The following is a 57,671-nucleotide window of genomic DNA, read 5'->3' on the forward strand; positions in this document are numbered from 1 at the left end:
AAGAAATCGAGCAGTTTGTGATTGAAACGACCGATCGTAGGAAGTTCGCATCCCTTACCGAAACCATCGATGAGGTCAGACCGTTCCTCGGAATTATTTTCTGCCGTACAAAGCGTAGAGTAAGTAAACTAAATGGAGATTTAAAAGCAAGAGGATATTTAACTGACGAGCTTCATGGTGATTTATCACAGTCGAAACGAGAAGGTGTCATCAAGCGATTCCGTGATGCTAAAATCCAGCTTCTTGTAGCAACAGATGTGGCAGCGCGTGGTCTTGATATCGAAGGTGTTACCCATGTCTTTAATTATGATATTCCTCAAGATACAGAGAGCTATATCCACCGAATTGGTCGAACGGGACGAGCTGGTGGCGATGGAGCTTCGTATACGTTTATTGCTGCAAAAGATCAGTCCTTTATTCAAATGATTGAAAAGGGGATCGGTAAAAAACTTGCCAGAAAGAGCGTTGAGGGTGCATTACCTTCGCATGAAGAGCGTAACGATCGTAGAGAGAATGATCAAAGAGGAAGAAATCATCGATCTTCACGGAAGCCAGGGTCATCGAACAATCGAAATAACGGAAGAAATCGAAACAAACGATAAGTTAAACGAAAGAAAGAGGGACCTGTCTATGGACTGGTCCCTCTTTCTTTGCATGTATTCAACTTAAAAAGATCTAGTGGTTGAACTAAACGGCGGATTACGCTTTCCTTTCGGCTGCGCTTTTTCCTGCTGTATAGCCTGTGACGAAGGCTGATGTAATATTGTATCCGCCGGTATACCCATGAATATCGAGTACTTCACCGCAAAAGTAAAGACCAGTTGTGAATTTTGACGCCATTTCTTTTGGGTTAATTTCTTTTAGAGATACTCCGCCACCTGTTACGAATGCTTTATCGATTGGAAGCGTACCGTCTATGGCCACCTGGAACTGCTTTAATAGCCGCGCGTATTCGCGCACTTTTTCTTTCGATAAGTGAGCGTAAGTTGTATCTGGAGAAATTTCTGCTTTGTTAAATAGAAAGAGCATATATCGCTCTGGAACTTTACTTTTCCAAATGTTCTTAATCGCTTTTTTTGGCTCTTCTTTTGCGAGTTTCATATGCTCGCGAAATAATTCTTCTTCGTTTTGATCTGGTACGGCATCAATTTGTAAGGGAATATACTGAGCATTAAATTTTTTCATTGCTTTAACGACATATTGACTGCAGCGAAGAACAGCGGGGCCAGATAGTCCGATATGGGTGAAGATCATATCCCATCGATGTGTCTTTATTATCTTTCCTTTTGGATTGAGAACGGATAGGGCGACATCTCTTAACGATAAGCCCTGCAGTTCTTTATTTTTGATAAAAGGTTCACTAGATGTAAGAGGCACTTCAGTAGGATAAAGATCTGTGATGGTATGACCACCTTCTTTTGCCCATGCATATCCATCACCTGTTGAACCAGTATGTGGAACAGATTTTCCTCCTACTGCAATAACTACATTTGAAGAGTGGATCTCTTCTTTTGTTTGTAGCTTCACTCCAGCTACTTCTCCATCCCTATATAGAACTTTCTCAACTGGGGTGTTTACTTGGATAGTCACATTCAACTGGCGTACTTTGTTTAGGAGCGCATTTACAACAGATTTTGCATCATCAGTCACGGGAAACATTCTACCGTGATCTTCTTCTTTTAATTTAATGCCTAGATCTTCAAAGAATGTGATGATATCCTCATTATCAAATATGTTAAATGCACTGAATAAAAACTTCCCATTACCTGGAATGAATTTAATTAGTTCATCTAGTGGAAGGCGGTTGGTGACATTACACCGTCCTCCCCCAGAAATGGCTAGTTTTCGCCCAAGCTTATTACCTTTATCAACGAGAAGTACTTTTGCTCCATGTTCAGCCGCTGATACAGACGCCATGAGTCCGGACGGGCCACCGCCAATCACAATGACATCATAGTTCATACTTACACCTCTCTCATTTTGCTACACACAAACATACCACAATTTGTACTGATTATAAAAGTTTCACAAAAATTTATATTTGTTGTTACTAGGTAAATAGCTTAAAATGGAGAAGTGTATTTCATAACTGTTGAAAATTGTTGATAGATGACGAATAGATATAGTTGAATGGTTAGAAGTAGGAGATGGAGAAATGTCTGATTCAAATGTGATTAGAGGGACGATGCTGTTATCTGCAGCCACCCTTTTTTCTAGGATTATTGGTATGATTTATATGTTTCCTTTTACAGCACTAGTTGGTACACAGGGGGTAGCGCTTTATACGTATGCTTATACTCCTTATACCATTATGCTTAGCCTGTCTACGGTTGGGATTCCATTGGCTGTTTCTAAATTTGTATCTAAATATCATACTCTCGGGGATTATCGAACTGGTCGGAGGCTGTTTAAATCAGGACTTCTTTTAATGTCTCTTACTGGATTCGTTGCGTTTTTAGCTCTCTTTTTAATGGCAGAACCAATTGCTCATATCGTCATTGATGAAGGTAATGAAGGAAACACGATTGCTGATGTAACATTGGTTATCCGTGTTGTGAGTATGGCGTTATTGATCGTACCGATTATGAGTTTAACTCGAGGGTTTTTCCAGGGGCTTCAATCAATGGGGCCAACGGCCGTTTCGCAAGTCGTTGAACAAATCTTTCGTATTGTTTTTATTCTAGTATCAAGTGTTATTATTATGAAATTTATGGACGGAGATGAGGCAACTGCTGCTACGTACGCTACGTTTGGCGCTTTCGTTGGTGCAGTAGGTGGACTGCTGGTCGTCTTCTGGTATTACAGAAAACGTAAACCTGCTTTAGATCAACATCTGGCTGAAAGCACGGTTGATCATAATGTGTCGTTAAAGGATATGTATAAAGAAATTATTACGTACGCTCTTCCGTTTGTCGTTGTTGGTCTAGCAATTCCATTGTATTTGCAAATTGATACTTTATTAATTAATCCGGCGCTAAAGAGTATTGGTTATGATAAACCCGCTTATGAAGAAGTTTTTGCGATTATTACAGGCCTTGCTCATAAATTGATTATGATCCCAGTTTCTCTTGCAACAGCTCTTTCAATGACGATTATACCGGCCATTACGAAATCATTTACAGCAAATCGTGAAGGTGCTTTGCAAACTCAGTTAACACAAACCTTCCAGATTTTATTGTTTTTGACTACTCCAGCTGCAATTGGACTAGCGGTTCTATCTGAACCGATATTTAGAGTGCTATATCCTACAGTGAATCAGGAACTCGGAAGTTCGTTGTTAATGTGGTATGCGCCAACTGCTATATTGTTTGCTCTTTTCTCTGTAACGGCTGCTATCCTACAGGGAATAAATAAACAAAAATTTGCGGTTTATAGCTTACTTGCAGGATTAGCCCTTAAAGCAGGCTTAACTTACCCATTCGTCACAATTTTTGAAGGGAAAGGTTCTATCCTAGCTACAAATCTTGGATTGTTTACATCGGTGTTAATCACGATCATTATTATTAAGAAATATACTGAATACGAATTTGGTTTTCTTTCAAGGAGATTGCTGCTTATCGGTATCTTTGTGGTCGTGATGGCCGTGGCTTCTAAACTTTCGATACTACCATTGGAATTTCTCATGCCTGATTTGTACCTTTCAACAAGTGAAGGTGGTAGCATGCTGTATTCAATCATTAACCTGTTGATTGGAGTAACAGTTGGAGGAATTGTATTTCTATGGCTATCCTACCGATCAAACCTTGCAGGCTTAATTTTAGGAGAGCGATTCTCATTCTTAAAAAGACGTTAAAAAATGAAGGCCAAAATGGCCTTCATTTTTTTGAGAGATGATATTAATATCCGTAGTCCTCATCTCTTATTCCAATTTGTCTTTCAATCCTTGTAATTCGACGATCCTGTCGTCTTAATTGACGCTCAATTTCTCTTAATTGCTGCTCGATGTTTCCTGGGTATCCTGGTTGGCCAGGGTAACCGGGCTGACCAGGATATCCTGGGAATCCGGGATACATTTGATACCCTTGCCCTTGCTGACGATCATACATAAAGATCCCTCCTTAAATAGGTACCTGATAGTGTATGTGAGTGCTGGGCAGTGTTGCTGGGCATATGTCCCGTGTTATACTGAGTTTTTCTGATACCAGCTTAATTGTTCTCCAATTCCAAGACCTTTGAGAGGAACCTCATATTTGTAATTGAAATGATTTAGCTGCGGTTCAAGGTGTTTGCGATAGACAGATCCTCCATGCAAACACACAACAATATCTGTAGACGTTTCATACTGAGAGAATTGCTCAATTACTTTTTGAGCCCATTCCTCACGTTGATGATGTGTAAATGTTTTGATGGATACATCATATGGATCCATAATGTCGTCTGGTAATAAGAGGCCGTCTTTGGCATTATAAAAATACATGCGATCATAGTGGTGTGATGCATACTCAAGCGTTTTTTGAAATAAAGGACTCTGGTAAAATTCTGTAACAGGCGCTGATTTATTACTTTTCTTACGAGCCGTTGCTAAAAGTCCAACTTTCACAGTCATTCGATTCACTCCAAACGTGCATATTGGCATTTAACGTTTACATACCCTTCAGAACTAGAAAGTATGCTAAAAAAGTAAATAAATCGTGGAAAAAATATGGAAAAGGATTGATTTTATGCGTTTAGATAAACTATTGGCAAATATGGGCTATGGAACTAGAAAGGAAGTAAAAAAACTTCTTAAGACAGGCGTTGTCCGCGTTGATGAAGAGATCATTAAAGATCCAAAGCAACACGTTAACACTGAACAGAACCAAGTAACGGTGCATGAAGAAATAGTTGAATATCGAGAATTTATTTATTTGATGATGAATAAGCCAGCAGGTGTGATTTCAGCAACGGAAGATGAAGACCATGAGACCGTCATTGACATTCTCATTCCTGATGATCAAGTTTTTGAACCATTTCCTGTCGGTCGTCTTGATAAAGATACAGAAGGATTGCTTATCATTACGAATGATGGAAAGCTCGCACATCATTTAACGTCACCAAAACATCATGTTCCTAAAACATACTTCGCTAAAATTAATGGTGTTGTTACAGAAGAAGATGTTCATGCTTTTGAAAAAGGTGTCACTCTTGATGATGGTTACGAAACAAAACCAGGTGAATTGACCATTCTATCATCGGATGAGGTCTCGGAGATTGAATTAACGATACATGAAGGGAAGTTTCATCAAGTAAAGCGGATGTTTGAAGCAGTCGGAAAGCAAGTCGTTTATTTGCAGCGGATTCAAATGGGGGATATTCACCTTGATCGCGATTTAGAACCGGGGGAGTACCGCGAATTAACAGCTGAAGAAGTAGACATTCTGCATAAGTAAGTCCTCCTCTGATGAAGGAAGGTTTACTTTACCGTTTTCTTTTCGTGTAGCTGGGGAATACCCTTACTAGTCAGTCGCGAAGGAGAGGATGTTCATGATTAAGGTTGGAAAAGAAGTGCTGAATCAAAAGCTTAAGAATGATTCAATAGCTGAATTTGTTGTAAAGCAGGTTTATTTCGATCGATCACTTTCTAAAGCAACGTTTGTTGAGGTTCAGAAAAAAGAAGCAACGAATAAGCAGAATGCAATACCAGATCATCATTCAGATGAAATGCTTCATTCTATTCAAGCCTCTGGGGGACAGTTTACTCCTGATAACTATCCTGTTACAGACGATGACCGAAAAGAAAAGGAAGCCGATGAAACGATGATTATTTCATATAATCAGATCAATTGGGAAGGTGATGATTACCTTCTTCATAATCAACAAGAAGAAGTGCAATCCTCCGTTCTAATTGATCAATGTTCATATAAATCGTTGGATAAATGTCAGGTTCTAACGGAGGATGGTGAAGAGTTAGGGAAGGTGAAAGATATCGTGATTCATAAGGATGGACAGATTGAAGGATTTTATCTTTCAGAGGGTTTCTTATCTGATTTTCTTTCAAGTGATCACCCTTTTCTAAGTGCGGATCAATCTGTAAGTTATCGTCATGATAAAATCATGGTTCCAGCGAATTATCATCACTCATTATTGAAAAAATAAATGATGCAAGCCCTGCTCTAGTAGCAGGGCTTTTATCGTGGTCTCCTTAATTAGAGGGTTGTGTTAATAAGCGTTGTTGAATTTTAGCTCATTTAGGCAATTAAAGCGAATACTCACTTCAATGATTCAAAAATCAAAAAATCAACAATAGAAGCTAACATATCCAAAATCAAAAGTGAAAGAGACCAAAAATAAAGGCCTTCGTCAGAATAACATTGACGAAAAGCCAGGTTTTACGAGTGAATTTATTTTGTTAGCCAACTTTTACTCTCTTGCTTGTGGTTGTCCAGAATCCTCGGTTTGGGCTTTTGACTAGTTCATTGTAGGCCAGCACGTTCAAATCTCTTTGAACAGTGCGCTGGGTAATCCCAAACTCTTCAACTAACTCATTAGTGCTGACAGTACCATGCTTGCTAATAAATAAATAGATAGACTTGATACGGGTCATCATACGATCAGTTGAAGTAATACTCAAAGAACCACTCCCTAACATGTAATCAATGCCTTATCCTTAGCATAAATAGTGACTATTAAAACCATATGAAGGAAACGTAAAGATATACTTAATTTTCTAATTGTTCCTTCGATTTTTTCATGAAAGTTTGGTTGAGTGCTCCGATTATGACTGGAAGTGATTTCTGGATGTGTTGGGTTCCCCAACTTGGTGTATTGACGAATAGGTATGACCACTTTCATAAGATAAGCGATTGATTGGTATTATTATTTAATTCCACTCCTACTCCCATTTCCCTCTTTTGGGCGAACTTACACCCCCTCTTTAAAGTTTATTTTACAATAATTCTGTTATTTCGGCAAAAAATTTCATTTCTTTTGGGTCAAACTTCCTTATCGAACTTACCTTTGCTATTCTTAAAGGACTAATATTGAGAGGAGGCGTGTGCTGGTGTTATTTCGAATATTTATTAAAAATGCGATTAAATTAAACAACCGGTTTATGATCATTGTCGCTATAGCATTAGTGATCGTAAGTGCTTTTGTTATGCGTTTACTCGAACCTGAGACATTCCCTTCACTCTTTGATTCATTTTGGTGGGTTATGACGACCGTTACGACAGTAGGATATGGAGACTACTTCCCTGTCACAGTTGGAGGAAGAATCTATGCAATGTTTCTCTATATCGCAGGAATTGGATTAATTGGTGTGGTTATCGGGAAGTTTGTGGACGGATTTGCAGAAATTAAAAAGCGAAAGGAGGAAGGGAAAATGCCGTATCAGGGAGATAATCATATTGTTATAATAGGGTGGTCACAAAAGGCGGCATATGCCGTATCAGAGATTAGGGATTCTGATAAATGTGAGATTGTCATCATTGATAAACTACCAAAAACCCCGCTAACAGAAGATAACATTCATTATATACAGGGGGATGCTGCTGAAGAAGCCACTCTCAAAAAAGCGGATATAATGAAAGCGAAGGCAGTTCTGGTGTTTTCGGATGATGCTATCCACGATTCTCTTCTTGCTGATGGGAAATCGTTGATTATTGCTAGTTCGATCGAACGCATGTCAACTGATATTCACACAACGGTTGAAGTGATGAAAGAAGAGCACATAAAGAATTTCACTCATGTCCAGGTAGATGAATTTGTACTTTCGCATGAAGCTGTATCTCGCATGGCGGTTAGATCAGCATTTACGAAAGGAATTTCAGGCGTCTATTCTCAGCTATTAAGTCGAGGACATGGTGATAATTTATATGAAATAGCTGTTCATCCAGATTGGAATACATATAGGGAAGCCTTTCAGGACTTATTACAGCAGGGTGCCACATTGGTTGCAGATGGTAACCGCATGGATATAAATCGCCGTCTTGATGAACCAATTTCACGTGACGCAAAATTATTTGTTATTTGTGATAAAAGCGTATATGAAAAAATAAGTAGGCGGGTGTAAATAATATGGAGAGTATAAATTGGAAAAAAGAAGTGATCAATCGAAAAGAAGATATGTTAGCTGATTTAAAAGGACTTTTGAAAATCGAAAGTGTGCTAGAAGAAGAGCTGGGAAATGAAGAAGCACCGTTTGGTCCCGGCGTAAAAGAAGCTCTTGATTACATGCTTGCTTTAGGTGAGCGAGATGGCTACCAAACGAAGGATGTTAAACATGTGGCAGGACATTTAGAATTTGGTGAAGGAGAAGACATTGTAGGTGTGCTGTGTCATGTGGACGTTGTTCCAGCGGGAAATGGTTGGACGACTCCAGCATTTGATCCTGATCTACGCGATGGGAAGTTGTTTGCTAGAGGAGCTATTGATGATAAAGGACCAACTATTGCTGCTTATTGGGCGATGAATATAGTGAAAGAGCTTTTGCCTTCAGTCTCAAAGCGAGTGAGAATGATTATCGGGACAGATGAAGAAAGCTCATGGCGCTGTGTAGACACATATTTTAAAAACGAAGAAATGCCAGGCATGGGTTTTGCACCTGATGCAGTTTTTCCCATAATACATGCGGAGAAGGGGATTGCTGATTTCGAATGGGTTTTTCCTGTAAAAGACACTCAGAAAGAAGGAATGATTCTTCAATCATTTCATTCCGGTCAGCGTTTGAACATGGTTCCCGATTTTGCTAGTGCTAAATGTAAGGGGGATGAAGCTGAGTTACTTGACGCAAAGAAAGCATTCGAGCTATTTTTAGAAAAGAAAGGTTTAGAAGGTCGTGTAACACTAGACCAGGAACTATCACTTGAAGTGCACGGTGTATCTGTCCACGGATCTGCTCCCCATGAAGGAGTAAATGCAGCCTTCAAATTAGCTGAATTTCTAGATGAACAAGCTCTCGATCAAAACGGTGCCAACTATATTGGATTTATTACTATGTGGCTCCTGAATGATTTTACTGGGGAGCGGTTTGGTGTAGCTTATGAAGATAAGGTAACAGGTTCTCTAACGATGAACTCAGGTACATTTGCATATAAAGCTAATCATGAAGGGCGAATAGGAATTAATCTACGATACCCTGTTACATGCTCGTTCGATGATGTTAAGAGAACGTTCAATAAAGTAACTGAACCACTGGAAGTGCAAATGAATGTAGTTGATCATATGACACCTCATCACGTACCTGAGGATCATGAATTGATTCAAAAGCTTCAAAAGGTGTATGAAAAGCAGACTGGTGAGCAAGCGAGACTTTTATCGATTGGTGGAGGGACTTATGCTCGTTCACTAAAAGCGGGGGTTGCGTTCGGTGCTTTATTTGAAGGGAAGCCACAACTCGCTCATCAAAAAGATGAGTATGTTGATGTAGAAGATTTATTAAAAGCAACAGCCATTTATGCTGAAGCTATTTATGAACTTGCAAAATAATAGAATGAGCGCCATGCCAACATTGGCATGGCGCTGACTAATTAATGATAAATCAAAGATCACTTCTTTTATTTAGAGCTGAATAAATCACTTGAAAGGTATCGTTCACCGGAATCGCAGGTCATTGTGACAACAACTTGGTCAGGTGATAAACGTTCAGCAACTTGCATAGCAGCATATACGGCTGCACCTGATGAGGGTCCCACAAGAAGTCCTTCTTCTCGAGCGAGTTTCCTGGTTACTTCGTATGCCTGTTCATCTGAAATTTTAATAACTTCATCATAAACAGACGTATTAAGAATATCTGGAATAAAGCCTGGGCTTGTTCCAACAAGTTTGTGTTTTCCAGGTTTTCCACCAGACAACACTGGTGAGCCTTCAGGTTCCACAACATGAACGGTTAAGTCAGGGTAGTATTCTTTCAGTACTTCTCCTGTTCCTGTTACGGTTCCGCCAGTACCAGCTGTTGAGATAAAGGCTGCCGGTGTAACGCCGAGCTGCTTCATTCCTTCAATAATCTCAAGAGCCGTCGATGTCCTATGAGCATCCGGATTAGCTGCATTCTCGAATTGCATTGGGATAAAGCTATTTTCAATTGTTTCAGCAATTTCTTTAGCCTTTTTAATTGCACCAGGCATTTTCTCAGATGATGGAGTTAATACGACTTTTGATCCGTAAGCTTTAAGAAGCTTGATCCGCTCTTGCGTAGCATTATCGGGCATAACAATAATAGCAGGATACCCTTTAGCCGCTGCATTCATGGCAAGGCCAATACCTGTATTTCCAGAAGTAGGCTCGATGATTGTTGAACCTTCTTTGAGTAACCCATCTTGCTCAGCTTTTTCAATCATATTGAACGCTGCGCGGTCTTTTACGCTTCGACTGGGGTTGAAATACTCTAGTTTGGCGTAAATTTTTGCTCCGTCGGGATTTGGAACACGGTTTAATTTAAGTAATGGTGTATCACCAATAAGATCAGCCATATTTTCATAGATCATATAAGCACATCCTTTTCAGACAAGTTAAGGTTATTTACCTTATTTAATTGGTAAGAGTATAGAGAGTAATAATATCGGTGGAGCCCAACAGATAATGATTCCTATTACTGTTCCCCATTATAGCAAAAGATAAATCTTAAGTAATAAGAACTAGCTTAAAAGTAAAAAGATAAAAGATTATTCAGTTTTTTTGATAGAATAGAATTAGGATAGAAAGAGTGAGTAAGTTGAATACACATTATTTTATAGCACTCCCCATACAACCACAACTTAGAAGAACGCTTCAAGAAATTCAAGAAAGCTCTCCTTTAGAATTGTTTAAACATGTGGTGTATCCTGAAGATTTTCATATTACAGTAGCTTTTTTAGGTGGAGCAGAAGAAGAACAGTTATCTGTACTTCATCAAGAGTTGGAGAGGGTGGTTAGGAATATTAAACCCTTTAAGGTTATGCTTGAAGGGTTAGATCATTTCGGTCATGATAGACGCCCAAGAGTACTTTACGCTTCCGTCCATCGAACAGAACCATTGGAAAGAATTCATCAAGAAATACTCCGGGTGAGTGAATTGGCAGGTTTTTCTGTTAGTGAAGGGGAATATTCTCCTCACGTTACACTTGCAAAAAAATGGCGCGACTCTAGTAAAGAAATACATCCTGATTGGCCGTCACTATTATGTGAAAGTCAGGAAGTCTCAAGCATTCATCTATATCGAGTTGAACCTAATGACAAACCGAGATACAAATGTGTGGCCTCTTATGAATTCACTAATTAATAAGTTCCTTATGATCACCTTGCAGATTGGCCTTCTGTTCGGGTTTTACATTGTAGGAGGTTATCTCCAAAAGGTCTTATCACTTCCTATTCCAGGAAGCGTTGTTGGAATGCTCCTTCTCTTGTTGGGACTTTATTTAAAGTGGATTCCCGTGAGTTGGATTTCTCAAGGAGCAGCTACATTATTGAATCATTTACCGTTGCTTTTTATACCAGTTACTGTCGGTATTGTGCAACATCTCGACTTCTTTAGTGGAAAAAGTCTCTGGTTAGTTCCAATCGTTCTGATAAGCACATGGATTGTAATGGGAACGACAGGATTGCTTGGCCAGTTTCTTGCTAATCGAAAGGAGTAGAGAAAAATGATGATCATGCAAATGATTCTATGGTTTACGATTACTTTATTGTTATATGTTGTTTTCCGGCGTCTTTATCAGATATTTCCTTATCCATTTATGATACCAGTGCTAACGTGCACTGTTATTCTCGTTATCATCTTAACGTCCTTGGATGTGTCATATGACACATATTTCAGCGGGGGGAAATGGATTGATGCTTTATTAGGACCTGCCATTGTGGCACTTGCCTTTCCGCTATATCAACAAAGGGAATTATTAAGTAAATACAAATTAGAAATACTTGTAACGGTACTAATAGCAAGTATAGTAGGCATTTTGTCAGGATATTGGCTTGCGGTCATAAGTGGGTATAATGAAATGATTGTCTCCACAATTATTTCAAAAAACGTGACAACCCCTGTTGCGATGGAAGTAGCCAGTATGACTGGTGGAGAGCCAGCTTTTGCGGTTATTTTCGTCATGATCGCTGGGATTGGCGGTGCTGTCACAGGGCCATGGTTATTTCAGCTACTTGGTATATCCAATTTTCTTGGAGTGGGAATGGCTTTTGGTGGGGCATCACACGCCATTGGCACTTCAAAAGCCCTTGAATATGGAGAGAGAGAAGCTGCTATTAGTTCTATTGGGTTAAGTTTATGTGCCCTAAGTGTCTCGATACTTGGACCGATATTATTAAGTTGGTTTTCATGAAAATCTAGATCGAACAAATGTCAAAAAAAGATTTTCAAAATAAGATAGGTAGTGACAAACGGTTGTAAGCATCTCAGCAAAGGATGGGATTCATATGATACGAGATTATTCTGCATATAAAAAAGTGAGCCAGGCTTTTACAGCCTATTGGGATGACTTTCAGACGATTACGGTAATGGCTGATATCTCGTTAGATGTTCAAGGTGCCTACACCCTTACTGATGGACATATAGATCTTTCAATTGAAGTAAAAGAAACCTCTAAAATGGGGAAAAAGAGGCTTGTTTCGTTACATGTTGATCATGAATATAGTCCAGGCAACAATTATTTTCTAGTTCATTCGAGTGGTGAAACAAGTCTTGTTTTTACTGGGAAAGTTGTCAGAACTGATTTATTTGATGAACGCTATTATTATGATGGTGAACTAGGGGCAATTCTAACTGAGAATGGAACCATCTTTCGAGTATGGGCACCGACTGCTACAGAAGTAATCGTCAATATTTATAATGAGGAATTCCAAAAGGTAAAAGAATTACCGATGCTAAAACAAGAACAAGGTGTATTCGAGGGGTTATCTCCTGAAGATGGAGAAGGAACGCTGTACACTTACACAGTGTATGTGAATGGAGAAATGCGAGAAACGATCGATCCTTATGCGAAAGCCGCTACGTCTAACTGCAAGTTTGGGATGGTAATGAACGCTTCAAATACTAACCCTGATGGCTGGAACCCTATGGAAAAACCTACTTTTGCAAAACCATCTGATGCGGTCATTTATGAACTTCACGTCAGAGATTTTAGCTCACAAGCAAAAAGTGGTCTTAAAAATAGAGGGAAATATAAGGCATTTACAGAAGAGCCACCGCCTAAGGATGGTCTTCCTTCTGGGATTAATTATATAAAGTGGCTCGGTGTTACGCATGTAGAACTTCTTCCAATTCAGGATTTTGGTAGCGTAGATGAAATGAAAGCTCCTCCGGGATATAATTGGGGCTACGATCCTATCCATTATTTTGTGCCAGAAGGAAGCTATTCATTAAATTCTCATGAACCTTACACGCGAATTAGAGAAGTAAAAGAAATGATTGGGAAGCTTCACGAGAAGGGATTGAGAGTGATTATGGACGTTGTCTATAATCATGTCTATCAACTCCATGCATCCCCTTTGGAAAAAATTGTGCCAGGTTACTACTTCCGTTTTGATCATGGTGGAAAACCTTCAAATGGAACTGGCGTTGGGAATGATACGGCGTCAGAAAGAAGAATGATGAGAAAGTTAATTGTAGATTCTGTCGTTTACTGGGCAAAAGAATATGGTGTTGATGGGTTTCGCTTCGATTTGATGGGTATCCACGATAAGGAAACGATGAATGAAGTGCGTTATGCGTTAGATTGCATTGATCCATCGATATTGATTTTTGGTGAAGGTTGGCATATGAACACCATCCTACCTGATCATCGGAAAGCGATGAGCTCAAATGCGCGAGAAACGCCTAGAATCGGCTATTTCAATGACCACTTTAGAGATTCAGTTAAAGGGAAATTGTTTGATACAGGCTCTACAGGCTTCGCTAATGGGAATTTTTCAGTTAAAGAAGATGTAAAGAAGTGTATAATGGGGAGTGTTGGAGATAAATTTATTACAGCATCTCAATCCATTAATTATGTGGAATGTCACGATAACCATACGCTATGGGACCGCTTAAATCGCAGTCATCCTAGTGTGAGCGAAGAAGTGAAACAAGGCATGCATAGATTAGCTACTGCCATTACAATACTTTGTCAGGGAATTCCATTTATTCATGCAGGTCAGGAATTTTTCCGAACAAAGAATGGGGTAGAAGATAGCTATAAATCTCCAGATAAAATTAACCGATTTGATTGGCAGAGAATGAGAGCTGTCCAAGAAAATGTCAAGTATATTAGAGGACTAATCTCGATTAGAAAACATTTTGAAGCATTTAAAATGACTGAAGGTCATGACATGAATCGAATTAACTTTATCGATTCTCCAGGGCCTATTCTCGCATATCGAATCAACCAGCACCATACTAGCGAATCGATTATTGTGATTCATAACGGAGGATATCATCCTGATGTGATCGATATTGGAGATGGAGACAAATGGGTCCTTGTTGAAGGTGAACATGCAAGTGTTGAACCGCTAAGAAAAACATCTGAAAAAGTCATATCTATTGCACCGTTTAGCACAATTGTTCTAATAACGAGTGATTAACACATGAAGATTTCTTCAACGTGTGTTATAATTTTTTATTCGTAGACGGTTTTTAGCTAAGTCCGGAGAAGATCTCGCTAAAAACGCAAAACTTCCAGAATCTACAAACTAACGGAAATCGAAGGTGAATTTGTTGGATAACATTTTAGGCGAAGGCTGGCAGGTGACCCCTGCTGGCGGAGCGACAGGCGAAGCATACTTAGCTCAATATGGAGACGAGAAATTATTCCTAAAACGGAACTCCTCGCCTTTTCTGGCTGTTTTGTCGGCGGAAGGAATTGTACCGAAACTTCTCTGGACCAAGCGACTTGAGAATGGAGACGTTATTACAGCCCAAAAGTGGTTGCCGGGGAGGGAACTGAAGTCCTATGAAATGAAGCAGCCGCGAGTGGCGCAAATGCTTTATAAAATACATCGGTCTTCAGAACTTCGAAGGATGCTCAATCGGCTTGGGAAAAAGCCCCTCTCACCTGATGTGATTTATCTTGATCTATTGCAGAAGTTTGAGAATCATCATCGGAGAGACGTGGAAGTGATAAGAGCCCTTTCGTATTTAGCTGCAAATAAGAATGACCTTGAACATGTCGAAAAAGTTGTGTGTCATTGCGATGTCAATCATAACAACTGGATGTTTAGCGAAGAAGGGAATCTCTATTTGATCGATTGGGATGGAGCGGTAGTGGCAGATCCAGCTTTAGATATTGGGATGCTTCTATACTGGTATGTTCCAAAAGAAGAATGGGGAGAATGGCTCGGTCACTATGGGCTAGAGAATACAGAAAGCCTTCGCCACCGCATGTATTGGTATGTGGTAGCGCAGACCTTACTGTCCATTTACTGGTATGATCTTAAAGGCTTAGACGGGGAAGTTGAATTCTGGAAAAGGGATTTAGAAAATTTGAATCATTATCGACTTATTGATACCGATCAATAGTATCGACCCACTGGCTAAGATGAGGCTGGTGGGTTTCTATGTGGTTTAATAAATTTGTTTCTGTCGCACCTGTTACACTATATTGCTCAATTTGATTGAGGATTTGTTTGATTTCTGGTGCAATGCCATTATTTTGTTGCAGGGAATTGGCAAGGCGCTGAATTTGCTCACACTCTGAAGTTGTTCCAGAGCAATCGGTTTGATGATTTTTGAGAATATCAGCGAGTATAAAAAGCTGGTCGCGATGTGATAGTGGCATAATTGTTCCTCCTTATTTGTACTATTAGATAGCGTGTACATGTGTGTAGGAATTATGCCGGTTGAATAATGAAAAAACACGGATTACTCCGTGTTTTGAAATGAAAAGTTTCTTTTATCTGCTTTTGGATATGTTATTTAGTGTCCCCTTTTGCTCCCCAGCCAAAAAGTGCAACCACGGAAACGACGATGACAATCCAGGGTGCCCACATCATGAGAAAGTGCTCCATTTATTCACCCTCCTCCCTGTCTCTAGCATAACCGATATTATTAAATGATTCTGGTTTGCTTTTCAACAATCCTGTTACTTTTACATACCCCCTCCCTCGCCTTTCTATTCTTAAGAATTCATGGTAAAATGTCGATTGTGTAAAAACGGTGATTAGATAATAAGGAAGTGAAAGTATGCGTCAACGCAATAAGCCATGGGCAGAAGATATGTTTGCAAAGAATCCTCAATTCGTTCCGACGAACCCTACTGATCGTAAAGGAAATTGGAAAGATGTTTTCGATAATAGTAATCCGATACATTTAGAGGTTGGAACTGGTAAAGGTCAATTTATAATCGGTATGGCCAGACAGAATCCCGATGTGAATTATGTTGGTTTAGAGCTTTCATCAAGCGTAATGGTGTCAGCATTAGAGAAATTAATTGAAGAAGATGTTCCAAATGTTCGTTTGTTGAATGAGAACGCACAAGATTTAAGTACCATTTTTGAAGAAAATGAAGTCAGTCGAGTATATTTGAATTTCTCTGATCCTTGGCCTAAAAATCGTCATGAGAAAAGAAGACTTACCAATAAGACATTCCTTGATCTTTATCGGGATGTTATGAAACCAAATGGAGAAGTTCATTTTAAGACAGATAATCAAGGGCTTTTTGAATATTCTCTTCATAGCTTCTCCTTATATGGGATGATACTTAATCAAGTTAGCCTTAACTTGCATCAGAGTAATATGGAAGATAATGTGATGACGGAATATGAAGAAAAGTTCTCATCAAAAGGTAGTCGGATCTATCGATGTGAAGCACAGTTTAGAAGTTGAGTCGTTTAAATGCGGCTCTTTTTTTGAATATTATTGAAAGCGGTTTCTTTTAGTGAGAAAATGAAACTAATCTTATAAAGGTGGGATTTCGATGGAGCAGTTACAAGTTGGAAGTTTATCCATTACATGGCTTAGAGGTGGCGTGACTCATATGGATGGGGGCGCAATGTTTGGAGTTGTACCAAAACCATTGTGGAGTAAGCGGTACCCGGTAAATGAAAAAAACCAGATTGAGCTTAGAACAGATCCTCTCCTTTTACAATGGCAGGGCAAGAACATCTTAATTGAATCAGGGATTGGAAAAGACAAATTAAGTGAAAAACAAAAAAGAAATTATGGAGTTGAAGAAGAGTCGGATATTCATGGATCCCTTGAAAAACTTGGACTATCTGCTGAGGAAATTGATATTGTCTTAATGACACATCTTCATTTTGATCACGCGAGTGGATTAACAGAGCCAGATGGAGATGGATATAAACCAACGTTTCCGAATGCTGTTATTTATGCTTCAGAGGTAGAGTGGAACGAAATGAAGGAGCCAAATATTCGTTCGAAAAATACATATTGGAAAGAAAACTGGGAAGCGATTCAAAACAAAGTTCATATATTTAAGGAATCTTATGAAGTCATTCCAGGGTTGAATATGTACCATACAGGAGGACATAGTGATGGACATGCGATCATTATTATGAATGAGGGCGAAGAGCGCTTGATTCATATGGCAGATCTTATGCCAACTCATGCCCATCAGAATCCTTTATGGGTTCTTGCATACGATGATTATCCGATGACATCGATTTATGAGAAAGAGAAATGGATAAAAGATGCTGTTGATCAAAATTCGTGGTTTATTTTTTACCATGATGCGATTTATCGTGCTTTAAAGTGGGATAAGGAGTACAACGTGACGGATGAAGTAAAACGAAATGTGTGATAGTAAGGGGACTGCTAAAGGCAGTCTTCTTTTTTTGTTCAAATAAAACTTTGTTCAAATTGTAATGATAAGCAATTGTGGTTTATAGAAAGTCTCGTATGATCATTTATGATTGTTTTTGATTGTTTTTGAATAAATTTGAACGAAAATGATTGACTATTGAAAGTGCTTTCATTATAATGAGATTAGAAAGTAGGTGATGAATTGTTAAATGCTGAACGTCATTTCATCATTTTACAAGTTCTTAAAGAAAAAGAAACGGTTACGGTACATGATTTGAGCGATGCAACTGGAGCTTCAGTTTCAACTATTCGTCGTGACCTTGTCCAACTGGAAGAAGAGAATAAGCTAAAGCGAGTACATGGCGGAGCATCTCTTTTTCACTCGAAGTGGACAGAACCGTCGCTTGGTGAGAAATCAACACAGAATTTGACTGAAAAGGAAAAAATCGCTTCTTACGCCGCTGGATTAGTTAAAGATGGTGACTGTATTTTTCTTGATGCAGGGACAACGACTCAGAAAATTGCTGAGTTTTTATCTGACAAACAGGTGATGGTTGTGACTAACGGATATCCTGTAATTGAGAGTCTTCAAGGAGATAGAATAACCACCTATGTGATTGGTGGGAAGTTCAAATCAAGAACAGGAGCTATGACAGGAGTAAAGGCGCTTGAAAGTATTGAAACATATCGGTTTGATAAATGTTTTATAGGTATAAACGGTATTCATGAAACGTTAGGATATACAACAGCTGACCCTGATGAAGCCATTATCAAAAGAGCAGCGATTAAACTATCGCGCGAACCATACATTATTGCAGATTACTCGAAATTCGGAGAAGCGGCATTCAGTAAGGTGGCTGATCTTGAAGCATGTGCCATCATTACGAACGAAAATTCTGAAATGCTCTTAGATAATATTAGTAAACAAACAACAGTAGAAGTGGTGAAAATATGATTTATACAATTACATTAAATCCATCAGTTGACTATATTGTTCGACTGGATGACCTTAAAATGGGGCTTGTTAATACAGTAGATGAAGAAACAAAGATTGCCGGTGGTAAAGGCGTTAATGTTACCAAAGTATTAAAACGACTTGGACACGATTCTACAGCGTTAGGATTTGTAGGCGGTTTTACAGGTCAATTTATTGAACAATCACTAAAAGATGAAAGCCTACATCCTCATTTCATCCATGTTGAAGGTGATACGCGAATTAACATTAAGTTAAAAAATGGTGAGGAAACTGAAATTAATGGACTATCCCCAATGATTTCTGAAGGAAATGTTGAGAAATTACTTCAACAACTTTCACAAACTGTCGCGGGTGATATCGTCGTAATGGCAGGTAGCGTGCCGACTAGTATTGATCAAAATATCTACTCTAATATCTTGAAGTCCTTACCAGACGGAGTGCAGGCTATTGTAGACACCAAGGGAAAAGCATTGGAAGAAACCGTGAAAGCAAAGCCATTCCTAGTGAAGCCGAATCATCATGAACTTGGCGATTTGTTTGGAGTTAAAATAACTTCAGTGGAAGATGCAGTTGAATACGGGAAGAAAGTGCAACAAATGGGAGCAATGAACGTGATTGTCTCAATGGCCGGTGATGGGGCTGTGCTGATTACATCTAATGAGATTCTTTTCGGAAATGTCCCGGTCGGTAAAGTACAGAATTCAGTTGGAGCAGGGGATTCAGTCGTAGCTGGTTTTCTAAGTAAATATATTGAAACTGAGAATTTGAAGGAAGCATTCCAATCTGGAATTGCAGCAGGCAGTGCAAGCGCATTTTCAACAGGCTTTTGTACAGCAGAAGAAGTACAAGAATTAAGAAAGCAAATTAGGGTTCAGACTTATGAAGAAATGGGAGGTCGAGGTATATGAGAATCACAGAATTATTAACAAAAGAGACAATGATTCTGAATCTTGAAGCGGATTCAAAAGATCGTGTTATTAATGAGCTATCTGAAAAACTAGAGAGAGCAGGCAAATTACAGGACCTTAACGCGTTCAAAAAAGCGATACATGCGCGTGAGAAAGAGAGTACGACTGGTATTGGAGAAGGTATAGCCATTCCTCATGCCAAAACAGCAGCAGTAAAGGCACCAGCGATTGTGTTTGGACGTTCTAATGCGGGTATCGATTATCAGTCTCTTGACGGTCAGCCGGCGCACCTGTTCTTTATGATTGCTGCGACTGAAGGTGCAAACCAAACGCATCTAGAAGCGCTATCAAGACTATCTTCATTCTTAATGGATAACGAATTCCGTAAAGGGCTTCTTGAAGCAAGAACGGAAGAAGAAGTTTTGCAAGCATTTGATCAGAAAGAAGAAGAAAATGCTGATGAAGAAGAAGTAGAAGAAACAACTGAAGTTACTGGGAAAATATTAGCTGTTACAGCATGCCCTACAGGAATTGCTCACACGTATATGGCTGCGGATGCGCTGAAAGCGAAAGCATCTGAAATGGGTTATAGTGTCAAAGTTGAAACAAATGGATCTGGAGGCGTGAAAAATCGTCTAACTGATGAAGAAATTGAAAAGGCACCTGGTATTATTGTTGCTGCTGATACGAAGGTAGAAATGGAACGTTTCAAAGGAAAAAAAGTAATTGAAGTTCCAGTGGCAGAAGCAATCCGGAAGCCAGCTGACTTGTTGAAGCAGGCAGCAAATGGCGATGCGCCAGTCTATAAATCTTCAGGGTCATACGAAGATCAAATCAGTGAGAAGAAAAACGAAAGAAAAGGAAAGCAATCAGCTTTCTACAAGCACTTAATGAACGGTGTTTCGAATATGCTTCCGCTCGTAGTTGGTGGCGGTATTTTGATAGCCCTTTCATTTATCTTTGGTATCAATGCTGCAGATCCAGATGACCCAAGTTACAATGCATTTGCAGCAGCACTTAGCACAATTGGCGGTGGAAATGCCTTTGCCCTTATGATTCCAGTTCTTGCAGGATTTATTGCAATGAGTATTGCCGATCGTCCTGGTCTTGCTCCTGGTCTTGTTGGTGGCTTGATGGCTTCTACAAACGGTGCAGGGTTCCTAGGTGGACTCATTGCTGGTTTCCTTGCTGGTTACGCTGTTCTTCTTTTGAAAAAGCTTTTCTCTGGACTACCACAGTCTCTAGAAGGGTTAAAGCCAGTCTTGCTTTATCCACTGTTTGGTATTTTTATTACAGGGATTATTATGATGTACGTTGTAATCGAGCCAGTTGGGGCTCTGAATACAGGGCTTGAGAACTGGTTGAGTGGTATGGGCACTACGAATAAACTCCTTCTTGGCTTAATACTAGGAGGAATGATGGCGGTAGATATGGGTGGTCCAATTAATAAAGCGGCCTTTACGTTTGGTATTGCGATGATTGATGCAGGTAATCTGACGTATCATGCAGCGATTATGGCAGGCGGTATGACACCACCACTTGGACTCGCACTTGCAACAACACTATTTAAAAATCGATTTAACAAAACTGAGCGTGAAGCAGGAAAAGTAGCGTATGTGATGGGGGCTTCATTCATCACAGAAGGCGCAATTCCATTTGCAGCAGCAGATCCAGGCCGAGTTATTCCTTCCATTATTGTTGGTTCATCTGTTGCAGGTGCATTAACAATGTTGTTTAATATAGCTTTACCAGCACCGCATGGCGGAGCGTTTGTTATCTGGTCTGTGAATAACATCTCATTAACTCATATTCTTCTCTATATCCTTGCCATTGTCATTGGTACAGTTATTACGGCATTGATGGTAGGAATATTGAAGAAATCTAGACCACAAGTACAAGCATAATAATGAGAGGTCCCAAAAGGGGACCTCTTTTTTGCTATATTTATGGAAAAGCAAATCGAAATTCATATAAGTAATGAATAGAATCCATCGTTTAAAAAAACTGAAGCGAACCTTTTTTACCACAATATGTTAATGGCGCAGTCTTGATGAGAGCTTGTGAGATGGCGTGAGAAGCGATATACGTCGATCTCATTCACGTAGTTTACGTTGAGATTCGAATGATAGCGTTTTCACTATGTATCTTGCACGTATGCTTATTTCTTGCTTCATAAAGGTTGAAGCGTGGTGGATGCAGTGTTAGTATAAATGACCGTAGATGATTTTTCGGAAATCCAAAGGAGGCAATCATGCTAGAAAATAAAACCGTAACGTTTATCGGAGCGGGTTCAATGGCAGAAGCAATGGCTGCAGGAATGATTGAGTCAGGTACTATTGAACCTGAACGTATTATTATGACAAACAGAAGTAATGAACAACGTCGTCAGGAACTTATGGAGAACCACGGCGTATTGGCGACTCAAAGTATAGAATTCGCAGTTCGTGAGGCTAATGTTGTTATCCTAGCAATGAAGCCAAAAGATGTTGAACGTGCACTTGAAGGAATTGAAGATTTCATTTCAGATGATCAACTTCTCTTATCAGTTCTTGCTGGCGTACCATCATCTTATATTGAGGATCAGCTCGATGGAGAGCAACCAGTGATCCGCGTTATGCCGAACACTTCAAGTATGATTGGTAAATCCATTTCTGCCCTAGCAGCAGGAAAACATGTAAATGATGAGCAGGTGTCAATTGCCCGCGCACTTATTCGTTCTATTGGCGAAACAGTCGTGATCGAAGAAAAACAAATGGACGTATTTACAGGTGTTGCTGGAAGCGGACCGGCTTACATTTATTATGTTATTGAAAGTTTAGAAAAAGCAGCAATTGAAGGCGGTATTGAAACGGAAACAGCAAGGAAAATGGCTGTTCAAACTGTACTTGGTGCTGGAATGATGGCAGAGCAATCAGAAGACTCTCCAGCTGATCTTAGAAAGAAAGTTACTTCACCAAATGGAACAACTCAAGCAGGTCTTGAGGCATTGTATGAAAATGGTGGAGGAGAAGCTTTTGAAGCCGCTGTTGAGAATGCTGCAACACGCTCAAAAGAAATTAGCAACGAGTTTAATAAAAAACCTGTTATTCAATAAGAATCGGTGCATACCGGTTCTTTTTTTTGCTGTGCTCGTTAGTATCCCATTTTTATACTAAATCATATGAGATAAAAGGAAACTTATATAGCCGTTATGAAATCGTGAAAAAGGGTATGGGGCTATAAAGGTAGAACCAGAATCTATCCTCTCCTTCCTCGTATTGGATGTTTTTTTCTATAAAATGTTAGTAGAATAATAGATGGAATATGATATGATAAGAATTGGATAATTTGTTTGATAGAGGAGGAAAAAATGATGAAAAAAGGGATTTTTGCACTTATTGCTGCGTTTTTGATCGCATTACCTTTCGCGAATACTGCAGCACAAGCTGAAGCTGATGTTAGTGGTGATGTAAAGAAGGGTGTTGCGGGTTACCTTGGGGAAGAGCATTATGACTATGATAAAGGTTCTCTTAAAGTTGTAGATGCTGAAAACATTGAAGTTGATAGCTCGGCAGATAAGGACTTTAGTAAGGTTTCTATGATGCTTGTAGAATTCACGACAGTTCGTGACAATATCTTCTTTGAAGATCATACACAGGTCCTTTTCTATGACACTGAAGCTAATGCTATTATTCCAGACTCAAAAGTATTAGACATTGAAAAAGCAAAAGAATACAAAGACAGTCATGCAGACGTAACGGGTGAGCATCTTCATATGAGTGTTATTCTAATTCTAAGTGCAATAATGCTTGTTGGTCCAGCACTTCTTGCTTATCTATGGTCAAAAAATAAGTATTCAACTCTTCGTTTTAAATTACAAAATAATGTATACGATACGAATACTACTTTCTAATTAATTAATGTATGTAACCCCCTTGCGATTCTTCCGCAAGGGGGTTTTAATGATTCAAGACTTCAAAACGAAGTCCCAAGAAGCCTAAAGAGTTAGTCCTCTTATTGAGCTTGTAATTCTACTAGTGTGCCTGTTTCAGCATCAACCATAAATTCAAGCTGTTGAAGCTGGCCTTCTTTTTCACAGGTAAGTCCACCAGCATAGACTGTGAAGGGGAGGTCGAACTTTTCTACTGAATCCGTTTTCATGTGAATCCATGAACCTTTGACAGTATAAGTGGATTTGACAGCTCCCTTCACAGCTTTTAGTGCCTTTTCAGGTGATATATACGTTTTTTTAGAAGCAATCGTTGAAGTAGTAATAGCTGCTGCTCCAGCTCCAATAAGCGCTCCAATTAATAGATCTCTTGTTTTCATTACTATGATTCTCCCTTCCTTTAATGGACGATTTATTTTCCATCTTCAGTATATCTGAAGTTAGCTCTCTGACCAAATATTTCTATAGAAAATCCGTGACACTAGCAACAATTATCTAGATTCGATACAATAGGAAAGGAATAGAGGAACGATGGAAGGGGATACATATGGAAAAAGAAACTCTCACGTTATTTAAAACATTAACTGAATTACAAGGTGCTCCTGGTTTTGAACATGATGTTAGAAAATTCGTGAAAAGTGAGATTGGCAAGTACACGGATGAAATTATTCAAGATAATCTTGGAAGCGTTTTTGGAGTTAAACGAAACAATGGCCCACGCATTATGGTAGCTGGCCACATGGATGAAGTTGGGTTTATGGTTACATCAATTACTGAAAATGGGATGCTTCGTTTTCAAACACTTGGTGGATGGTGGAGCCAGGTGCTTCTTGCTCAGCGTGTTCAGGTTATGACCAAAAATGGTCCTATTCCTGGAGTTATTGGTTCGATTCCTCCACATTTGCTTGATGATGCTACACGAAACAAGCCAATGGCTATTAAAAATATGCTCATTGATATTGGTGCGGATAACAAAGAAGACGCAGAAAAAATTGGTGTCATGCCTGGACAACAGATCGTACCGGTATGTCCATTTACGCCTATGGCAAACGAAAAGAAAATCATGGCAAAAGCGTGGGATAACCGCTATGGTGTAGGTCTTGCCATTGAGCTGTTGAAGGAGCTTCAGAATGAAGAGCTTCCAAATGAGCTTTATTCTGGTGCTACAGTTCAGGAGGAAGTAGGTTTACGTGGGGCACAAACAGCAGCAAACATGATTAATCCTGATCTTTTCTATGCTCTTGATGCTAGTCCTGCCAACGATATGACTGGAGATAAAAATGAATTTGGCCAGCTTGGTAAAGGGGCTCTCCTGCGTATTTATGATCGATCAATGGTTACTCATCAGGGGCTAAGGGATTTTGTGCTTGATACAGCGGAGAGCAACGAAATTCCTTATCAGTATTTCATCTCTCAAGGTGGAACTGATGCTGGACGAGTGCATTTATCTAATAACGGAGTACCATCTGCAGTAGTAGGAATTTGTTCAAGATACATTCATACGTCTTCATCAATGATTCACGTAGATGATTACGCAGCAGCAAAAGAACTATTGATTAAATTAGTGAAGTCAACAGATCAAACTACAGTAGATAGCATTAAAAGCAACGTGTAAGTGAGAAGGGGCCAAAACGGCTCCTTTTCTTATGAGATCTTTTAAAAAATGGTGGAGGGAAGATGTATGGATAAAGTTGCAATCGGGTCGACAAATCCTGTGAAAGTTAATGCAGTCAAAGCTCACTTTAAAGGTGAAGTAGTGGGGGTGAGCGTTGAGTCAGGTGTCGCTGAGCAGCCTTGGGGTGATGAAGAAACACTTCTTGGTGCTAAACAAAGAGCAATAGCTGCAATGGAAAAAGGGCATTCGACAATTGGTATAGGTCTTGAAGGTGGAGTACAGATGGTAGGGGAGCACTTATACGTTTGTAATTGGGGAGCACTTGTAGATAAGATAGGGAATGAAGTAGTAGCCGGTGGTGCAAGATTTCCACTTCCTGAAGAAATTAAGAAGAAGTTAGAACAAGGGGAGGAATTAGGTCCTGTCATTTCAGATTATGCGAGACGAGTCGATGTTAGCAAAAAAGAAGGCGCCATTGGTGTTTTTACCAATTGCGCCGTTACAAGAACTGACATGTATGAACAACTAGTTTCTTTACTGGTCGGTCAATATCAGCTGATGATTCGTTAATTTGTTTCTAAAATATAGGACAGGGCTTTTAGTGCCTGATCAGTATTTTCCACTGTAACTTGAGCTTTGTTCGATAGCTCCTTTAAAGGATGGTGCAATGATTCAGGGCGAACTAGAATAAGTGGTTTGCCAAGGGTGATAGCTGTAGCAGCATCCATTGCACTGTTCCATTGTTTGTAACTTTCACCAAATAGTGCGAGGACAACATCTGATTTTTCAAGAAGAACCTGAGTTCTGAGGTTATTGATCTCTGAAGCTGCTTCATCCTTCATAATAGCATTAGGCTGATTGCCTTTAATTTCTTCGCCAATGGCGTCAGAACGCTCATGATTTTCCATGGGTCCTACGAAGTGAATAGGTAATTCCAGTTTGATTGCTTTTTCTTTTAATTCATTTCTCCAGTTATCGTGAATTTGTCCAGCAAGATAAACAGTTAAGTCCATTTGTAGTCCTCCTTTAATTTGATACCGGTATTATTGTAGCATGGCTTTTTCATATATTCCCAGTAAAGTGAACGAGTAAAACCTTTCTCGATAGTAGAAGGTTAAATTACTATTTCTGTTTGAATAAGGAAAAATGAAGATACCCGTTAGTTCTGAAACCTTAATCAAACGTGGTAAATAAGAAATTTGTGTATACTAAGTAAGGATCATCGGTCTGGAAGGAGAAAGTAATGAACGGATTTTTGCAAAGGAAAGGCGTAACTCTATCACCACGAGTCTATTTTATTACAGCTCTAAGCTACATGGCTCTTGGTCTATTTTCGTCGTTAATTATTGGCTTGATACTGAAAACGATTGGAGGGCAAATCTCATCGTTATCATTTCTTGTTCCTATTGGTGAGCTTGCGATGAGTTTAATGGGACCAGCAATTGGTGTCGCCGTAGCGTATGGTCTACAAGCGCCTCCTCTTGTCTTATTTGCGTCGCTTCTAGCGGGTGCAGCGGGTGCTGAGCTTGGCGGTCCAGCAGGTAGTTACGCTGCAGCGATTATCGCGGCGGAAGCGGGCAAACTTGTTTCGAAGTCAACTAAGTTAGATATTATCGTGACGCCACTAATCACTATTTTTGCAGGTTATGGAACGGCAGCTCTTATCGGACCTGGCATTCAAACATTACTGACTAATTTTGGTTCACTCATTATGTGGGCGACAGAGCAACGCCCGATAATTATGGGAATTATAGTAGCTGTGCTTATGGGACTAGCTCTTACGGCGCCGATTTCTAGTGCGGCCATTGCAATCATGCTAGGATTAGAAGGCATTGCTGCAGGAGCAGCTACAGTTGGTTGTGCAGCTCAAATGGTTGGTTTTGCTGTAAGTAGCTACCGAGAGAATGGGGTAGGGGGCGTCATTGCTCAAGGAATTGGTACTTCTATGTTACAAGTTGGGAATATTGTTCGAAACCCATGGATTCTTCTTCCACCTACGCTAGCTGGCGCTATTCTTGCCCCGATTGGCAGCGGTTGGCTGACGATGTTAAACAACCCTTCAGGTGCCGGTATGGGGACGAGCGGCTTTGTTGGACAAATCATGACATTGAACGTTATGGGTGCCGGAGGAAATATTTGGACAGCTATTCTTCTATTGCATTTTATTGGACCAGCTATTATAAGTCTGCTAATATCCGAGGTAATGAGAAAAAAAGGACTCATTCGTCCAGGAGATATGAAAATTAATACCGATTAGTACTAGGAGGTTTATCATGAAGAAATTTGCCACTCATGAAGAATATTTACAAGCAATTAAAGAAGGGAAATCGGTTTTGTTATTTTCCGCAGATTGGTGCCCTGATTGTCGCGTTATCGATCCGTTTCTTCCAGATTTAGAAGAGAAGTACTCTGAGCTAGATTTCTATTACGTTGATCGTGATGATCATATTGAACTTTGCCAAGAAATGGATGTTTTTGGCATTCCAAGTTTTGTAGCCTTTAATGAAGGTGAAGAGACAGGAAGATTTGTAAGTAAGATGAGAAAAAGCAAGGAAGAAATTGAGGAATTTCTTACAGAAGTTAAGTAATTTCGTACAAAGCTATGCGTGGCATAGCTTTGTTTTTGTATTGGTTTATTTCATGGTATGATAAAAGAACATCTCAATTATAGGTGGTGAAAATATGGAACCAAAAGAATTGAAGAAATTGCTCGAAAAACGTCTTCAACAAGAAGACCGTGAGCTTACATACAATCAAAAGGAAGAAAAACTTAGGGTAGAGGATAGTTCAACAGGTAAAGGAATTAGTCTTGGATTAAAGGGATTGTCTGCTAAGTATGAAGAGCGAGGCGAAAAGATACTAGATGAAGTCGTTCATCATGTAGAAGAAACGTTAAAAGTAATGAGAGAGAAGCAAAAACTTAATGGTAAAGAAAACCGCATCTTTCCAGTCATTCGCTCGGGGTCGTTTGCTTCAGAAACGGAAGCTGGCGTTCCATTTGTTTTCGAAGAACATACGGCGGAGACAAGAATCTACTATGCACTTGATCTTGGTCATTCTTATCGCTTGATTGATGAGGAATGGTTAAAGAAGGAAAATTGGACGAAAGAAGCCTTGCATGAAGTGTCATTGTTCAATTTAAGAGGGTTATCTACTGAAGTGAAAGCAGATACGGTTGCAGGAAATACATTTTATTTCTTGAATACAAACGACGGCTATGACGCAAGTAGAATTCTTAATGATTCATTATTGGAACGCATGGCGAAGAGTGCGAAGGGTGAATTAGCGGTAGCTGTTCCTCATCAAGATGTCCTGATTTTTGCTGATATTGAGAATGAGCAAGGTTATGATGCACTTGCACAGTTGACCATGCATTTCTTTTCTAGTGGACTCGTACCAGTAACTGGACTTCCCTTTATGTATGAAGATGGAAAATTAGAGCCGGTATTTATTATGGCGAAAAACAAACCGAAAAAATAACTGTTTGATAAAAGGAGTACATGGACAATGAACATGTTTTACAATAAAGAAGGCGTTGGAGATACTCTAATCGTTACTTTAGGAAGTACTGAACGAGAAGATAAAGCAGTTCAGCGCAAAGAGAATATTGCACGTATTTATAGTAAAGAAACGAATAAAACTATTGGCTATAATCTATTTCATTTTTCACAAATCCAGGAGTTAACAAGCTCAGGTGTCGTTGAGGAAAGCGAAGAGCTTGTTAATGCTGTCAATCGGGCCATCCAAGCTAACGGATTTGATGATGAACTTGTGTACGATGCTTCCCCTAAGTTTGTTGTGGGTTATGTCGAGGAAATGGAAAAGCATCCGAATGCTGATAAATTAAATATTTGTCAGGTGAACGTAGGACAAGAAAAGCTCCAAATCGTTTGTGGTGCTCCAAACGTCGACAAAGGGCAAAAGGTGGTCGTTGCGAAGGTTGGAGCCGTCATGCCTTCTGGTATGATCATAAAGGATGCGAGCTTGCGAGGAATTGAATCAACTGGAATGATTTGCTCAGCAAAAGAACTTGCACTACCAGATGCTCCTCAGGAGAAAGGGATTCTGGTCCTTCCAGAGGATCATGAAATTGGTACGGAATTTAAGGCCTACTAGAAATTTTTCTAGTAGGTTTTTTCTTTCTATAAAATTGGGAATAAGGAATATTGAACCTATTTTTGCGGTTTTAGACGAAGAACCTGTTTTTTTTACGAAAGATTTTAGAAACAGCCTTACAATGATAGGGGAGTTTCCGATAAAATAGAAGAATAAATCGACCTAAAAGGGCTTAATTAGAAAAGGTGATAGTAGTTGGATAATAATTGGATAAAAAAAGCGTGGAATAAATTATTTGACCTTGATGAGGAAGAAGAACCTCAAAGAAAGGAAACAGATGTTAAAGAAACAAAATCGTTAAAAGACCGACCTGATCGAAAACACTCCATTGGGCGGATGGAAAATGCGAATCGGAAGAATGAAGCAAGGATTGTTCACCAATACCCAAGAGAAGGGAACTTTCGATTCCCTCTTATTCCGGATCATTCAAATAACCAAAAGAATAAAGAAGGGAGAAAAGAAGTCCAACGCCATCAAAGTGAACAGATTCCTACGAAAAAACCTAAGGCTGAGAATCGTAATCAGAGCATCACTTCTCCGAAGAAAGATGGCGCCTCCAGCAAAACGACGAGGGATGGGCTTTCAGAAAACAACGGTTCAGTAACAAATAAAAAGTTCTCAGGTGTGAATTTCAAACCATCTCAAATCCCATCACCTATTTATGGTTTTAGCAAACGTCCTGTTACTGAAAAAATGGAAGAAGAAGTAAAAAAATCGCATCCAAACAATCGATATACATCACTCGATAAAAGTGACGTAATTGAAAAACTTATCCAGGAACCTGAACCTTATTCACTAAGCGAAGGGAACGGCATACTGACGGATTCAGATCAAGTTACTCAAGGTGTCGATCAGCAAGAGACTGAAGCCGTTAGTGTGAAAGAAGAAACGACAAACAATGCAATTGTTAATGAAGAAGAAAGAGAAGACAATAGAGAGGTCTTCATTTCTGATAAGAACAACTTTGAAGTTAAAAGCGATGCTTCCTTACCTCTTGAGACAGAAAAAGAGAGTGAGCAATCTAGTGAAGCCGATTTGGAAATCAGTCAGCCTGAGAAACAGTGGGAGCAAATAGAAACTCTCACTGAAGATGTAACATTAGAAGAAACAAACGACCTTCAAAAGAACGAGATGTTAGAAGAGGAAAACGAAGAGAAATCAGAGTGGACTGCTGATTATGAAGTGACAGATGATATGGAAGAGGACTTTATCATTTCAGATGAAGATTTTATTGTTGAGCATCAAAATGAGGAACAAACAGCTATTGAAGAATCACCAGAACCAGAACCAGAACCAGAACCAGAACCAGAACCAGAACCAGAACCAGAACCAGAACCAGAACCAGAACCAGAACCAGAACCAGAACCAGAACCAGAACCAGAACCAGAACCAGAACCATCTAATCAACTCGAAGTAGAACAGCAGTTTCAGCGAGAACAAATAGAAGAAACAATTGAGGAGTCGTCTCAACATCTTGAACATAAGGAGAAAAATGTTCAAGAACAATCCGGACGGGATTCCGCTCGACCAAAGCCGCAGGTTCCTTACAATGTAATGATGCTTGCGAATGACCGACGTCATTTAACAAAAAAACCAGGCAGTGGAGCAGAATATAAACTTCCTCCTATTTCACTTCTTGATATCCCTCCTCGCAATGAAGGTAATGACGAGCAGTGGCTTGAAGAGCAAAGGGAACTATTGGAGCTAACCCTTTCAAACTTTAATGTACAGGCTAAGGTAGTAGGGGCAACAATGGGGCCGACGGTTACCCGTTTCGAAGTGCAGCCAAGTCCAGGAGTTAAGGTGAATAAGATTACGAATTTAAGTGATGACATTAAATTAAGTCTAGCAGCTAGAGACATAAGAATGGAAGCACCGATACCTGGAAAGAATGCAATAGGAATTGAAGTGCCAAACCCTACGAGTAAGCCTGTATTTATTCGGGAGATTGTTCGAAGTGGAGCATTCCAATCTGAAGGTTCACTATTAAATGCGGCGCTCGGTTTTGACATTGCTGGGGAAGCAAAAATAACTGATATTCAAAAAATGCCTCATGGTCTTATTGCGGGTGCTACAGGGTCTGGTAAGAGTGTATGTATCAATTCGATCTTAGTGAGCTTATTGCTTAAAGCAAATCCTAATGATGTAAAGATGATGTTAATTGATCCTAAAATGGTAGAACTTGCACCATATAATGGCCTGCCACATCTAGTCACACCAGTTATTAATGATGTGAAAGAAGCTACTACTGCTTTAAAGTGGGCAGTGGATGAAATGGAAGAGCGTTATGAGAAATTTGCGGCAGCTGGTGTTCGAGATATCAAGCGATATAACGAGCGAGCGATAAACCACGGAGAACCTCAGCACAAACTACCATACATTGTCATTGTGATTGATGAACTCGCTGATCTAATGATGGTTTCACCACAGGACGTTGAGGATGCGATTTGTCGAATTGCACAGAAAGCAAGAGCTTGTGGGATTCATCTACTAGTGGCAACGCAAAGACCGTCAGTTGATGTAATTACAGGGCTTATTAAAGCGAACATCCCTACACGTATTGCTTTCTCTGTATCTTCGCAAATTGATTCTAGAACAATCCTTGATACAAGTGGCGCTGAGAAGCTTCTAGGAAAAGGCGATATGCTTTGTTTGGAGAATGGATCCTCGAAACCAGTTCGATTGCAAGGTAATTTTGTTTCGGACGAAGAAATTGAGCGAGTGACATCCTACGTACGTAAGCAGCGGAAGCCGAATTATTTGATCAAAAAAGAAGATTTAATGAAGAAGCAGCAGTACGATGATCAGGAAGATGAATTGTTTGAGGAAGCGTGCATGTGGGCACTTGAACAAGGTCAGGCTTCTTCTTCTGCACTGCAACGTCGTTTCCGAATAGGATTCAATCGAGCGGCAAGACTAATTGAAATGATGGAAGAACGTGGATTAGTATCTGAAGCTATGGGAAGCAAGCCTAGAAGTATTTTAATGACGAAAGCTGATTTTGAAGAAACATTCCTAAAAGATATGCACGTATAGTGCATATCTTTTCTACTTGTTTTATAGAGCCAGGTTCTATATGATAAGTAGTGTTAAGCTAATGTTAAATTATAGTCAGATAAGTGAATGGTTGAACATAGAGAGCTCACATTCGAATGACGAAACTACTTGAAGGAGCCCCATTATGAAGGAAATTGAACTTAAAATGCAAGGCAAAATAAAAAGGCTTACGAACCGAACCTTTAAATTTGATGAGCGTGTAGGCGAAGGCTGGTTTTCAGCTGTTTACTTCCTAAAGACATGCGAAATTGTGGAAGAGTTCAAGCCGGACAATATTGTGACAATGCAGTTCTTTCAAAAACATGATGCCGTTCTTTGTGGTTCAGATGAAGCAATTGCACTCATAAAAACCTTTGCGAAGGACCCTGAATCGCTTGAAATAGAGTCGCTAAAGGATGGGGATAAAATCTCTCCATTTGAAACGGTTTTGAAAATTAAAGGGCCATATCAAAACTTCGGTTTTCTCGAAGGAATTATTGATGGTATTCTGGGCAGAAGAACATCCGTCGCGACGAATGTTTATCATGTAGTGAAAGCAGCACGATCATCAGGTATCCAAAAACCGGTTATTTTCATGGGCGATCGTGATGATCATTATACTCAACAAGCGGGTGACGGGTATGCTTCTCATATTGGGGGCTCTACTGCACAGGCAACCCATGCGATGAATGAATGGTGGGGCAAAAGAGGAATGGGAACTATGCCCCATGCCTTAATTCAACTTTTTAAAGGTGATGTTGTTGAAGCATCAAAAGCTTATTATGCGAAATACCCTGAAGATGAATTGATTTCTCTTGTTGATTACAATAATGATGTTATTACGGATTCATTACGTGTAGCAAGGGAATTTGGCAAGACCTTGAAGGGTGTTCGAGTTGATACCTCTCGTACGATGGTTGATCAGTATTTTTGGCGTAATCCTGATGTTCTAGGGACGTTCGATCCAAGAGGGGTTAATGCAGAACTGATTTTTGCACTTAGAGATGCCCTTGATAAAGAAGGCTTCGAGCATGTAAAAATTGTAGTAAGCGGCGGTTTTACGGAAGAAAGAATTCGAACGTTTGAATCTCAAAACGTTCCTGTTGATATTTATGGTGTTGGAAGTAGTTTGCTTAAAGTAGACATTGGATTTACAGGAGATAATGTCATTCTTGATGATGAAGCAGAAGCTAAAGCAGGCAGAAAATATCGACACAACCCGCGTTTAGAGCGTGTTGAATAAGCAAAAAAGACAGGAACAAAATCCTGTCTTTTTTGCGCCCGTAGTGCCAAATTACTTTGATGAATTATATTGGAGACCTGTCTCTTTTTCTGCTATAATGTAGTATTGAAAAGAAAAGCAGCGCATACTTGTAATGACATCATATACTAAAAAAGGTTACGCGGAGAAGAAATGAAAGTGTGGAGGTTCTGAAATGACTATATATCACTTTGTTGGCATTAAGGGATCCGGGATGAGCGCTTTAGCACAAATCCTTAGCGACATAGGATACAGTGTACAGGGTTCAGACGTAGAGAAACGTTTCTTTACACAGGAGGCTCTTGAACAAAAAGGTATTACTATTCTTCCATTTGGAGAAGAAAATATTAAAGAAGATATGATTATTATCGCCGGCAATGCATTTGATGATCAGCATGAAGAGTTAGTGCGAGCAAGAGAAATGAACCTTCCTGTTTATCGCTACCATAAATTCCTTGGAGATTTTATTCAAAAATTCACTAGTATTGCTGTAACAGGCTCTCATGGTAAAACATCAACAACTGGTTTGTTGTCTCATGTTGTTGGGGCAGCAGAACCGACATCGTATCTTATCGGAGATGGTACTGGTAAAGGCGTAAAGGACAGTCAGTATTTTGTGTTTGAAGCATGTGAATACCGTCGTCACTTTTTATCTTACCAGCCTGATTATGCGATTATGACAAACATCGATTTTGATCACCCAGATTATTTTTCAGATGTTGATGATGTCTTTTCGGCATTTCAGGAAATGGCAATGCTTGTGAAGAAGGGTATTATTGCTTATGGTGATGATTCTTACCTTCAGCAAATCCAAACAAAAGTACCAGTCGTATTCTACGGCTTTGATGATCAAAACGATTTTCAGGCAACCAATATTAAAATTGATGAACATGGGACAACATTTGATGTTCATGTTCGTGATGATTACTATCGTACATTCCAGATTCCGATGTACGGGAAACACAATGTGCTGAATGCTTTATCTGTGGTTGCTCTTTGTCACTATGAAAATCTTTCAGGAGATGCAGTAGCTGCTCAACTTGCAAACTTCAAAGGAGTTAAGCGTAGATTTACAGAAAAAGTCGTTGATAACCAGGTACTAATTGACGATTATGCGCATCATCCAACTGAAATTAAAGCAACTATAGAATCAGCACATCAGAAGTATCCAAATCGTGAAGTTGTGGCCATTTTCCAACCTCACACATTTACAAGAACAAAGACGTTCCTAAATGAATTTGCAGATGTGTTAAAAGAAGCAGATGTTGTTTACTTATGCGACATCTTTGGATCGGCACGGGAAGATGCAGGTCAGTTATCGATTGATCAACTGATTGAAAAAATCCCTAATGCTCACATGATCTCTGAAGATTCCATTCAGCAGCTTAATGACCATGATAAAGGAGTACTTCTTTTCATGGGAGCCGGTGATATTCAGAAATATCAAGAAGCATATGAGACCGAAAAAGCGTCTATTTAAGCGAGAAGGCTCCTTGAGCCTTCTTTTTTTTACTATTCTCCTGATAGAGAAGAATGAGAATGTGTTATAAAAAAAATTAAAAAAGGAATAATGAAACTTGTAACGAATTAATTATGGTGTAGGGTAGTAAAGTAGACTCATTTTTCGTTCGTATGTGAAATGACAAACTTGTGTTTACGAAAGAGGAATGAAGGGAAGAGATTCAGAAAAGGGAGGTGCCAGCACATGGAGATTATTTTGTATTTAAGTGTAGCTATTATTGCGATTGCATTTGCAGTTCTTGTTTATTTCGTAGCCCAAACTCTCAAATCCTTGAAGGATACGCTGAGTAATACGGCGAAAACACTTGATAGCCTTGAAAAACAAATGAATGGTTTAACAACTGAAACTACTGCACTGTTACATAAGACTAATTTGCTTGCAGAAGACATTCAGGGGAAATCTGAAGCTCTGGATACTGTTTTTGTACAAGTAAAAGAAGTTGGAACATCACTTGGAAAGATGAATCATTCATTAAGAAATATTTCTGGAAAAGTAACAGATGAGGCAGAGCGTCAATCTGAACAAGTTACAAAAGTCGTTCAGTGGGGAAATGCTGCCATGCAAATATGGCAAAAATGGCAAGTTAAGAAGAAAGCCACAGATCAGTACGTTGATTCAAAATAATAGGAGGTATTTATATGTCGGATAACAACATTAACACAAAAGATTTTATCATTGGTTCACTTATTGGTGGTATCGTTGGAGCAGCAGCTGCACTACTTTCAGCACCTAAATCAGGTAAAGAACTTAGAAGTGATCTAAATCAACAAGCTGGAGCAGTGAAGGAAAAGACTTCTCAATTCCGTGATTCTGCAGTAGAACGTAGCACAGATTTTGCTAACCGTGCTAAAGAAAAATCTTCAACAATTTACAAGCAAGTATCGGATCAATCGAATAACATTGTTTCAAAGATTAAAGATCGTAATCTTGAAACAGAAGAAAATAGTGATCTGCATACTCAGGCAGATGCTGACGTTGAGAGCTTCCAACAGGATCTTAGCGATCATTTCTCTGAAGAAGAACCAGCTTCAATGGAGAATCCTACTAAGTCCTAATTTGTTATATAGAAATGAAAAAGAAGAAGCATAATGCTTCTTCTTTTTCATTTCCTGTAAACTTCTTTATAATGAATTTATAGTAATTTGAAGGGGGATAAACTTATGGCCATTACAAAAATAACTACATCAGAAGATTTCAAACGCATCAAGGAAGCTAATAATCAATTTCTATTATTTAAAAATAGTACAACTTGCCCAATAAGTGCTCAAGCTTTTGAAGAATTTCAGAAGTTTTCCGAGGGTGTGTCAGAAGACGTGTATTATTTGAACGTGCAGGAATCACGTCCTTTATCAACTGAAATTGCTGACTCATATGGAGTAAAGCATCAGTCGCCACAAGCGCTAGTGTTTAATGAAAATGAGGTTGTATGGAATGATTCACATTGGAGAATCACTAATACCTCGTTATCAGATGCTGCGAAAAAATATTTAAAATAAACGGCTTTATAAAGCCGTTTTTCTTTTACTGACATGGTTTAATGCTTAAAAGCGTTTAAGAATTAAAAGAAAAGTAGTGACATTTTATTTTTCATCGTATATAATGACCCTAATCACTTAAACAGATAGGAGTGGAGATATTATGGCTAATATCCAAATTGATGAGTTGAGAGAGAAATTAGACGAGATTAACCTGCAGCTGCTTGATTTAATTAATGAGCGTGCTGAAGTGGCGAAAGAGATAGGTAGAGTAAAGAAAGCACAGGGGATTAATCGTTTTGACCCTGTTCGAGAACGTAAGATGCTTGATTTGCTTGCAGAGAAAAATGGTGGGCCTTTTGATAATTCCACTCTTCAACATATATTCAAGGAAATTTTTAAGGCAAGCCTTGAGTTACAGGAAGACGATCATCGTAAGGCACTTTTAGTTTCAAGAAAACGCCAACCCGATAATACGGTTATTGATATTAAAGGCGAAAAAGTCGGAGATGGCGGGCAAGTTCTTATTTCAGGACCTTGTGCTGTTGAAAGCTATGAGCAAGTTGCTGAAGTAGCGAGGGCTGTTAAGAAGCAAGGATTTAAAATGCTTCGTGGTGGAGCTTTCAAACCACGTACATCGCCATACGACTTCCAGGGTCTTGGAGAAGAAGGATTAAAGATTCTCAAACAAGTTGCTGATGAGTACGATCTAGCTGTAGTCAGCGAAATTGTAAACCCTGCAGATATTGAAACAGCAGTTAAGTACGTTGATGTAATTCAAATCGGAGCACGTAACATGCAGAACTTTGAGTTACTTAAAGCGGCAGGATCCGTTGATAAGCCGGTTCTTCTAAAAAGAGGTTTATCTGCGACAATTCAAGAATTCATTAATGCTGCAGAATACATCGTATCGAACGGTAATACACAAGTAATGCTTTGTGAGCGAGGAATTAGAACTTACGAAAAAGCAACGAGAAACACGTTGGATATTACAGCAGTTCCAATTCTTAAACAGGAAACTCATTTGCCAGTTCTAGTTGACGTAACGCATTCAACTGGACGCAAAGATCTTCTATTCCCTGCAGCAAAAGCAGGTCTAGCTATTGGAGCAGACGGTATCATGGTGGAAGTTCATCCAGACCCAGCTGTAGCTCTTTCCGATGCGGCTCAGCAGTTAGATATTCCACAATACGAACAATTTGTTAAAGATCTAAAAGCAAGTGGTTTATTCAATCCAGCGAAAGCTGCGCCTTCTACTTTATAAGTAGAAGGTTTTTTTCTGTGTATGATGTATGAATCCTCAACCTGATGTTCCTAAGTGGCTTGGGTTCTATTGGAATAAAAGAACGTAAGAGTGTTATCATATATAAAGATGGAAGCAAATACGACAGATTTATGATTTAGTCTTTGAAAATTTACGCTTATATAAAGCATAAAGCGACTAAATATGCTATCTTTAATACAGTATCTAATTGTGAAATAACCTACATAATCATAATAGCAGGTGTTTCACAGCTAATAGTGGTTTATTAGTGTTAGTCGATATAGGTTTTGGTTTGCAGTCAAACGGATAGTATCGTATCATTAAATAAATTAAAGTCCGTAAGAGCATGAAGGAGGATCATCGTGAATACAACGATTTATGACGTAGCGAAAGAAGCAGGAGTATCAATGGCAACTGTATCAAGGGTTGTGAATGGCAACCCTAATGTTAAGCCTGCAACAAGGAAAAAGGTATTAGAGGCGATTGAAAGACTTGGATACCGTCCCAATGCTGTAGCAAGAGGTCTTGCTAGTAAAAAAACGACGACTGTCGGAGTTATCATCCCTGATATTTCGAGTATTTTCTTTGCTGAGCTTGCTCGCGGTATTGAGGATATTGCTACAATGTACAAATATAATATTATCTTGAGTAACTCAGATCAAAATAAAGAAAAAGAAATTCATCTTCTAAACACGATGCTTGGAAAACAGGTAGATGGAATTGTGTTTATGGGCGGTAAAATTACAGAAGAACATGTTGAAGAATTTAAGCGCTCACCTGTTCCGATCGTTCTAGCAGCAACACTAGAAAAGGGCCAGGAGATTCCGTCAGTTAACATTGATTATCAAAAAGCTGCATATGAGCTTGTGACTAGCTTTATTGAAAAAGATCATAAAAAAATTGGACTTGTTAGTGGTCCATTAGAAGATCCAATTAACGGAGAAGAAAAGTTTCTTGGTTATCGAACAGCTTTAGAGGATGCAGGTATGAAAGTCGATGAAGATTGCGTTGCAATTGGTGACTATACTTATGACTCCGGTATTGAAGCAATGGAAGGCTTTCTTGAACTAGATGAGAAGCCAACAGCTATCTTTGCAGGTACGGATGAAATGGCACTAGGCGTTATTCACGCTGCACAGGACAACGGTTATAACGTTCCGGAAGATTTCGAGGTCGTTGGATTTGATAACACAAGACTAGCAACTATGGTTCGACCAACGCTTTCAACCGTTGTTCAACCTATGTACGATATTGGTGCTGTTGCCATGCGTCTTCTTACAAAACTAATGAATAAAGAAACAGTAGAAGAACAAACGGTTGTTTTACCACATCGTTTGCAACATCGTAATTCAACTACTCATGATCAAGATTAAAAAAACGAGCCTAGGCTCGTTTTTTTATTAATTTACAATTTGATAAAGCGCTCGTTCGCAAGTTAGTTTGTTTTTTTCTGTGATTTCCTGTTTCCTTGGAATGGGCTCATACAAGTCAGCTTTATCATGCCAATTCTCTGGAAGAGAAAGTGGTGAGAGTGGGGCCCACCTTTCGATCCATTGTTTTGGCAGGGCGCCGGTTGCTGATAGCCCTTTCATTTCTAACCAAATTCTTGACCAAGCGCGTGGTACAACACGCCAGATATCGTAACCACCCCCACCAACGGCAATCCATTTTCCATCACAATACTCATGAGCTAATTGGTGTGCTAGTTTTGGAATGAATTCATAGCTTTTCATGGAAACAGAGAGATGTGTTAACGGATCATAATAATGAGCATCTGCACCATTTTGAGTTAGGATTACATCAGGCTTAAAAAAATCAATTACTTTTCGAAACGAATCCTCGTACACTTCCTGAAATGACTCGTCCTCTGTAAAAGCGTCAATCGGAATATTAAATGAAAACCCATATCCTTTTCCTTGACCTTTCTCATTAATATTTCCTGTTCCAGGAAATAAATAGCGTCCCGTTTCATGGATAGATAGTGTGCAAACATCAGGATCGTCGTAAAAAGCCCACTGCACACCGTCTCCGTGATGGGCGTCAGTATCAACATAAAGGACCTTTGCACCATATTTTTGTTTCATGTATTCAATGGCGATTGAACTGTCATTATAGATGCAAAAGCCTGATGCTTTACCTCGGAAACCGTGATGGAGTCCTCCGCCTATGTTAAGAGCATGATCAGACTTTCCTGTCATAACCGCATCAACGGCAGTCAGCGTTCCCCCAACAATAAGAGCACTTGCTTCATGCATGTTCGGAAAGATTGGCGTATCTTCTGTTCCAAGACCGTAGTTAGCTGCAACAGAGGATGCAAGGTTTCCTTTACTAGCTTTTTTTACAGCTTCTATGTAGGCTGGGTCATGAATAAGAGCAATCTCACTATCGGTTGCAATCCGAGGAGGGACCACTTCTTGATCATTTAAAGCATTTATTTCGGTAAGCAAGTCCTGTGTGAGCTTAACACGTATATGATTGAAAGGATGATCGTCACTGAATTTATAATTTAAATAGTCTGAGGAATATACAAAAAGGGAGTCGCACTTCATTTTTGAACACCCGGCATATTTGGCCAGAGAACCTCATAACCTTCATTTTTAATATCGTTTACAACGGAAGTGGGATTCATCGTTTGTATTCGAAAAACGATATTTTTGAATTTTTCATTGTGACTACACGGGTAGACTAGAACGCTAATAATGTTAACATTGCGCTTTTTAATGATTTGGGTAATATCGGCCAACTGTCCTGACACATTTTCCACCTGTACTTCAATATGTGAACTCGGCTGGTGTGCTCCTGTCAAAAGGATTAACGTATGTAACATATCCGTTTCAGTAACCATTCCGATTACTTTTCGGTTTTCAACAATCGGAATCGAACTAATGCGCTGCTCATAAAAGATCGTAGAAATTTCTTCTACAAAATCCAATGGGTGAGCTGTAATGACGTCTTTCTTCATAATAGAGGAAAGAGGAGACTGTAACACGTCCTTGTTTGGATTTGAGTCAAGAATTGATGGACTAGCATCTTTAATATCTCGATCTGATATAATGCCAGTGAGCTCCCCTTCGCTATTTACGATAGGGAGATGGCGAATGTTTTTTTCTCTCATCATTTTAATGGCATCCGCAATGGTTTGGTTCTCTTCAAGTGAAAAAACATTTTGATTCATAATTTCTTCAATGACCAACTTGGCTCACTCCTTTGCAATCTTAATACATGAAGCGATTATGGAATCGCAGACGATCAAACGCTTGAACAGAGTCCTGGTTAATTCTTGTCCCAATTCTAGCCATTAAGCAATTTGCAGGATGAGAGCTTATTTCAGGATCATCCGTTGCATACCACTCAAGACCTCCTGCATTCATCATTTTCTCCATCACTTTACGATAATCCCAAACTGATAAACCTGTTCCTTTAAGGTCCCAATGCCAATAATACTCGGTAGTTATCACGATGTAATCATTCATTGCATCGTCCATAAATGACGTTTTGAGAAGGCTTTTGCCGACTTTAGCATTACGGTACTTTGGAATAACTTCAATCGCTCCTAATTCAATTAAATCTTCCATATTGCCTTCTGACCAACGCTCAAGTGGGTCTGGATATAGAAATGTGACATAGCCTACAATGGTTTCTCTTTCTCTAGCCACAATGATACGGCCTTCAGGCAGACCTGCTATTTCAACCAGTGCTTTATGCTGTTGTTCCGGTGGGCGAAATGCGACAAGGTCCTTATGTAAATGATAGGATGCCAGGCGATCTGGAGTAATTGGTCCTTCAATAATAAGTTTTCCATGCGGGGTGTTCTTCTCGATTGCATTATACGTTTTACGATGTTCCATCTAGTCACCACCTTTTAATAATGGTCTCAGTTCTTATTATACATGAAACACGATAAATGTAAGGGGTTTCAATGTTATTTTTTGAAGTTTTGTCATTTGTTAAAAAATTAGGAATTTATGTTATACTATCAGTGAAAGACATGAAGGAGAAGGAGGAGATTACTTATGGAATTGAAACCGCTTTCTGCTACATTGGGTAATCATAATTTACAGGATTATGAAGCTACATACGAGAATTTTGATTGGAAAGACGTGGAGAAAACATTTACCTGGAGTGAGACAGGTAATGTCAATATGGCCTACGAAGCAATCGATAGGCACGCTGAGTCCGATCGTAAAAACAAAGTAGCTCTTTATTTTTCTGACCCAACACGAGATGAGAAGTATACGTACAGTGAGATGAAAGCAATGAGTAACAAAGCAGGTAACGTTCTAAAAAAAGTGAATGTCGAAAAAGGAGATAGGGTCTTTATTTTCATGCCAAGATCTCCTGAGCTATACTTCATTCTACTCGGAACGCTTAAGTTAGGTGCGATTGCTGGCCCACTTTTTGAAGCCTTTATGGAAGGTGCAGTAAGGGATCGTCTTGAGGATAGTGAAGCAAAGGTACTTGTTACAACACCTGAGCTACTTGAGCGCGTTCCGGTTGATGAGCTTCCCAATCTCGAAAGTGTTGTGCTAGTAGGAGATAACGTTAATGAAGAAGGTCCTTATATAGACTTTTATAAGCATTTTGAATCAGCAGAAAAGAAGCTTAAAATAGAATGGGTTGACCGTGAAGATGGTATGATTCTCCATTACACATCAGGTTCAACTGGTAAGCCGAAAGGCGTACTTCATGTTCATAATGCGATGATACAACACTACCAAACGGCGAAATGGGTACTTGACTTAAAAGAAGATGATGTCTACTGGTGTACAGCTGATCCAGGTTGGGTAACGGGGACGTCATATGGCATATTTGCTCCATGGCTTGCTGGAACGTCGAACGTCATTCGTGGGGGTCGTTTTAGTCCAGAAGATTGGTACGGTACGATCGAAAAATATGAAGTAACTGTATGGTATAGTGCTCCTACTGCATTTCGTATGCTTATGGGTGCGGGAGATGAGATCGTTAAGAAATTCGAACTTTCATCTTTACGTCATGTACTAAGCGTAGGAGAGCCATTAAATCCTGAGGTTATTAAATGGGGTAACAAAGTTCTTGAACGGAGAATTCATGATAACTGGTGGATGACAGAAACGGGAGCACAGCTAATCAGTAATTATCCATCAATGGAAATAAAGCCAGGATCAATGGGCAAACCAATTCCAGGCGTGCACGCAGCAATCGTAGATGATCAAGGAAATGAACTTCCTGCTAATCGAATGGGGAACCTTGCGATTAAAAAAGGCTGGCCATCAATGATGCGAGCGATTTGGAATCGTCCTGAAAAATATGAAAGCTATTTCTTAAAAGGAGACTGGTACGTATCTGGTGATTCAGCTTATAAAGATGAGGACGGATACTTCTGGTTCCAGGGGCGAGTCGATGATGTTATTATGACTTCGGGTGAAAGAGTTGGTCCATTTGAAGTTGAAAGTAAACTAGTCGAACATAGTGCTGTTGCTGAAGCTGGGGTGATTGGGAAACCGGATCCTGTGCGAGGTGAAATTATTAAAGCCTTTATTTCACTTAGAGATGGTCATGAACCGTCTGATGAGCTGATGGAAGAGATAAGAAATTTCGTTAAAAAAGGACTTGCAGCTCATGCAGCACCTCGAGAAATCGAATTTAGAGATAAGCTTCCGAAAACGAGAAGTGGTAAGATCATGCGTCGCGTATTAAAGGCGTGGGAGCTGGATTTACCAACTGGCGATTTGTCTACAATGGAAGATTAAGTAATAGAAAACAGCCTGCAGCATATTGCTGCAGGCTGTTTTTTTACTGGTCGTTATTGCTTGTGTTGCCGCCGGTGCTGTTTGAATTATTTCCGCTGTCAGCACCATTTGTAGGACTACTGTTTCCATTGTTATTTCCATTACCAGAGTTGTTGGAGTTGTTATCATTTGCATTTTCACCGGTGTTGGTATTCCCTTCATTTGAAGATGAATCTTCTGAGTTGCTGGATTCATCACTCTCATTATCGGAGGGAGCATTATTTTCGTTCTCTTCATTATCAGAAGCTTCATCATTTTCTTCATCTGTTGAAGGTTCTGCTTCTTGCTTTTTCTCAGGTTTTGGCTCTGGTTTATCAGACCAATCTCCATTTGTTACTTTAGCCGATGGTCCCGATTCATTCCCAGCTACATCAACTGCTGTTACGTAATAGGCATATGCACCAGAAGGGATGTTGAATGAGCTACCATCAGATGCTTTTACGCTTCCAAGCTTCGTAAATGAACTACTACCGTTCGAAGCGCGATAAATACGATAACCAACAATATCACTTTCACCTGAAGCACCCCAATTTAGTGAAGAGCCACTTATTGAAACGCCACCAACTGCGCCAGGTTTTTTCCCATTTTCTGAAGCAGTTTTTCCTTCTGAAACGATATTTAAATCACTAAATCCAGAAGGGAGAAGCTGTGAAATATCAACTCCTGAGAAGTAATCCTCTTTAATCATGACTCCGCTGGATACAAACTCTTCTGGAGTGGAACTAAGTGCTTGATAGGTCTTACCATTCATGATGACATAACGTCCTTGAGTGAGACTGTCATCCACTTCAGTTGGTACATACTTTGCGTTGAATAGATCAGTTTTGACAAGTCCGGCTTTCTGACAGAGATCAGAGGCGAGCTTTCCAGATATACCACAGAACGAACGTCGCACAATACCCGTTGGCATTTTGAATGATTCTTCTGGATCCATTATTTCTGGTTTTTTATCATAAGCGGCATTAGCAAATAGTGCCCATAAGTTTTTGTTTCTGTTGGCATATTGACTATCCATGCTAATTTGTTTGTCATATCCAGTCCATACACCTAGTGAAACATTAGGATTGACTGCTACAAACCATGAATCATAATAATTTTGTCCAGTTCCTGTTTTTCCTGCCCAATCAGAAGCGAATTTTAATTTCCCTGGAATGTCTTGGGCAGTACCCTGGTTAACTACATCACGCATCATATCGATTGATAGATAGGCAGTTTGAGGACTGAAAACATCCACTGGTTCTGGTTTTTGTTCGAAAATGGTGTTTCCATCGCGGTCAACTATTTTATCAATTAAATAAGCATCAACAAACTTTCCTCCATTAGCAAACGTGCCAAATGCGTTGGTATTCTCTTCGACACTTACTCCCCGTTGTAGCGCACCAATTGCCATTGAAGGATTGGTTCGATCATCAAGAGTCATTGTACTAAAGCCCATCTTCACCAAATAGTCGGTTGCGTCCACTGGGTTCATTTTATTATAAACTCGAACAGCTGGAACGTTATAAGACCTTTCCAACGCTTTACGTGCAGTTACAAGACCATGGTAGTTTGATGAATAGTTACCAGGATTATATCCATCTTGAATTGGTAAGTCTGGCACAATATAGCCAGGCTGAACTTTTCCCATTTCCATTGCCGGGGCATAGTCAAGCAATGGTTTCATTGTAGAACCGTTTGATCGATAGGCGTCTGTAGCATGGTTAAGTTCTTCTTGCGCGAAATCCCTTCCACCAACAAATGAAAGGATTTTTCCAGTTTTATTTTCGATGAGGATACTACCTACTTGCATAGGAAATTCTTTATTTTCAAGCTCTCCAGTTTCAGGATTTTGCACGGAGAGGGTTTTAGCACTTTGGAAATAGCTTCCGTTTTCTAGTACTTTATCTCTTGCAGCATTCATAGATTCATAAATATCTTTGTCAATTGTAGTATATATTTTATATCCATTTTTGCGAAGCTCTTTCTCTGCATTACTCATAAATTCAAGGAATACATCTGAATTTTCTTGAACTTCTTCCCATTTCAAATCCATTTTCTTGGCTATTTCCGTTGCAGATCTACCAGTAACGTTAGCATCATAAGTAATTTGATTGTAATAGTCTACACTCTTCGAAAGTTCCTTCCCGTCATATCCTTCTTCATTGGCGATCTGCTCGGCAAGAACTCGCTTCGCACGATCTTCAATCTCAAATGTAAGGTAAGGGTATTTTTCTACTGGCGAAGGCGAAGACTCAGCTAGATTTTTTTCAATATCGTATTCTAGCGCTTTGTTATACTCTTCTTCAGTGATTGTTTCTTCTTCATACATACGATATAGAACAAATTCCATCCGATCGATTCCAGCTGAAAGATCCTTCTTTACCTCACCCGAATTTGTAAAAGGGGTGTATGTATAAGGGTTTTTGGGAATACCTGCAATGAATGCAGCTTGAGGCAAATTTAAATCACTAGCATTTACACCAAATATGCCCTGTGAGGCTGCTTGTACGCCCGCAATATTATTACCGGAAGCATTTCGTCCATAAGGAACGATATTAAGGTATGCTTCTAGAATTTCTTCTTTATTAAAGAAATTTTCGAGTCGAAGAGCGAGTAGCATTTCTTTTGCTTTTCGTTCGAAAGAAACTTCTCTTGTTAGAATCTGGTTCTTAACTAACTGTTGTGTTAATGTACTACCACCGCTTCGATCATCTGAATTGGTGACTTCTTGAAGAACGGCACGTCCAATTGCTTTTGGAACAATACCATCGTGATCGAAGAAATATTCATCTTCTGTGGAAATAACTGCTTTTTGTAGAAGAGGAGAAACGTTTTTTAACTCAACCTCTTTTCGCTCAATATCAGAACGAAAGTTACCAAGAAGAACATCACCTGCAAAATATACCTCACTGGTTTCTTCATAGTTATAAACGTCTCTCTTCATCTCATCGTAAGAGCGAATCGGTTCATCTTTAACAAGTGATGCGAAATATCCTGCACCAACACCACCGGCGAAAATAGTGCCCATTAGACCTAGCACGATAAAAATAAGAAATAAATTCCAAGTCACTTTGTAGGCGATCCTGGACCCGGTTAAGATGTTATATTCTTGTAATCTATCAATGAACGCGTTCCACTTCTGCCTGATAGAAGAAAAAAGCTCTCGCATTCCTATACCCCCTCAAATTAATCCTGTTTATTATAGCATATGTCGTCGAGATTTGTATAAACTGGTAGGGATTTCTATAGGCTTAGAATTGACATGATTTTACCTTTGTGATATTAATTTAATTAGTGTTTTTTAATGAACGACATGCCTTGATTGGACGAAGTAGCATTTTTCTCCCTTTTTCAGAGAGCTGATGTGCGGTGAGAATCAGCATAAAGGAAAATGTGAATTACCTCCATGAGCATCTAATGGGAAAGACAGTGTCTGTGTAGCATTAGACGGTTCAGACCGTTATTCTGACTGAGTGGGAGAAAGGTTACTTTCTTCAACAAGGGTGGTACCGCGATGAAACTCGTCCCTTTTCTGGGGCGGGTTTTTTTTGTTTTTTTGCCCATTAAGATTATTTTAGTGGTTTGCCAAAAGATATTATTAACGAAAGGGAGTCGATTACATGCACATATTAGAAGAATTAGAAGCAAGAGGACTTTTAAATCAAGTTACAGATAGAGAGGGCCTTGAAAAGGAACTTTCAGAAAACCGCATTGCTCTTTATTCTGGCTTTGATCCTACAGCTGATAGCCTTCATATTGGGCATCTTTTGCCTGTTCTAGCCCTACGTAGATTTCAGTTAGCTGGCCACACGCCGATTGCGCTTGTTGGTGGAGCTACTGGGCTGATTGGTGACCCTAGTGGCCGTTCAAATGAACGTACGTTGAATTCAGAAGACATCGTAAAAGATTGGACGAATAAGTTACAGGGGCAGCTTGCTCGCTTTTTGGATTTTGGAACAGATGCGAACTCTGCAAAAGCTGTAAACAACTACGACTGGATTGGGGAGCTAAATGTTATTCCATTCCTGCGTGATGTTGGAAAGAACTTTGGTTTGAACTATATGCTTGCGAAAGATTCTGTTACTTCACGTCTTGAAGCGGGAATTTCTTTTACAGAATTTACGTATATGATTCTTCAATCATATGATTTTCTTCAGCTTTACCGGAAAGAAAACTGTCGTCTTCAAATTGGAGGAAGTGACCAATGGGGGAACATCACAGCAGGTCTTGAACTGATTCGTAAAGAAGAAGGCAGCGAAGAGTCTTCAAAAGCCTATGGAGCAACATTCCCACTTGTTACGAAGAGTGATGGTTCTAAGTTCGGTAAATCTGAAGGTGGAGCGATTTGGCTTGATGCCGATAAAACCTCTCCTTACGAATTCTATCAGTTCTGGATTAACACAGATGATCGTGATGTTGTGAAATTCCTTCAATACTTTACCTTCTTAAGTATTGAAGAAATTAAAGAGATTGAATCTAAGCACATCGAGGCGCCTGAAAAAAGAGAAGCTCATCGTACTCTTGCTGAAGAAGTGACAAAGCTTGTTCACGGAGAAGAAAAACTTCAGCAGGCAATCAACATCTCGGAAGCGCTGTTCAGTGGTGACATTAAACAGCTAACAGCTGATGAAATCCGTTTAGGTTTTAAGGATGTTCCTTCTTACCATGTAGAAGATAATGAAAAGGGACTTATCGATCTTCTTGTAGAAGCTGGTATATCTTCATCTAAGCGCCAGGCAAGAGAAGATGTGAAAAATGGAGCGGTGTATATCAACGGTGAACGGTGTCAGGAAATGGATAAAGTTATTTCAGAAAGCGACCAAATCGAAAATCAATACGTGATTATTCGTAGAGGGAAGAAGAAATATTACCTTCTTACTTACTAATCATTTAGCTATTTTAACTAATACTGGTAATTCCCAATAACGAATAGTTATCACAGAGAGTAAATGAGCTAAAAATCACCAGCGGTTATTAACAGCCAATCATAAAGAGGAAGACCCTCCCATTGAAAAAAAGGAGGGTCTTTCTCTTTTTTTTTTATGTTTTTTGTGCTAAGTAAATTGGGACATAAAAAAACCCCGGAATAAGTTCCGGGGTTTTTGAAACAGCTTAACGAGAGTAGTACTCAACGATAAGAGCTTCAGTGATTTCAGCAGGAAGTTCAGAACGCTCAGGAAGACGAGAGAACGTACCTTCAAGCTTATCTGCATCGAAAGTAAGGTATTCTGGAACGAAATTGTTTACTTCGATAGCTTCTTTGATGATGTCAAGGTTGTTAGACTTCTCACGAACGCTGATCACTTGACCAGTCGCTACACGGTAAGAAGGAATGTCAACGCGTTTGCCATCAACTGTGATGTGGCCGTGGTTAACTAGCTGACGAGCCTGACGGCGAGTGCGAGCTAGACCTAGACGATAAACAAGGTTATCAAGACGAGCTTCAAGAAGAATCATGAAGTTTTCACCATGAACACCTTTCATTTTGCCAGCATCATCGAAAAGACGACGGAATTGACGCTCAGTCATGCCGTACATGTGACGAAGCTTTTGCTTCTCTTGAAGTTGAAGACCATATTCAGAAAGCTTTCTACGCTGGTTAGGTCCGTGTTGACCTGGAGCGTAAGGACGCTTTTCCAATTCTTTACCTGTTCCACTTAGAGAAATACCAAGACGACGAGAAATTTTCCAACTTGGTCCTGTATAACGAGCCATAATTAGCTCCTCCTTTATACCATTATTATTGGTATAAAATAAAAACAGTGTCGTGATTCCGGGTTGTGCACATTGTGTTTTCACACGCCTTCACCTCGACAGCCGGAGGTTACGCGGCGTACCTATTAAAAGGAACACAATGAAATCACAGCCCGTCACGCTGCTGCCCATTCTTATTTTACACAAATGCTATTGTAACTCTTTCAGTATTAGATGTCAACTTTAGTAGAAATGAGATGGATAGATAGCACGTCGACATCATTTTTTAGGATATAAGAAAGATAAATACCTCTTCACCTTATAATAGAAAGCGCTTACAATGGAAGTGTATCTAGCTATTTTATTACAGGGGGTTATTACTTTGACAGGGAAGCATCGCTTTGAAACAAAAACAATTCATGATGGATATGAATCTAAATCGCATCACAACAGCCTGGCATCTCCTATTTATCAAACATCAACTTTTACCTTTGAAACAGCTGAGGCTGGTGAACGAAGGTTTGCAGGTGAGGAGCCTGGCTATATTTATTCTAGACTTGGAAACCCTACTGTTCGAATGTTGGAAGAGCGGATTGCCTCTCTTGAAAATGCTGAGGCAGGCTTAGCGTTTGGTTCGGGAATGGCCGCTGTGTCTGCTGTTCTTTTGAACCTAGTGAAGACAGGCGATCACATTCTTTGTTCAGAAGGGGTCTACGGATGTACTTTCGGATTACTTAAAATGTTAGAAGAGAAATTTTCGGTCGAACATGACTTGCTTCCGCTAGACTCAGTTGAGCAATTACAAAAAGCAATTCGTCCAAATACTACAGTTATTTATATTGAAACTCCGATTAATCCAACATTGAAATTAATTGATCTTGAAATGGTTTCTACAGTCGCAAAAGAAAAAGGAATTAAGGTTGTTGTGGATAATACATTTTCGACTCCTTATTTACAACGCCCGCTAGAATTTGGCTGTGACATTGTTTTGCATAGTGCAACGAAATATATTAGTGGCCATGGAGACGTGGTAGCTGGTTTAGTTGCGGGTGACCAAGAGACCATCTCTTCAATTGCTAAAAGTACGCAAAAAGATATAGGTGGAATTCTTTCACCATTCGATGCATGGCTATTGTTAAGAGGCTTAAAGACCCTCCCTATTCGAATGGATCGTCACTCTTCAAATGCTAGACAAATTATGAAGAAATTAGCTGAGCATCCTGCCATAACGAACGTGATGTATCCGGGTATGGAAGAATCTTCATCGTATGCTATTGCTCAAAAACAAATGAAGAGCTCAGGCGGTTTAATTAGTTTTGAAATTGCGGGGGAAAAGAAAGAATCCCAAGCCTTCATGAATAGACTTAATATGATTAAAATAGCTGTTAGTCTCGGGGATGCTGAAACCCTGATTCAACATCCCGCTACAATGACACATGCCGTTGTCCCGGAAGAGGAGAGATTAAGAATGGGGATTAGTGAAACTCTTATTCGCCTTTCTGTTGGTCTTGAAGCATGGGAGGATATTTGGGAAGATATTCTTCAAGCGTTAGAGAACTAAAAAAAGCCATTAGAGAATTTCTCTAATGGCTTTTTAAGTAGTATAGGTTCAAAACACATTACTTTAACTCTAAAGAAAATCTTGCAATGCTTCAGTAAATTTCTCTAAATACTCCTGATCCAATTCATCGAAACGGCCAACTTTAGGGCTATCGATATCAAGCACTCCGAGGAGTTTATCTGAAGTGTACATTGGCACTACAATTTCAGATTGTGAAGCAGCGTCACATGCAATATGTCCGGGGAAATCATGAACATTGCCAATTCGCATCGTCTTGCCTTCTTTAGATGCTGTGCCGCAGACTCCTTTACCGTTCTGAATACGAACGCATGCTGGAAGTCCCTGGAAAGGTCCGAGCACAAGTTGATCGGTCTCTTTTTCGTATAAATAGAATCCAACCCAATTGACATCTGTTAGAAACTGATTTAATAAAGCAGAGGCATTTGCAAGATTAGCGAGCTGATTTGTTTCACCATCTAGCAGTGCTCTTAGTTGTTTAATTACCATTTGATAATCTTTTTCTCTTTTGCCTGAATAGGATTCGACTTCAAACATGTCAAAACACCTCTTCCTTACATCGAAATTATGAACATCATATCAAATCTTGCAGATTAATACACATATTTTGTCGTACGATTAATAAAGGATTGCCTATGTTATTACCGAATCAGTAATTTAGATCGTATTATTTGGAGGTGGTTCCTAGTGAAACAGGAGCGAGATACAGCATCGAAGCGAAGTGTCATACAGGCCGCCATTCAACTTTTCAATACAAAGGGTTTTAACGGTACTTCAGTGCGAGATATAGCGGGTAAAGCGGATGTGAATGTTGCCCTAATTTCGTATTATTTTAACGGCAAAAAGGGGTTAGCTGAGTTTCTAATGACGTCATTTTTAGAAGGGTATGTAAAGGAACTCGAAAAAGTATATCAGCAGCTGGACGCGCGATCTGCCAGGAGCTGTCTCGCTGAAGCTATTGAAAGGATTATGGAGTATCAGTATCAGAATAGGCAACTCGCCAGGTTTGTACTTCGAGAGATCACCTTTGATTCAGTGCTTGTTCGGGAAATCATGACCACTTATCTAGCAAGAGAAAAGTATTACTTTAGCAAAATATTTGAGGTGGGGTTTGCAAGGGAGGAATTTCGTCCACAATCCATTGATTATATCATCATGCAAATGAGAGGCATGCTTTCTATGCCGTTTTTGCAACCTCAATATATTCTAGAAGTGCATCATATTCAGCCAAATGAACATTACTTTATTGAACGATATACGAAACAATTAAATGAATGGATAGAACGATATATTTGTAAGACTGGAATTTGGGAAGCAAGGCCGTTCGTTATGAACGGCTAAGAAAATTTGGTGATTGTAGAGAGTGTGTAATAAGTCGTTCTGCTCCTTGACCAATCCCTTTTGCGCTATGGGCATCTGAGCCATAGACGAGAGGGATTTCTCGTTTTATTGCTTCACGTATAACCCAGTCAGTTGGATATGGCTCTTCACATAAAGGTTTCACTGTTCCGGCTCCATTATAATCTAATGAAAAGCCCTTTCCTTTAATCGCATCTAGTAACGTAGAGATTTCCGAGAAAAAGGAACTTTTAGACGGGTGCTTTTTCTGGAATTTATTTGCTAAAGTTATATGTCCAATTCGAGTAGGCTTATACTTTCCTAGATCAGCATGGACTGACTTCAATAACGTTTCGTAATACTTTTGGTGGACCTTATCAACGGAACCCAATGAAGCAATTAGTTGTTCAAAAGCTTCTGGACTGTAGTCAAGGCAAGTATAGTTTGTTCCTTCTTTCAAAAAATGAACAGAAAGAATCGCATCATCTAATTGTGGTCCTACTGTATTAAGAAACTGTCTTGTCTCTTCTTCATAGCCTTCAATAAAATCAACCTCTAGTCCACAGTTAATTTCAATTTTTCCCTTAAACTTATGTTTTAGCTGCTGAATATTTTCAAAGTAGTTTTCTAGTACTTCCCATTTCATTCCGCTATCTTGATTTGGAACAGGGTCATGGAAATTTTGTGGGAGAGGAGCGTGTTCAGTAAATGTCATGCCTTTGTAACCGAACTGAATAGCAGCTTCTACGTAATCCTCAAATAAATCTGTTGATCCATGTGGACAAAATGGAGAGTGTATGTGTCCATCATATGAAATAATCATCCAAAAGCACCTTCTTTCAATAAATGAAAAAGTTTATAATAAAATCAAGGATTTTAGTTGTCGAATATTGAATTTATTTAGTCAAAGAGGTAATTACATGGTATCATAAAAACATTGATGAAATTCGTACATATTCGTTTATAAAAGATCTATATCTGATGATTTAGACTGCTGTTTTAGCATGTATACATAAATTGATGATGTGGAAGAAGGGGTGCTTCCGTTGGAGTATATTGTCATTGCGATTATTTTACTTGTTGCCGTCATTTTATACGGCACTTTTGCTAGAAGAAAAATATACAATGAAATCGATCGTCTAGAAGAATGGAAGATTGATATATTAAACAGACCTGTGACCGATGAGATTTCGAAGGTGAAAGGTCTAACAATGTCAGGTCAAACGGAAGAAAAATTTGAAAAATGGCGTGAAGAGTGGGATGAGATCGTAGCAGTTAAGCTTCCCAACTTGGAAGAGCAGCTTATGGATACCGAAGAAGCTGCTGAGAGGTATCGCTTTAGAAAAGCGAAAGCAACATTAGTTGAAACACGTGAACGATTAGAACAAATTGAAAAGCGGATTGAACTGATGTTAGAAGATATTAATGAGCTCGTTTCGAGTGAAGAGCAGAATAGAACAGAAATTGTCTCCGTTCAAGAGGTGTTTAGGGAAGCCAAACAGCGACTTCTTTCACAAAATCGTTCACTTGGTAAGGCTTATCCTACACTAGAAGCTGAACTCGAAGAACTTAAACAAAATCTTAAGCGTTATGAACAACTAACCGAAGAAGGTAACTATCTTGAAGCTAGAAGTGTGTTGAAAGAAATCCAAGAGCGGTTAACAGCTGTTCAGGAAAAAATTTCTGTTACACCAGAATTAATAGCGCTTGTGCATACGCAGATACCTTCTCAACTAAAAGAGCTTGAAGATGGAACTTCCGTGATGGAGTCTGAAGGCTATGTACTTGATCATTTGGAAATTCAAGATCATATTGAACACGTCGAATCGGATTTAGTCAGATGGGATTCGGCTATTGAGAAGACGGAAGTCGAAGAGATCAAGATAGAAATTGATACAGTGCGAAGGAATATTGAAGGACTTTATGATCAATTGGAATCTGAAGTAGATGCAAGGCATCTTGTTACGGAGAAAGTAGAGGAGCTTGAACATGAGCTGCTTAAAACAAATAATCACTTTCAAGACTTGCAAGAAGAAACGAATGTTGTGCAGCTTAGCTACCGTTTAGAGGAACAGGAATTGAAAATGATTAAGGAAATTGAGAAAAAGATTTCTGATATGCATATTCGGTTTAATGCTGTTATCGAAGCAGTTGAAGGCAATAAGCAGGCATTTACGACACTTGCTGAAACGGTGCTTTCCTTAAAAGAAGATCTTGCTACAATTGATCATGAAATGCAAATTCAAAAAGAGAATTTGCATATGTTAAGAAAAGATGAGCTTAAAGCGCTTGAGACGATTAAAGATTTGAAGAGAAGATTAATTGAATCAAGAAGAATGATGAAGTTAAGTAATCTACCAGGTATTCCAGAATCATATTTAGATGGTTATGAACTGGCAGAGGATATCATTGTAGAATTAAGTGATCGTCTTTCAGACGTACCGCTTGATATTTATCAAATTAATGAAGTGCTTTCTGATGCTGAACGTGCGGTAGAACATAGTACTGAAATAACAAAAAAGCTTGTCGAAGACGCCATTCTGACTGAACGCTTGATTCAGTTTGGGAATCGATATCGAGGGAAGCACAGAAGTGTAGATGAACTGCTTCAAAAAGCAGAGGATCACTTCAGACAATATGAGTACGATGAAGCTTTATCAACGGCTGAAGCTGCCATTGAAAAGGTTGATCCTCAAGTGCTTCAATCGTTGAAAGATGATGTTAGAGAACCTGTTAAATCATAACTCTCCTCCTTGAGGAGAGTTTTTTTGTTGTGATAAGCATTTTTCTTTTAAAAAAACGCAGACAAATTGTCTGCGTTAGAAAAACTTATGATGTTCTATCTTTCTTAGACATTATCCATCCTACTATTCCACCTATGATAGCGGGTACAATCCATCCTACACCATCACTATAGAGTGGGAGCTTCTGTAGTATGGTAATCCCAGGCATTATAATCCCGGCGCCCTCAAGGGCGTTGGGAACGCTTATAAGGATTGTCAAAATGATAGCCCCCCTATAAACGTAGTGATGGATAGAAAATAGGTAGCTCATGAATGTTAAGAAGATCAATACAATTGCTACAGGATAAATCGCAATTAAAACAGGTAATGTAAATGTAATCAATTGAGTCAGTCCAAGGTTTGCCACAAAAGCACTGAAAATTGTAACGATCAGAATGACAAACTTATAAGAAAGCTTTGGATACGTTTTTGAGAAATACTCGCCACATGCCGTTACTAGTCCTACAGATGTTGTTAAACAAGCAAATGTAATCGCGGCTCCAAGAAGAAGTGTGCCAAATGAGCCGAACAGGTAACTCGCAACGCTAGAGAGGATTTCTCCTCCGTTATTAACTGAACCAAGAAGATTAACACTTGTAGCTCCTATATAGGCAAGTGATAAATAAATACCCGTTAACCCTATTGCTGCTAGGATTCCAGCTTTCAATACAGCGATGGAAATGGTTTTTCGATCTGTGATGCCTTTATCCTTGACGGCTTGAATCACCACAATTCCAAATACAAGGGCTGCAATTGCATCCATCGTAAGATATCCTTCAATGAAACCTTTAAAGAAAACGCCGTCCTCATACTTCGCTGAAGGAGCTGAAAGTGGACCTGGAGGATGGATAAAAGCTCCTACGATTAAGCTTCCAAGAACTAGAAGTAATAAAGGTGTCAAGATCTTTCCCACTCGATCCACTAATCTTGAAGGATTCAGTGATAACCAAAACGTGATACCGAAGAAAATAATTGTATAGATAAATAATGGCATCCCGGTAGCATTCGTTGATTCATTCAAAAATGGCACGACACCAATTTCAAATGCTACCGTCCCGGTACGTGGGATTCCAAAGAATGGCCCAATCGCAAGATAGAGTATCGCAGTGAATACAAATCCGAAAGTCGGGTGAACTTTAGAAGCAATATCTTTTAAGTTTCCACCCGTTAGCCCAATTGCCGTAACGCCTAAGAGAGGAAGTCCAACACCTGTGATGAGAAATCCAGCCGTTGCTACCCAAATATTATTGCCAGCAGAATGTCCGAGCGCGGGTGGGAAAATCATGTTTCCTGCTCCGAGAAAAAGAGCAAAAAGCATTAATCCTATTGTCAAAATGTCTTTATTTGATAATTTCAACTTCATAAGGGCCTCCTGATTAAACTGTTTAACATGTCCTAATTTTCGGACTTCATATTAACACAATTAATCGACAAATCATAACAAAACCAAAATGATTAATAATTCAAATAATTTATCCGCCAGTCTAGCAGCGTTCGTTCGACTTTGGTAATCATAACCATTCTTAGCGTAACGAACAAAATGATGAATCTATCTCATTGTCTAGAATATTTGATTTGGTGATTTGTTTGACCTATGGTAGGATTATTAGTTGGAAATATAAGATGACTGAAGGTGTCATAATATGATTTATTTGGATAATAGTGCTACAACGCAGCCCTATAAAGAAGTACTTGATGCATACCGAAAAGCAGCTGAAAATTTTTTCGCTAATCCTTCTTCTCTTCATCGAAAAGGTGGAGAAGCAGAGCGCTTGTTTCGACAAGCGAGAATGAGTATTTCAGATTTGTTACAAGTAAAAATGAATGAAATCATTTTTACTTCTGGTGGAACTGAGAGTAATAATTTGGCTATTAAAGGTTCAGCACTTCAATATATGAATCGAGGTAAGCACCTCATTACTACGAGTATAGAACATGCTTCCGTTTTAGAGTCCTTCCGGCAGCTTGAATCCATGGGATTTGAAGTGACGTATTTACCTGTTAACAGAGAAGGAGAAATCTCTCTAGATGATCTTGATGAGGCGCTCACTTCTGAAACCATTCTTGTTTCTATTATGCACGTGAATAATGAGATTGGTGCCATTCAACCAATAAAAGAAGCGGGAAAGTTGATTAAACAAAAATCACGTGCTTTCTTTCATATTGATGATGTTCAGGGAATTGGTAAGGTGCCACTCAATTTCAATGAAGTACAAGCGGATTTAGTCTCTTATTCGGCGCATAAATTTCATGGGCTAAAAGGTAATGGGGTATTAATAAAACGAGATAAACTGTCTTTATTTCCACTGCTTTCAGGAGGGGGACAGGAAAGCGACATTCGCTCAGGTACAGAAAATGGTCCTGGAATTGTCGCGATGGCAAAGGCTCTTCGATTATATTTAGGGAAAGCGGATGCTCAAAAGGAGAAGTTAAAAACTTTACAAACGCTGTTGCTAAAAGAACTCTCCGATATTGAAGGCGTGAAGTTAAATAGTACTCGATTAGGTGCTCCGCATATTGTTAATTTCTCAGTCCCTGGTATTAAGCCGGAAGTATTGATTCATACGCTTGAGGAAAAAGAAATTTATGTGTCAACTCGTTCGGCGTGTTCTTCTAAAACAGCAGCAGCAAGTCACGTATTAACATCTGTTGGTTTATCAGATCAAGGGGCAAAGTCGGCTATTAGAATAAGCCTTTCTTTTGATACAACAATAGAGGAAGTAGAATTCTTTCTTGAAGAGCTTCAAAAAGTAATACCTAAACTAAAACATGTAATGAGGTAATAGCTATGTAT

Annotated in this window: 56 protein-coding genes and 1 other annotated feature (2 of these 57 only partly in view); of the genes, 39 read left to right on the forward strand and 17 right to left on the reverse strand. The window is 39.3% G+C overall.

Annotated elements, in window-relative coordinates; genetic code table 11:
• A protein-coding gene (locus IQ283_RS06080; RefSeq protein WP_408962567.1) for a DEAD/DEAH box helicase crosses the window boundary here: on the forward strand, positions 1-602 show its 3' portion. 640 nt of this gene lie to the left of the window's left edge; 602 of the gene's 1,242 nt are visible here — the last part of the coding sequence; the start codon falls outside the window, past its left edge; it ends in the stop codon at positions 600-602.
• 97 nt (positions 603-699) lie between these two features.
• Here IQ283_RS06080 and IQ283_RS06085 read toward each other — a convergent pair whose 3' ends face one another.
• A complete protein-coding gene (locus IQ283_RS06085) occupies positions 700-1,962 on the reverse strand; it encodes an NAD(P)/FAD-dependent oxidoreductase (RefSeq protein ID WP_194219215.1) in 1,263 nt (420 codons plus the stop codon).
• A 193-nt stretch (positions 1,963-2,155) separates the two neighbouring features.
• Here IQ283_RS06085 and IQ283_RS06090 point away from each other — a divergent pair, with 193 nt between their 5' ends.
• The gene (locus IQ283_RS06090; RefSeq protein ID WP_194219216.1) at positions 2,156-3,793 is read left to right on the forward strand and encodes a putative polysaccharide biosynthesis protein; all 1,638 of its coding nucleotides are present in this window, start codon (positions 2,156-2,158) and stop codon (positions 3,791-3,793) included.
• 43 nt (positions 3,794-3,836) lie between these two features.
• On the opposite strand, the gene IQ283_RS06095 is transcribed toward IQ283_RS06090, so the two are convergent.
• Both IQ283_RS06095 and IQ283_RS06100 read right to left on the reverse strand, forming a co-directional pair.
• Positions 3,837-4,046 carry a hypothetical protein gene (locus tag IQ283_RS06095; protein WP_194219217.1) on the reverse strand — a complete coding sequence of 70 codons (210 nt, stop codon included), beginning with the start codon at positions 4,044-4,046 and terminating at the stop codon, positions 3,837-3,839.
• A gap of 74 nt (positions 4,047-4,120) precedes the next feature.
• On the reverse strand, positions 4,121-4,546 hold the full coding sequence (locus tag IQ283_RS06100) for a DUF6884 domain-containing protein (RefSeq protein WP_194219218.1): 426 nt from the start codon (positions 4,544-4,546) through the stop codon (positions 4,121-4,123).
• Positions 4,547-4,661: 115 nt separating this feature from the next.
• Between IQ283_RS06100 and IQ283_RS06105 the strand changes: the two genes are divergently transcribed.
• Entirely contained in the window at positions 4,662-5,369 is a 708-nt protein-coding gene (locus tag IQ283_RS06105) for a pseudouridine synthase (protein WP_194219219.1), read from the forward strand.
• A gap of 94 nt (positions 5,370-5,463) precedes the next feature.
• Positions 5,464-6,075, forward strand: coding sequence for a PRC-barrel domain-containing protein (locus IQ283_RS06110; protein ID WP_194219220.1), 612 nt, complete (start codon positions 5,464-5,466; stop codon positions 6,073-6,075).
• A gap of 253 nt (positions 6,076-6,328) precedes the next feature.
• On the opposite strand, the gene IQ283_RS06115 is transcribed toward IQ283_RS06110, so the two are convergent.
• Positions 6,329-6,568: a DeoR family transcriptional regulator gene (locus IQ283_RS06115; RefSeq protein ID WP_159783850.1), complete on the reverse strand. Its 240-nt coding sequence runs from the start codon at positions 6,566-6,568 to the stop codon at positions 6,329-6,331.
• Positions 6,569-6,979: 411 nt separating this feature from the next.
• Here IQ283_RS06115 and IQ283_RS06120 point away from each other — a divergent pair, with 411 nt between their 5' ends.
• Both IQ283_RS06120 and pepV read left to right on the forward strand, forming a co-directional pair.
• Positions 6,980-7,990: a potassium channel family protein gene (locus tag IQ283_RS06120; RefSeq protein WP_242057260.1), complete on the forward strand. Its 1,011-nt coding sequence runs from the start codon at positions 6,980-6,982 to the stop codon at positions 7,988-7,990.
• A 5-nt stretch (positions 7,991-7,995) separates the two neighbouring features.
• The gene (gene pepV / locus IQ283_RS06125; protein WP_194219221.1) at positions 7,996-9,405 is read left to right on the forward strand and encodes a dipeptidase PepV; all 1,410 of its coding nucleotides are present in this window, start codon (positions 7,996-7,998) and stop codon (positions 9,403-9,405) included.
• A gap of 68 nt (positions 9,406-9,473) precedes the next feature.
• Here the strand turns inward: pepV and cysK are convergent, their stop codons facing one another.
• Entirely contained in the window at positions 9,474-10,403 is a 930-nt protein-coding gene (gene cysK, locus IQ283_RS06130; RefSeq protein ID WP_194219222.1) for a cysteine synthase A, read from the reverse strand.
• Positions 10,404-10,621: 218 nt separating this feature from the next.
• Between cysK and thpR the strand changes: the two genes are divergently transcribed.
• The 5 genes from thpR (at position 10,622) to IQ283_RS06155 (ending at position 15,394) form a co-directional block, all read left to right on the forward strand.
• The gene (gene thpR, locus IQ283_RS06135; RefSeq protein WP_194219223.1) at positions 10,622-11,176 is read left to right on the forward strand and encodes an RNA 2',3'-cyclic phosphodiesterase; all 555 of its coding nucleotides are present in this window, start codon (positions 10,622-10,624) and stop codon (positions 11,174-11,176) included.
• Positions 11,160-11,531: a CidA/LrgA family protein gene (locus tag IQ283_RS06140; RefSeq protein WP_194219224.1), complete on the forward strand. Its 372-nt coding sequence runs from the start codon at positions 11,160-11,162 to the stop codon at positions 11,529-11,531. The genes thpR and IQ283_RS06140 overlap by 17 nt, the downstream gene beginning before the upstream one ends.
• Positions 11,532-11,537: 6 nt before the next feature.
• On the forward strand, positions 11,538-12,224 hold the full coding sequence (locus IQ283_RS06145) for an LrgB family protein (RefSeq protein WP_194219225.1): 687 nt from the start codon (positions 11,538-11,540) through the stop codon (positions 12,222-12,224).
• A 94-nt stretch (positions 12,225-12,318) separates the two neighbouring features.
• A complete protein-coding gene (gene pulA / locus IQ283_RS06150) occupies positions 12,319-14,460 on the forward strand; it encodes a type I pullulanase (protein ID WP_194219226.1) in 2,142 nt (713 codons plus the stop codon).
• A gap of 124 nt (positions 14,461-14,584) precedes the next feature.
• Positions 14,585-15,394, forward strand: a complete 810-nt coding sequence (locus IQ283_RS06155; protein WP_194219227.1) for a phosphotransferase family protein — start codon at positions 14,585-14,587, stop codon at positions 15,392-15,394.
• Here IQ283_RS06155 and IQ283_RS06160 read toward each other — a convergent pair.
• Both IQ283_RS06160 and cydS read right to left on the reverse strand, forming a co-directional pair.
• Positions 15,375-15,653, reverse strand: a complete 279-nt coding sequence (locus IQ283_RS06160; protein WP_194219228.1) for a YtzH-like family protein — start codon at positions 15,651-15,653, stop codon at positions 15,375-15,377. The two genes, IQ283_RS06155 and IQ283_RS06160, sit on opposite strands and share 20 nt — an antisense overlap.
• Before the next feature lie 133 nt (positions 15,654-15,786).
• The gene (cydS, locus tag IQ283_RS24365) at positions 15,787-15,882 is read right to left on the reverse strand and encodes a cytochrome bd oxidase small subunit CydS (RefSeq protein ID WP_371018339.1); all 96 of its coding nucleotides are present in this window, start codon (positions 15,880-15,882) and stop codon (positions 15,787-15,789) included.
• Between the two features lie 175 nt (positions 15,883-16,057).
• Here cydS and trmB point away from each other — a divergent pair, with 175 nt between their 5' ends.
• The 7 genes from trmB to IQ283_RS06195 all read left to right on the forward strand — a co-directional run bounded on the left by trmB (position 16,058) and on the right by IQ283_RS06195 (position 23,411).
• The gene (gene trmB / locus IQ283_RS06165) at positions 16,058-16,699 is read left to right on the forward strand and encodes a tRNA (guanosine(46)-N7)-methyltransferase TrmB (RefSeq protein ID WP_194219229.1); all 642 of its coding nucleotides are present in this window, start codon (positions 16,058-16,060) and stop codon (positions 16,697-16,699) included.
• A 91-nt stretch (positions 16,700-16,790) separates the two neighbouring features.
• Positions 16,791-17,633 (forward strand): YtnP family quorum-quenching lactonase, encoded by an 843-nt coding sequence (locus IQ283_RS06170; protein WP_194219230.1) that lies wholly within the window; start codon positions 16,791-16,793, stop codon positions 17,631-17,633.
• Positions 17,634-17,837: 204 nt separating this feature from the next.
• Entirely contained in the window at positions 17,838-18,590 is a 753-nt protein-coding gene (locus IQ283_RS06175; RefSeq protein ID WP_194219231.1) for a DeoR/GlpR family DNA-binding transcription regulator, read from the forward strand.
• The gene (pfkB, locus tag IQ283_RS06180) at positions 18,587-19,519 is read left to right on the forward strand and encodes a 1-phosphofructokinase (RefSeq protein WP_194219232.1); all 933 of its coding nucleotides are present in this window, start codon (positions 18,587-18,589) and stop codon (positions 19,517-19,519) included. Before IQ283_RS06175 ends, pfkB begins: the two co-directional genes overlap by 4 nt.
• On the forward strand, positions 19,516-21,423 hold the full coding sequence (locus IQ283_RS06185) for a PTS fructose transporter subunit IIABC (protein WP_194219233.1): 1,908 nt from the start codon (positions 19,516-19,518) through the stop codon (positions 21,421-21,423). The genes pfkB and IQ283_RS06185 overlap by 4 nt, the downstream gene beginning before the upstream one ends.
• A 347-nt stretch (positions 21,424-21,770) precedes the next feature.
• Positions 21,771-22,613, forward strand: coding sequence for a pyrroline-5-carboxylate reductase (gene proC, locus IQ283_RS06190; protein ID WP_194219234.1), 843 nt, complete (start codon positions 21,771-21,773; stop codon positions 22,611-22,613).
• A 258-nt stretch (positions 22,614-22,871) separates the two neighbouring features.
• On the forward strand, positions 22,872-23,411 hold the full coding sequence (locus IQ283_RS06195) for a hypothetical protein (protein ID WP_194219235.1): 540 nt from the start codon (positions 22,872-22,874) through the stop codon (positions 23,409-23,411).
• 101 nt (positions 23,412-23,512) lie between these two features.
• Here IQ283_RS06195 and IQ283_RS06200 read toward each other — a convergent pair whose 3' ends face one another.
• Positions 23,513-23,827: a hypothetical protein gene (locus IQ283_RS06200; protein WP_194219236.1), complete on the reverse strand. Its 315-nt coding sequence runs from the start codon at positions 23,825-23,827 to the stop codon at positions 23,513-23,515.
• Positions 23,828-23,994: 167 nt separating this feature from the next.
• Between IQ283_RS06200 and IQ283_RS06205 the strand changes: the two genes are divergently transcribed.
• Both IQ283_RS06205 and IQ283_RS06210 read left to right on the forward strand, forming a co-directional pair.
• Positions 23,995-25,062 (forward strand): M42 family metallopeptidase, encoded by a 1,068-nt coding sequence (locus IQ283_RS06205; protein WP_194219237.1) that lies wholly within the window; start codon positions 23,995-23,997, stop codon positions 25,060-25,062.
• 66 nt (positions 25,063-25,128) lie between these two features.
• A complete protein-coding gene (locus IQ283_RS06210) occupies positions 25,129-25,632 on the forward strand; it encodes a DUF84 family protein (protein ID WP_194219238.1) in 504 nt (167 codons plus the stop codon).
• Here the strand turns inward: IQ283_RS06210 and IQ283_RS06215 are convergent.
• Positions 25,629-26,075, reverse strand: a complete 447-nt coding sequence (locus IQ283_RS06215; protein ID WP_194219239.1) for a YtoQ family protein — start codon at positions 26,073-26,075, stop codon at positions 25,629-25,631. The genes IQ283_RS06210 and IQ283_RS06215 overlap by 4 nt on opposite strands.
• A 230-nt stretch (positions 26,076-26,305) precedes the next feature.
• Here IQ283_RS06215 and IQ283_RS06220 point away from each other — a divergent pair, with 230 nt between their 5' ends.
• The 12 genes from IQ283_RS06220 (at position 26,306) to ccpA (ending at position 39,109) form a co-directional block, all read left to right on the forward strand.
• A complete protein-coding gene (locus tag IQ283_RS06220) occupies positions 26,306-27,319 on the forward strand; it encodes a PTS transporter subunit IIC (RefSeq protein ID WP_194219240.1) in 1,014 nt (337 codons plus the stop codon).
• Between the two features lie 16 nt (positions 27,320-27,335).
• Complete coding sequence (locus IQ283_RS06225; protein WP_194219241.1) at positions 27,336-27,650, forward strand: thioredoxin family protein; 315 nt, start codon at positions 27,336-27,338, stop codon at positions 27,648-27,650.
• Positions 27,651-27,744: 94 nt separating this feature from the next.
• Positions 27,745-28,542, forward strand: a complete 798-nt coding sequence (locus IQ283_RS06230; protein ID WP_194219242.1) for a DUF1444 domain-containing protein — start codon at positions 27,745-27,747, stop codon at positions 28,540-28,542.
• A 27-nt stretch (positions 28,543-28,569) separates the two neighbouring features.
• Entirely contained in the window at positions 28,570-29,178 is a 609-nt protein-coding gene (ytpR, locus tag IQ283_RS06235; protein ID WP_194219243.1) for a YtpR family tRNA-binding protein, read from the forward strand.
• 195 nt (positions 29,179-29,373) lie between these two features.
• Positions 29,374-32,214, forward strand: a complete 2,841-nt coding sequence (locus IQ283_RS06240) for a DNA translocase FtsK (protein WP_242057261.1) — start codon at positions 29,374-29,376, stop codon at positions 32,212-32,214.
• 145 nt (positions 32,215-32,359) lie between these two features.
• The gene (locus IQ283_RS06245) at positions 32,360-33,457 is read left to right on the forward strand and encodes a nicotinate phosphoribosyltransferase (RefSeq protein WP_194219244.1); all 1,098 of its coding nucleotides are present in this window, start codon (positions 32,360-32,362) and stop codon (positions 33,455-33,457) included.
• Positions 33,458-33,650: 193 nt separating this feature from the next.
• The gene (gene murC / locus IQ283_RS06250) at positions 33,651-34,955 is read left to right on the forward strand and encodes a UDP-N-acetylmuramate--L-alanine ligase (RefSeq protein ID WP_194219245.1); all 1,305 of its coding nucleotides are present in this window, start codon (positions 33,651-33,653) and stop codon (positions 34,953-34,955) included.
• 225 nt (positions 34,956-35,180) lie between these two features.
• Positions 35,181-35,621 carry a DUF948 domain-containing protein gene (locus IQ283_RS06255; protein WP_194219246.1) on the forward strand — a complete coding sequence of 147 codons (441 nt, stop codon included), beginning with the start codon at positions 35,181-35,183 and terminating at the stop codon, positions 35,619-35,621.
• A 14-nt stretch (positions 35,622-35,635) separates the two neighbouring features.
• Complete coding sequence (locus IQ283_RS06260) at positions 35,636-36,052, forward strand: YtxH domain-containing protein (protein WP_194219247.1); 417 nt, start codon at positions 35,636-35,638, stop codon at positions 36,050-36,052.
• Positions 36,053-36,157: 105 nt separating this feature from the next.
• Positions 36,158-36,493, forward strand: a complete 336-nt coding sequence (ytxJ, locus tag IQ283_RS06265) for a bacillithiol system redox-active protein YtxJ (RefSeq protein WP_194219248.1) — start codon at positions 36,158-36,160, stop codon at positions 36,491-36,493.
• Positions 36,494-36,635: 142 nt separating this feature from the next.
• Positions 36,636-37,736 (forward strand): bifunctional 3-deoxy-7-phosphoheptulonate synthase/chorismate mutase, encoded by a 1,101-nt coding sequence (locus IQ283_RS06270; protein WP_194219249.1) that lies wholly within the window; start codon positions 36,636-36,638, stop codon positions 37,734-37,736.
• 362 nt (positions 37,737-38,098) lie between these two features.
• On the forward strand, positions 38,099-39,109 hold the full coding sequence (ccpA, locus tag IQ283_RS06275; RefSeq protein WP_194219250.1) for a catabolite control protein A: 1,011 nt from the start codon (positions 38,099-38,101) through the stop codon (positions 39,107-39,109).
• A gap of 27 nt (positions 39,110-39,136) precedes the next feature.
• Here ccpA and IQ283_RS06280 read toward each other — a convergent pair whose 3' ends face one another.
• Genes IQ283_RS06280 through IQ283_RS06290 form a run of 3 tightly spaced genes read right to left on the reverse strand, consistent with a single transcriptional unit; the run spans position 39,137 to position 41,584 of the window.
• Positions 39,137-40,285 (reverse strand): acetoin utilization protein AcuC, encoded by a 1,149-nt coding sequence (locus tag IQ283_RS06280; protein ID WP_194219251.1) that lies wholly within the window; start codon positions 40,283-40,285, stop codon positions 39,137-39,139.
• The gene (locus IQ283_RS06285; protein ID WP_194219252.1) at positions 40,282-40,929 is read right to left on the reverse strand and encodes an acetoin utilization AcuB family protein; all 648 of its coding nucleotides are present in this window, start codon (positions 40,927-40,929) and stop codon (positions 40,282-40,284) included. Before IQ283_RS06285 ends, IQ283_RS06280 begins: the two co-directional genes overlap by 4 nt.
• Before the next feature lie 22 nt (positions 40,930-40,951).
• A complete protein-coding gene (locus IQ283_RS06290; protein ID WP_194219253.1) occupies positions 40,952-41,584 on the reverse strand; it encodes a GNAT family N-acetyltransferase in 633 nt (210 codons plus the stop codon).
• 165 nt (positions 41,585-41,749) lie between these two features.
• Between IQ283_RS06290 and acsA the strand changes: the two genes are divergently transcribed.
• On the forward strand, positions 41,750-43,465 hold the full coding sequence (gene acsA, locus IQ283_RS06295) for an acetate--CoA ligase (RefSeq protein ID WP_194219254.1): 1,716 nt from the start codon (positions 41,750-41,752) through the stop codon (positions 43,463-43,465).
• A gap of 43 nt (positions 43,466-43,508) precedes the next feature.
• Here the strand turns inward: acsA and IQ283_RS06300 are convergent, their stop codons facing one another.
• Positions 43,509-46,652, reverse strand: a complete 3,144-nt coding sequence (locus IQ283_RS06300; RefSeq protein WP_194219255.1) for a transglycosylase domain-containing protein — start codon at positions 46,650-46,652, stop codon at positions 43,509-43,511.
• Positions 46,653-46,792: 140 nt separating this feature from the next.
• Positions 46,793-47,015, forward strand: a binding site (T-box leader).
• An 88-nt stretch (positions 47,016-47,103) separates the two neighbouring features.
• Between IQ283_RS06300 and tyrS the strand changes: the two genes are divergently transcribed.
• The gene (gene tyrS / locus IQ283_RS06305) at positions 47,104-48,369 is read left to right on the forward strand and encodes a tyrosine--tRNA ligase (RefSeq protein ID WP_194219256.1); all 1,266 of its coding nucleotides are present in this window, start codon (positions 47,104-47,106) and stop codon (positions 48,367-48,369) included.
• 226 nt (positions 48,370-48,595) lie between these two features.
• Here the strand turns inward: tyrS and rpsD are convergent, their stop codons facing one another.
• Complete coding sequence (gene rpsD / locus IQ283_RS06310; protein ID WP_136948553.1) at positions 48,596-49,198, reverse strand: 30S ribosomal protein S4; 603 nt, start codon at positions 49,196-49,198, stop codon at positions 48,596-48,598.
• Positions 49,199-49,517: 319 nt separating this feature from the next.
• Between rpsD and megL the strand changes: the two genes are divergently transcribed.
• Positions 49,518-50,738 carry a methionine gamma-lyase gene (gene megL / locus IQ283_RS06315; RefSeq protein WP_194219257.1) on the forward strand — a complete coding sequence of 407 codons (1,221 nt, stop codon included), beginning with the start codon at positions 49,518-49,520 and terminating at the stop codon, positions 50,736-50,738.
• 69 nt (positions 50,739-50,807) lie between these two features.
• Here the strand turns inward: megL and IQ283_RS06320 are convergent, their stop codons facing one another.
• Positions 50,808-51,293, reverse strand: a complete 486-nt coding sequence (locus tag IQ283_RS06320) for a GAF domain-containing protein (RefSeq protein ID WP_194219258.1) — start codon at positions 51,291-51,293, stop codon at positions 50,808-50,810.
• A gap of 150 nt (positions 51,294-51,443) precedes the next feature.
• On the opposite strand from IQ283_RS06320, the gene refZ reads away from it, so the two are divergent.
• Entirely contained in the window at positions 51,444-52,097 is a 654-nt protein-coding gene (refZ, locus tag IQ283_RS06325) for a forespore capture DNA-binding protein RefZ (RefSeq protein WP_194219259.1), read from the forward strand.
• Here refZ and hisJ read toward each other — a convergent pair.
• Entirely contained in the window at positions 52,084-52,911 is an 828-nt protein-coding gene (gene hisJ / locus IQ283_RS06330) for a histidinol-phosphatase HisJ (protein WP_194219633.1), read from the reverse strand. The genes refZ and hisJ overlap by 14 nt on opposite strands.
• Before the next feature lie 229 nt (positions 52,912-53,140).
• Here hisJ and ezrA point away from each other — a divergent pair, with 229 nt between their 5' ends.
• Positions 53,141-54,838: a septation ring formation regulator EzrA gene (gene ezrA / locus IQ283_RS06335; protein WP_194219260.1), complete on the forward strand. Its 1,698-nt coding sequence runs from the start codon at positions 53,141-53,143 to the stop codon at positions 54,836-54,838.
• Positions 54,839-54,923: 85 nt separating this feature from the next.
• On the opposite strand, the gene brnQ is transcribed toward ezrA, so the two are convergent.
• On the reverse strand, positions 54,924-56,240 hold the full coding sequence (gene brnQ / locus IQ283_RS06340) for a branched-chain amino acid transport system II carrier protein (protein WP_194219261.1): 1,317 nt from the start codon (positions 56,238-56,240) through the stop codon (positions 54,924-54,926).
• A 280-nt stretch (positions 56,241-56,520) separates the two neighbouring features.
• Here brnQ and IQ283_RS06345 point away from each other — a divergent pair, with 280 nt between their 5' ends.
• Positions 56,521-57,660 carry a cysteine desulfurase family protein gene (locus tag IQ283_RS06345; protein WP_194219262.1) on the forward strand — a complete coding sequence of 380 codons (1,140 nt, stop codon included), beginning with the start codon at positions 56,521-56,523 and terminating at the stop codon, positions 57,658-57,660.
• Positions 57,660-57,671, forward strand: partial view of a tRNA uracil 4-sulfurtransferase ThiI gene (thiI, locus tag IQ283_RS06350; RefSeq protein ID WP_276511810.1) — the start only. 1,191 nt of this gene lie beyond the right edge of the window; 12 of the gene's 1,203 nt are visible here — the first part of the coding sequence; the start codon lies at positions 57,660-57,662; the stop codon falls past the right edge of the window. The genes IQ283_RS06345 and thiI overlap by 1 nt, the downstream gene beginning before the upstream one ends.

Origin of the sequence: Pseudalkalibacillus hwajinpoensis, assembly GCF_015234585.1 — a bacterium.
Taxonomy (GTDB): Bacteria; Bacillota; Bacilli; order Bacillales; family Guptibacillaceae; genus Guptibacillus; species Guptibacillus hwajinpoensis_B.

Excerpts from the sequence above, each read along its gene's own strand:
- IQ283_RS06085 (WP_194219215.1), bottom strand. The coding sequence starts at position 1,962 with ATGAACTATGATGTCATTGTGATTGGCGGTGGCCCGTCCGGACTCATG.
- IQ283_RS06090 (WP_194219216.1), top strand. The coding sequence starts at position 2,156 with ATGTCTGATTCAAATGTGATTAGAGGGACGATGCTGTTATCTGCAGCC.
- IQ283_RS06095 (WP_194219217.1), bottom strand. The coding sequence starts at position 4,046 with ATGTATGATCGTCAGCAAGGGCAAGGGTATCAAATGTATCCCGGATTC.
- IQ283_RS06100 (WP_194219218.1), bottom strand. The coding sequence starts at position 4,546 with ATGACTGTGAAAGTTGGACTTTTAGCAACGGCTCGTAAGAAAAGTAAT.
- IQ283_RS06105 (WP_194219219.1), top strand. The coding sequence starts at position 4,662 with ATGCGTTTAGATAAACTATTGGCAAATATGGGCTATGGAACTAGAAAG.
- IQ283_RS06110 (WP_194219220.1), top strand. The coding sequence starts at position 5,464 with ATGATTAAGGTTGGAAAAGAAGTGCTGAATCAAAAGCTTAAGAATGAT.
- IQ283_RS06115 (WP_159783850.1), bottom strand. The coding sequence starts at position 6,568 with ATGTTAGGGAGTGGTTCTTTGAGTATTACTTCAACTGATCGTATGATG.
- pepV (WP_194219221.1), top strand. The coding sequence starts at position 7,996 with ATGGAGAGTATAAATTGGAAAAAAGAAGTGATCAATCGAAAAGAAGAT.
- cysK (WP_194219222.1), bottom strand. The coding sequence starts at position 10,403 with ATGATCTATGAAAATATGGCTGATCTTATTGGTGATACACCATTACTT.
- IQ283_RS06140 (WP_194219224.1), top strand. The coding sequence starts at position 11,160 with ATGAATTCACTAATTAATAAGTTCCTTATGATCACCTTGCAGATTGGC.
- IQ283_RS06145 (WP_194219225.1), top strand. The coding sequence starts at position 11,538 with ATGATGATCATGCAAATGATTCTATGGTTTACGATTACTTTATTGTTA.
- pulA (WP_194219226.1), top strand. The coding sequence starts at position 12,319 with ATGATACGAGATTATTCTGCATATAAAAAAGTGAGCCAGGCTTTTACA.
- IQ283_RS06160 (WP_194219228.1), bottom strand. The coding sequence starts at position 15,653 with ATGCCACTATCACATCGCGACCAGCTTTTTATACTCGCTGATATTCTC.
- cydS (WP_371018339.1), bottom strand. The coding sequence starts at position 15,882 with ATGGAGCACTTTCTCATGATGTGGGCACCCTGGATTGTCATCGTCGTT.
- trmB (WP_194219229.1), top strand. The coding sequence starts at position 16,058 with ATGCGTCAACGCAATAAGCCATGGGCAGAAGATATGTTTGCAAAGAAT.
- IQ283_RS06170 (WP_194219230.1), top strand. The coding sequence starts at position 16,791 with ATGGAGCAGTTACAAGTTGGAAGTTTATCCATTACATGGCTTAGAGGT.
- pfkB (WP_194219232.1), top strand. The coding sequence starts at position 18,587 with ATGATTTATACAATTACATTAAATCCATCAGTTGACTATATTGTTCGA.
- IQ283_RS06185 (WP_194219233.1), top strand. The coding sequence starts at position 19,516 with ATGAGAATCACAGAATTATTAACAAAAGAGACAATGATTCTGAATCTT.
- proC (WP_194219234.1), top strand. The coding sequence starts at position 21,771 with ATGCTAGAAAATAAAACCGTAACGTTTATCGGAGCGGGTTCAATGGCA.
- IQ283_RS06195 (WP_194219235.1), top strand. The coding sequence starts at position 22,872 with ATGAAAAAAGGGATTTTTGCACTTATTGCTGCGTTTTTGATCGCATTA.
- IQ283_RS06200 (WP_194219236.1), bottom strand. The coding sequence starts at position 23,827 with ATGAAAACAAGAGATCTATTAATTGGAGCGCTTATTGGAGCTGGAGCA.
- IQ283_RS06205 (WP_194219237.1), top strand. The coding sequence starts at position 23,995 with ATGGAAAAAGAAACTCTCACGTTATTTAAAACATTAACTGAATTACAA.
- IQ283_RS06210 (WP_194219238.1), top strand. The coding sequence starts at position 25,129 with ATGGATAAAGTTGCAATCGGGTCGACAAATCCTGTGAAAGTTAATGCA.
- IQ283_RS06215 (WP_194219239.1), bottom strand. The coding sequence starts at position 26,075 with ATGGACTTAACTGTTTATCTTGCTGGACAAATTCACGATAACTGGAGA.
- IQ283_RS06220 (WP_194219240.1), top strand. The coding sequence starts at position 26,306 with ATGAACGGATTTTTGCAAAGGAAAGGCGTAACTCTATCACCACGAGTC.
- IQ283_RS06225 (WP_194219241.1), top strand. The coding sequence starts at position 27,336 with ATGAAGAAATTTGCCACTCATGAAGAATATTTACAAGCAATTAAAGAA.
- IQ283_RS06230 (WP_194219242.1), top strand. The coding sequence starts at position 27,745 with ATGGAACCAAAAGAATTGAAGAAATTGCTCGAAAAACGTCTTCAACAA.
- ytpR (WP_194219243.1), top strand. The coding sequence starts at position 28,570 with ATGAACATGTTTTACAATAAAGAAGGCGTTGGAGATACTCTAATCGTT.
- IQ283_RS06245 (WP_194219244.1), top strand. The coding sequence starts at position 32,360 with ATGAAGGAAATTGAACTTAAAATGCAAGGCAAAATAAAAAGGCTTACG.
- murC (WP_194219245.1), top strand. The coding sequence starts at position 33,651 with ATGACTATATATCACTTTGTTGGCATTAAGGGATCCGGGATGAGCGCT.
- IQ283_RS06255 (WP_194219246.1), top strand. The coding sequence starts at position 35,181 with ATGGAGATTATTTTGTATTTAAGTGTAGCTATTATTGCGATTGCATTT.
- IQ283_RS06260 (WP_194219247.1), top strand. The coding sequence starts at position 35,636 with ATGTCGGATAACAACATTAACACAAAAGATTTTATCATTGGTTCACTT.
- ytxJ (WP_194219248.1), top strand. The coding sequence starts at position 36,158 with ATGGCCATTACAAAAATAACTACATCAGAAGATTTCAAACGCATCAAG.
- IQ283_RS06270 (WP_194219249.1), top strand. The coding sequence starts at position 36,636 with ATGGCTAATATCCAAATTGATGAGTTGAGAGAGAAATTAGACGAGATT.
- IQ283_RS06280 (WP_194219251.1), bottom strand. The coding sequence starts at position 40,285 with ATGAAGTGCGACTCCCTTTTTGTATATTCCTCAGACTATTTAAATTAT.
- IQ283_RS06290 (WP_194219253.1), bottom strand. The coding sequence starts at position 41,584 with ATGGAACATCGTAAAACGTATAATGCAATCGAGAAGAACACCCCGCAT.
- acsA (WP_194219254.1), top strand. The coding sequence starts at position 41,750 with ATGGAATTGAAACCGCTTTCTGCTACATTGGGTAATCATAATTTACAG.
- IQ283_RS06300 (WP_194219255.1), bottom strand. The coding sequence starts at position 46,652 with ATGCGAGAGCTTTTTTCTTCTATCAGGCAGAAGTGGAACGCGTTCATT.
- tyrS (WP_194219256.1), top strand. The coding sequence starts at position 47,104 with ATGCACATATTAGAAGAATTAGAAGCAAGAGGACTTTTAAATCAAGTT.
- rpsD (WP_136948553.1), bottom strand. The coding sequence starts at position 49,198 with ATGGCTCGTTATACAGGACCAAGTTGGAAAATTTCTCGTCGTCTTGGT.
- megL (WP_194219257.1), top strand. The coding sequence starts at position 49,518 with ATGGAAGTGTATCTAGCTATTTTATTACAGGGGGTTATTACTTTGACA.
- IQ283_RS06320 (WP_194219258.1), bottom strand. The coding sequence starts at position 51,293 with ATGTTTGAAGTCGAATCCTATTCAGGCAAAAGAGAAAAAGATTATCAA.
- brnQ (WP_194219261.1), bottom strand. The coding sequence starts at position 56,240 with ATGAAGTTGAAATTATCAAATAAAGACATTTTGACAATAGGATTAATG.
- IQ283_RS06345 (WP_194219262.1), top strand. The coding sequence starts at position 56,521 with ATGATTTATTTGGATAATAGTGCTACAACGCAGCCCTATAAAGAAGTA.